At 56.7% G+C, this 57671-nt stretch carries 46 protein-coding genes; 12 read left to right on the top strand and 34 right to left on the bottom strand.

What is annotated here, in order from left to right; translation table 11 throughout:
• The 4 genes from Q1Q75_RS00475 to Q1Q75_RS00490 all read right to left on the bottom strand — a co-directional run.
• Window positions 1–697, bottom strand: a 697-nt coding sequence (locus Q1Q75_RS00475) for an efflux RND transporter periplasmic adaptor subunit (RefSeq protein ID WP_300666939.1), incomplete at its 3' end; no start/stop codon positions are given.
• Window positions 698–784: 87 nt separating this feature from the next.
• Window positions 785–3127 carry a TolC family protein gene (locus Q1Q75_RS00480; protein ID WP_300666942.1) on the bottom strand — a complete coding sequence of 781 codons (2343 nt, stop codon included), beginning with the start codon at window positions 3125–3127 and terminating at the stop codon, window positions 785–787.
• Entirely contained in the window at window positions 3127–3804 is a 678-nt protein-coding gene (locus Q1Q75_RS00485; RefSeq protein WP_300666945.1) for a TetR/AcrR family transcriptional regulator, read from the bottom strand. The genes Q1Q75_RS00480 and Q1Q75_RS00485 overlap by 1 nt, the downstream gene beginning before the upstream one ends.
• Before the next feature lie 252 nt (window positions 3805–4056).
• On the bottom strand, window positions 4057–4527 hold the full coding sequence (locus tag Q1Q75_RS00490) for an ATPase P (protein ID WP_300666948.1): 471 nt from the start codon (window positions 4525–4527) through the stop codon (window positions 4057–4059).
• 542 nt (window positions 4528–5069) lie between these two features.
• Between Q1Q75_RS00490 and Q1Q75_RS00495 the strand changes: the two genes are divergently transcribed.
• Both Q1Q75_RS00495 and Q1Q75_RS00500 read left to right on the top strand, forming a co-directional pair.
• Window positions 5070–5909 carry a glycosyltransferase gene (locus Q1Q75_RS00495; protein WP_300666951.1) on the top strand — a complete coding sequence of 280 codons (840 nt, stop codon included), beginning with the start codon at window positions 5070–5072 and terminating at the stop codon, window positions 5907–5909.
• Window positions 5910–6059: 150 nt separating this feature from the next.
• The gene (locus Q1Q75_RS00500) at window positions 6060–7823 is read left to right on the top strand and encodes a CocE/NonD family hydrolase (protein WP_300666954.1); all 1764 of its coding nucleotides are present in this window, start codon (window positions 6060–6062) and stop codon (window positions 7821–7823) included.
• A gap of 73 nt (window positions 7824–7896) precedes the next feature.
• Here the strand turns inward: Q1Q75_RS00500 and Q1Q75_RS00505 are convergent, their stop codons facing one another.
• The 8 genes from Q1Q75_RS00505 to Q1Q75_RS00535 form a co-directional block, all read right to left on the bottom strand.
• Window positions 7897–8700, bottom strand: coding sequence for a 2-amino-3,7-dideoxy-D-threo-hept-6-ulosonate synthase (locus Q1Q75_RS00505; RefSeq protein ID WP_300666957.1), 804 nt, complete (start codon window positions 8698–8700; stop codon window positions 7897–7899).
• Window positions 8701–9253: 553 nt separating this feature from the next.
• Window positions 9254–10072, bottom strand: coding sequence for a DnaJ domain-containing protein (locus Q1Q75_RS00510; protein WP_300666958.1), 819 nt, complete (start codon window positions 10070–10072; stop codon window positions 9254–9256).
• Window positions 10073–10094: 22 nt separating this feature from the next.
• On the bottom strand, window positions 10095–10859 hold the full coding sequence (locus tag Q1Q75_RS00515; protein ID WP_300666960.1) for a hypothetical protein: 765 nt from the start codon (window positions 10857–10859) through the stop codon (window positions 10095–10097).
• Between the two features lie 475 nt (window positions 10860–11334).
• Window positions 11335–14238: an excinuclease ABC subunit UvrA gene (uvrA, locus tag Q1Q75_RS00520; RefSeq protein ID WP_300666961.1), complete on the bottom strand. Its 2904-nt coding sequence runs from the start codon at window positions 14236–14238 to the stop codon at window positions 11335–11337.
• A 430-nt stretch (window positions 14239–14668) separates the two neighbouring features.
• Window positions 14669–14929 carry a BrnA antitoxin family protein gene (locus Q1Q75_RS00525; protein WP_300666963.1) on the bottom strand — a complete coding sequence of 87 codons (261 nt, stop codon included), beginning with the start codon at window positions 14927–14929 and terminating at the stop codon, window positions 14669–14671.
• Window positions 14913–15185, bottom strand: a complete 273-nt coding sequence (locus Q1Q75_RS22550) for a BrnT family toxin (protein WP_366945123.1) — start codon at window positions 15183–15185, stop codon at window positions 14913–14915. The genes Q1Q75_RS00525 and Q1Q75_RS22550 overlap by 17 nt, the downstream gene beginning before the upstream one ends.
• 349 nt (window positions 15186–15534) lie before the next feature.
• The gene (locus Q1Q75_RS00530) at window positions 15535–19104 is read right to left on the bottom strand and encodes a homocysteine S-methyltransferase family protein (protein ID WP_300666965.1); all 3570 of its coding nucleotides are present in this window, start codon (window positions 19102–19104) and stop codon (window positions 15535–15537) included.
• Window positions 19105–19597: 493 nt separating this feature from the next.
• On the bottom strand, window positions 19598–20515 hold the full coding sequence (locus Q1Q75_RS00535) for a metalloregulator ArsR/SmtB family transcription factor (RefSeq protein ID WP_300666967.1): 918 nt from the start codon (window positions 20513–20515) through the stop codon (window positions 19598–19600).
• A 232-nt stretch (window positions 20516–20747) separates the two neighbouring features.
• On the opposite strand from Q1Q75_RS00535, the gene Q1Q75_RS00540 reads away from it, so the two are divergent.
• Window positions 20748–21035: a DUF503 domain-containing protein gene (locus Q1Q75_RS00540; RefSeq protein ID WP_300666968.1), complete on the top strand. Its 288-nt coding sequence runs from the start codon at window positions 20748–20750 to the stop codon at window positions 21033–21035.
• Here Q1Q75_RS00540 and Q1Q75_RS00545 read toward each other — a convergent pair.
• The 5 genes from Q1Q75_RS00545 to Q1Q75_RS00565 all read right to left on the bottom strand — a co-directional run bounded on the left by Q1Q75_RS00545 (window position 21026) and on the right by Q1Q75_RS00565 (window position 26462).
• Window positions 21026–21589, bottom strand: a complete 564-nt coding sequence (locus tag Q1Q75_RS00545) for a DUF4276 family protein (protein WP_300666969.1) — start codon at window positions 21587–21589, stop codon at window positions 21026–21028. The genes Q1Q75_RS00540 and Q1Q75_RS00545 overlap by 10 nt on opposite strands.
• Window positions 21589–22773: an AAA family ATPase gene (locus Q1Q75_RS00550; RefSeq protein ID WP_300666970.1), complete on the bottom strand. Its 1185-nt coding sequence runs from the start codon at window positions 22771–22773 to the stop codon at window positions 21589–21591. Before Q1Q75_RS00550 ends, Q1Q75_RS00545 begins: the two co-directional genes overlap by 1 nt.
• Window positions 22774–22894: 121 nt before the next feature.
• Complete coding sequence (locus Q1Q75_RS00555; RefSeq protein WP_300666971.1) at window positions 22895–24595, bottom strand: glycosyltransferase family 39 protein; 1701 nt, start codon at window positions 24593–24595, stop codon at window positions 22895–22897.
• Window positions 24596–25001: 406 nt separating this feature from the next.
• Window positions 25002–25292 (bottom strand): hypothetical protein, encoded by a 291-nt coding sequence (locus Q1Q75_RS00560; protein ID WP_300666972.1) that lies wholly within the window; start codon window positions 25290–25292, stop codon window positions 25002–25004.
• Window positions 25293–25316: 24 nt separating this feature from the next.
• Window positions 25317–26462, bottom strand: coding sequence for a DUF362 domain-containing protein (locus Q1Q75_RS00565; protein WP_300666974.1), 1146 nt, complete (start codon window positions 26460–26462; stop codon window positions 25317–25319).
• A gap of 162 nt (window positions 26463–26624) precedes the next feature.
• Here Q1Q75_RS00565 and Q1Q75_RS00570 point away from each other — a divergent pair, with 162 nt between their 5' ends.
• The 3 genes from Q1Q75_RS00570 (at window position 26625) to Q1Q75_RS00580 (ending at window position 29491) form a co-directional block, all read left to right on the top strand.
• Window positions 26625–27302, top strand: a complete 678-nt coding sequence (locus Q1Q75_RS00570; protein ID WP_300666976.1) for a YkgJ family cysteine cluster protein — start codon at window positions 26625–26627, stop codon at window positions 27300–27302.
• A 167-nt stretch (window positions 27303–27469) separates the two neighbouring features.
• A complete protein-coding gene (locus Q1Q75_RS00575) occupies window positions 27470–28150 on the top strand; it encodes a zinc ribbon domain-containing protein (RefSeq protein ID WP_300666978.1) in 681 nt (226 codons plus the stop codon).
• A gap of 246 nt (window positions 28151–28396) precedes the next feature.
• Complete coding sequence (locus Q1Q75_RS00580; RefSeq protein ID WP_300666980.1) at window positions 28397–29491, top strand: hypothetical protein; 1095 nt, start codon at window positions 28397–28399, stop codon at window positions 29489–29491.
• Window positions 29492–29541: 50 nt separating this feature from the next.
• On the opposite strand, the gene Q1Q75_RS00585 is transcribed toward Q1Q75_RS00580, so the two are convergent.
• The 14 genes from Q1Q75_RS00585 to Q1Q75_RS00650 all read right to left on the bottom strand — a co-directional run bounded on the left by Q1Q75_RS00585 (window position 29542) and on the right by Q1Q75_RS00650 (window position 43541).
• On the bottom strand, window positions 29542–30063 hold the full coding sequence (locus tag Q1Q75_RS00585; protein WP_300666982.1) for a type I restriction enzyme HsdR N-terminal domain-containing protein: 522 nt from the start codon (window positions 30061–30063) through the stop codon (window positions 29542–29544).
• A 341-nt stretch (window positions 30064–30404) separates the two neighbouring features.
• Window positions 30405–31934: a 2,3-bisphosphoglycerate-independent phosphoglycerate mutase gene (gpmI, locus tag Q1Q75_RS00590; RefSeq protein WP_300666984.1), complete on the bottom strand. Its 1530-nt coding sequence runs from the start codon at window positions 31932–31934 to the stop codon at window positions 30405–30407.
• 308 nt (window positions 31935–32242) lie between these two features.
• Window positions 32243–32599, bottom strand: coding sequence for a ribosome silencing factor (gene rsfS / locus Q1Q75_RS00595; RefSeq protein ID WP_300666986.1), 357 nt, complete (start codon window positions 32597–32599; stop codon window positions 32243–32245).
• On the bottom strand, window positions 32596–33276 hold the full coding sequence (gene nadD / locus Q1Q75_RS00600) for a nicotinate (nicotinamide) nucleotide adenylyltransferase (RefSeq protein WP_300666988.1): 681 nt from the start codon (window positions 33274–33276) through the stop codon (window positions 32596–32598). The genes rsfS and nadD overlap by 4 nt, the downstream gene beginning before the upstream one ends.
• 22 nt (window positions 33277–33298) lie before the next feature.
• Complete coding sequence (locus Q1Q75_RS00605) at window positions 33299–34555, bottom strand: glutamate-5-semialdehyde dehydrogenase (RefSeq protein WP_300666990.1); 1257 nt, start codon at window positions 34553–34555, stop codon at window positions 33299–33301.
• Between the two features lie 72 nt (window positions 34556–34627).
• Window positions 34628–35764: a glutamate 5-kinase gene (gene proB, locus Q1Q75_RS00610; RefSeq protein WP_300666992.1), complete on the bottom strand. Its 1137-nt coding sequence runs from the start codon at window positions 35762–35764 to the stop codon at window positions 34628–34630.
• A 234-nt stretch (window positions 35765–35998) separates the two neighbouring features.
• Window positions 35999–37006 (bottom strand): GTPase ObgE, encoded by a 1008-nt coding sequence (obgE, locus tag Q1Q75_RS00615; protein WP_300666994.1) that lies wholly within the window; start codon window positions 37004–37006, stop codon window positions 35999–36001.
• Entirely contained in the window at window positions 37003–37257 is a 255-nt protein-coding gene (gene rpmA, locus Q1Q75_RS00620; RefSeq protein ID WP_300666996.1) for a 50S ribosomal protein L27, read from the bottom strand. The genes obgE and rpmA overlap by 4 nt, the downstream gene beginning before the upstream one ends.
• 145 nt (window positions 37258–37402) lie before the next feature.
• Window positions 37403–37714 carry a 50S ribosomal protein L21 gene (gene rplU / locus Q1Q75_RS00625; protein ID WP_300666999.1) on the bottom strand — a complete coding sequence of 104 codons (312 nt, stop codon included), beginning with the start codon at window positions 37712–37714 and terminating at the stop codon, window positions 37403–37405.
• A gap of 284 nt (window positions 37715–37998) precedes the next feature.
• A complete protein-coding gene (locus Q1Q75_RS00630; RefSeq protein WP_300667001.1) occupies window positions 37999–38898 on the bottom strand; it encodes a divergent polysaccharide deacetylase family protein in 900 nt (299 codons plus the stop codon).
• Between the two features lie 335 nt (window positions 38899–39233).
• Window positions 39234–40478: a S41 family peptidase gene (locus Q1Q75_RS00635; RefSeq protein WP_300667003.1), complete on the bottom strand. Its 1245-nt coding sequence runs from the start codon at window positions 40476–40478 to the stop codon at window positions 39234–39236.
• A 110-nt stretch (window positions 40479–40588) separates the two neighbouring features.
• Window positions 40589–42001: a peptidoglycan DD-metalloendopeptidase family protein gene (locus Q1Q75_RS00640; protein WP_300667005.1), complete on the bottom strand. Its 1413-nt coding sequence runs from the start codon at window positions 41999–42001 to the stop codon at window positions 40589–40591.
• Entirely contained in the window at window positions 41956–42837 is an 882-nt protein-coding gene (locus tag Q1Q75_RS00645; RefSeq protein ID WP_300667007.1) for a permease-like cell division protein FtsX, read from the bottom strand. Before Q1Q75_RS00645 ends, Q1Q75_RS00640 begins: the two co-directional genes overlap by 46 nt.
• On the bottom strand, window positions 42834–43541 hold the full coding sequence (locus Q1Q75_RS00650) for an ATP-binding cassette domain-containing protein (protein ID WP_300667009.1): 708 nt from the start codon (window positions 43539–43541) through the stop codon (window positions 42834–42836). Before Q1Q75_RS00650 ends, Q1Q75_RS00645 begins: the two co-directional genes overlap by 4 nt.
• 293 nt (window positions 43542–43834) lie before the next feature.
• On the opposite strand from Q1Q75_RS00650, the gene pyrE reads away from it, so the two are divergent.
• Window positions 43835–44395 (top strand): orotate phosphoribosyltransferase, encoded by a 561-nt coding sequence (gene pyrE, locus Q1Q75_RS00655; protein ID WP_300667011.1) that lies wholly within the window; start codon window positions 43835–43837, stop codon window positions 44393–44395.
• Between the two features lie 420 nt (window positions 44396–44815).
• On the opposite strand, the gene Q1Q75_RS00660 is transcribed toward pyrE, so the two are convergent.
• Window positions 44816–45787: a TAXI family TRAP transporter solute-binding subunit gene (locus Q1Q75_RS00660; protein ID WP_300667013.1), complete on the bottom strand. Its 972-nt coding sequence runs from the start codon at window positions 45785–45787 to the stop codon at window positions 44816–44818.
• Window positions 45784–47685 (bottom strand): TRAP transporter permease, encoded by a 1902-nt coding sequence (locus tag Q1Q75_RS00665; RefSeq protein ID WP_300667015.1) that lies wholly within the window; start codon window positions 47683–47685, stop codon window positions 45784–45786. Before Q1Q75_RS00665 ends, Q1Q75_RS00660 begins: the two co-directional genes overlap by 4 nt.
• Before the next feature lie 189 nt (window positions 47686–47874).
• Here Q1Q75_RS00665 and Q1Q75_RS00670 point away from each other — a divergent pair, with 189 nt between their 5' ends.
• The 5 genes from Q1Q75_RS00670 (at window position 47875) to Q1Q75_RS00690 (ending at window position 55739) form a co-directional block, all read left to right on the top strand.
• Window positions 47875–49068, top strand: a complete 1194-nt coding sequence (locus Q1Q75_RS00670) for an efflux RND transporter periplasmic adaptor subunit (RefSeq protein WP_300667017.1) — start codon at window positions 47875–47877, stop codon at window positions 49066–49068.
• Window positions 49065–52337, top strand: coding sequence for an efflux RND transporter permease subunit (locus Q1Q75_RS00675; RefSeq protein ID WP_300667019.1), 3273 nt, complete (start codon window positions 49065–49067; stop codon window positions 52335–52337). Before Q1Q75_RS00670 ends, Q1Q75_RS00675 begins: the two co-directional genes overlap by 4 nt.
• A 5-nt stretch (window positions 52338–52342) precedes the next feature.
• Window positions 52343–53680, top strand: coding sequence for a TolC family protein (locus Q1Q75_RS00680; RefSeq protein WP_300667021.1), 1338 nt, complete (start codon window positions 52343–52345; stop codon window positions 53678–53680).
• 62 nt (window positions 53681–53742) lie between these two features.
• The gene (locus Q1Q75_RS00685) at window positions 53743–54417 is read left to right on the top strand and encodes a response regulator transcription factor (RefSeq protein WP_366945130.1); all 675 of its coding nucleotides are present in this window, start codon (window positions 53743–53745) and stop codon (window positions 54415–54417) included.
• A complete protein-coding gene (locus Q1Q75_RS00690; RefSeq protein ID WP_300667025.1) occupies window positions 54414–55739 on the top strand; it encodes a HAMP domain-containing sensor histidine kinase in 1326 nt (441 codons plus the stop codon). Before Q1Q75_RS00685 ends, Q1Q75_RS00690 begins: the two co-directional genes overlap by 4 nt.
• Window positions 55740–55929: 190 nt before the next feature.
• Here the strand turns inward: Q1Q75_RS00690 and Q1Q75_RS00695 are convergent, their stop codons facing one another.
• On the bottom strand, window positions 55930–56517 hold the full coding sequence (locus Q1Q75_RS00695) for a class I SAM-dependent methyltransferase (protein ID WP_300667026.1): 588 nt from the start codon (window positions 56515–56517) through the stop codon (window positions 55930–55932).
• Between the last annotated feature and the right edge of the window lie 1154 nt (window positions 56518–57671).

Below are 57671 nucleotides of genomic sequence, written 5' to 3' on the forward strand. Positions count from 1 at the left end.
CGGCAAAGCCAACCGCCCCCCTCCATCCCTTCTCAATGGCCGAACTCATCACCTCGGGAATGTCCACATGCACCTCGGCTCGCTGGCCTGACGCGAGAACAGCCACCGGCACCCCGGCCCCGGTGTTTTCGTTTTCATCGGCCAACACCCGGGTTATCGACCCCTCAACGGGAGATTCCAAGCGGGTGTAACCCAGCTGGCGCGTGGCCAGATCCCGCTTCTTCCCGATGGACGTCACCTGGGCCGTGGCCGATTCCCAGGACGCCCGCGCTCGATCCAGATCACTCTTGGAGATGTTGTCGTTTTCCCAGAGACGCCTCGCCCGTTCATAGGAAAGAGACGCATTGCGCGCCTGGGCGCTGGCCTGATCGAGCCCCGCCTCCGCCTCCTGCACCCGCAACCGATAGTCCCGATCATCCAAAGCGGCCACCAGGTCCCCCTTTGCAAGGGAATCCCCCACCTTCACGGCGATCTCCTTCAAGGTGCCGGGGACCTTGAAACTCAACTTGGACTCCACCGATGACAGGGCATATCCGGAAAAAATCCGAGCCACTTCCGAGTCCACCCGCACGACCCTTTGTACCCGCACCGGCCTCAAGCGAACGACCTCTTCCGCCTTCTCTTCGGCACACCCAACGAGCCCCAGCACCATCAGGAACCCAGCCAAAACGAGCCTTCCCACTACCCGACCGACCATGCCCTCTCCTTATGCCCACCCACTATTCGTTGATATGATTGCCCTGCCAGAACGCGACAGAGATGCTTCCCGTTTTATCGGTAAACCTTACCTCCCCGCCTCCGACAAGGCGTTTCCCAGCGCACGGACCATCTCTTTTCCGGCGTCCCCGGAGAGATCCACCTGGCCCAACAGACGCTGGAGGCGCAACACCCCCACCATGTGATCGTAGACGGCATTTTCCGAGGCGATACGTGCATTCACGGCGGTGTTCTGAGCATCCAGCAGGGTGATCACCGCCACCGCCCCTTCACTGTACGCATCGGTGACCAGGGCGAGGTTTTTCTCCGCGGCATCACGGGAGGCTGCAACCAACCCGATGGTGGCCCCGGAGACCTGCACGGCAAGGGCAGCATCTGTCATTTTCTCGGCCAGAAGTGTCATGGTATGACGCCGTTTCAGAGACAGAGCGGCGGTTTCTCCGGCCACCTTCCGCAGGTCGGCCAGCCGCTCCCCCCCGGTCACAAGCGGAAAACTCGCCTGGATGGCCACATGCCACTCCCGCTCCTCAAAGGGGTCCCGCACCTGATCGTATCCATGACGATCCAACACCTCCGTCACCCCCCCCTTAAGCGCCACATCCGGCAGATAAAAGGCCCGTTTGAACCCCTTGATCCGGCGACGACCCGCAGAAAGGGCGTGATCAATCTGCAATAGCTCCGGGGAGGCCTCCCATCCCACCGCCACAAGAGTCGCCACCAGGGCGTCAAATTCGGTGGGACGATCCAGCATCTCCTGAAATCGCAGATGCGAGGTCAGAAGCACCCCCTGATCATCCGCTCCGGCCCCCACATCCACCCCCTCGGTCACCGCCAACCCGCAAAGACGCTTGAGGGCATTACCGGCATACTGGACCTGGGCCCTGATCTTCAGCAACTCCGTACGATTCTTCGCCACCTCACTCTCCCAGCGGAAAAGCTCCGACGGGTTGAGAACCCCGGCCTGCTTCCGGGCCCGGGCCCGCGCCAGGTTCTCCTGGGTTAACCCCAGGTTCCCCTCACGGACAGCGGCCAGGCTGCGGGCCTTAAGCAGGGTGATATACGCCTCTCCGGCGGCGAGCGCCTTGTCAAGAACACGCGCCTGCTGCTGCGCCTCCCGGGATCGCTGAAAAAGTTTCGTCGCGCTGTAACCGCTCACCGCCGCCTCTGAGTAGAGCACCTGGGTCAACGTCAGAGTCCCCTTGATACTCTCCTCAGATTCCGTGCCCATGCTCTTCTCCGCGCTGTTCTCATCGATCCTGAGACCCGTCACCGAGGCGTCAATGCGGGGAACGAGGTTGGCCAGAGCCTTGTTCACATCCTGGGCCTGGGCCTCCACCCGCCGAGCCTCTGACGCCAGCCCGGGGTTGTAGAGACGGGCCAGGGTCATGGCCTCGGAGAGGGTCAGGACCACCGGCTCGGGGGCCTCAGCCCCCACCTTGTCCGCCTGACGAAAGAGCTCCCACGCCGGAGAAAACCCAATGGCTTTGGCCGTGGCCACATTAATGAGGGGGGTCCCCTCCACCGACCACTCTTCACGAGCCGTCCCCAGGGACTCGCCGCGGGCCATGCTGTAGAGAGTCAAGGCCGTGCGCCGGGCCAGCCGCCGCAGCTCACCCTGGGGCTCTGATCCGAAGAGGAGCCCTGCCTCCACATCGCCCCTCCCGCCCATGGCATACGAAGGGCATTTCCGCAGGATAAGGTTTCCGGCCACCTCGGCCATGCCCTCTGGCGAAAGGCCTGGAAACGGAGAAAAAATAACCCCATCCGTCTCCTCGGGCACCGCCCCAATCATGGCATCCGCACGGGCGGGGACGATTCGCAAGGCCCACTGTTTTCCACGCATCGAGGAGAGGTCCGCCACAAAATCGGAAATCTGCGGGAGGACCAGGCCAGCATGTTCATCCACCACCAGGGTCACATGATCCAAGCGCAGGGCCTCAAAAAACTGCTCCAAACCAGAACGAAACAAAGGCCCCACCACGATGGCATGAAAATCGGGTCCTCCTTCGGCAGCCCGCGTTAAAAGATGGGTGGCCAGCATCGGCTTTGCCCAGTGTCCCCGCTGGGCTGCCACGCCGGAGGCCACGTACCCCATCGCCACCCCGAAGGAGACCCTGGGATCCTCCTCCAGGGCCCTGAAAGCGGTCTCCAGGCCTTCCGCTGTCCACGCGCCGTCCGTCATCGTCTCGGACGCCAGCTCGACCACCAGCTCCGGACTGGCCAGGGTGGCGAGCTCCCGCTGCACGCTGGCGCGAAAGTCGGAAAGGGTAGAGGCAGGACCCGCCGTGACAGCACCCACCACCACACGCCTCATGTCTGCATGGGAACAAGGCACCCCGATCAGGCCAAAAACCACCCACAGCCACGCCAACCCTGCCCATCCCCCCCTCATCGCGCCACCCTTTCGCATCAAAGTCTCCTTGCAACCGCCCTGTGATCCGGAACCGGAAGGCCCAGAATCTGTGTCATACTCTCAGCCATATAGCAGGCCGTACCATTGAGAAATGCCTCGTCGTACTGGGTCAAATCAAAGGCGATCAGGACCGCCTCCCGTTCCAGAATGTAGTACTGCAGCTGCGCCATGACGTTGATATACCAGTACTGCACAAAGGCCTCGCTCAGCCCCGGAACATGATCGCGGACAAAATGCCGTAACTTTTGGGGTTCTTCCAGCCGCATCAACGCGCGGGAGGACTTCGGATGCAGCTCCATGCGAGACCGAACCATCAGGGTCCCGTACCACCCTGGAACCCCCGGGCCGAGCAGGGCGCGAAGGCATCGGTGCATCATGTAACCCATCGCATCGGACACCTGCTGCAACGTGGAATATGTCCCAGAGTCCAGAATGCCAAACAAACCGGGCAAATCGAGTTTCTCATCCATGATGTGGCGAAGACAGGCGAGGTAGAGTCCCTCTTTGTTGGTAAAATGGTAATTCACCGAGGAGAGAGAGGTCCCCGCCTCCTTGACGATTTCGCGAATTCCGGTTCCCCCCAGACCTTTTCGGGCGAACAACTCCCCGGCCGCATCAAGAATAGCCTGGCGGGTCGACTTACAGGACGACCGATCCGATAACGTCTCTGGCATGGCAGCAATATCCGTTCAGGTGGGGAGAGGAGACTCTATTTACGATATGAATTCGGGATCCAGGTAAGAAACATTGTTATATGAGATATACGAACGTTCGTTCGACTGTCAATCATTTTTCGCGGAGAGCCTGCAAAAAGATGTTTAAAAAACCCGGTAAGGCAGGCGAAGGCTATCTCACGAGGATCAGAGGTTTTTTTGGAGGACGCATGATGGTTAAGGCCTGACGAAGGGCAGAGCGTAAAGGCACCCTCAGGTCCGAAGGGTGGCCTTCAATCGCGTGGGATGCAAAAGGAGATCCAGGGCCACAAAGATGTCCGGACACACAAGATCTGCAGAGAGAAGAGCCGGAGACGCAGCCCCCTCAGGGCCAGTAATCGCCATCCCGACACAGGCGAGACTCAACATGCGGCAGTCGTTGCGGCCATTGCCCACCGCCACCACCCCTTCAGCTCCCAGACTCTGAACATAGGCGGCTTTCTGGTCCGCCTCGCCTCCCGGCGTGAGAACAGACAAGAGCACCGGCCAGTCCGAGAAGATGCCCGCCGCCTTGCCAAAGGTATCGGCGGTGACCACATGGATGGTCAAGGCCGCCGAGAGAGCCTCAATCCTCTCTCTGACCCCCATCAGGGGCACACCATCCAGCGCAAGGGTCCCGTTGTAATCAAGGACCAGGTGAGAAATGGCAATATCGGAAAATCCGGGGATAGACTGGGCAATCATGAAGGCCTCCTCGCGTCGATTTTTTTTGAAAAGAGTGCTATAAACTCTTCTACCACACACAGGACAAAAAGCAAAAAAGCCTGCCTCCGGCGGCCAGGGGATGATCCCCTGGACCCCAGGTTGCGAATGCCCTCTCCCTTCGTTCCTCAGGGTGAGGACATTCGCGAAGGTTTCTGGAAAATTGAGCAAAACCTGTTTATCAAACTTTCTTGTCGCGCCGTAGCCCTTGGACGAAGGCGGATCAAACGTTTGGCCCCCGGCAGGGCCGCCGGAGGCGTCTTTAACCTGGCTGCCTCCGGCGGTGAAGTGTACCAGAGTTATTCCGGTAAAAATCATTCTATGAGATGAAACCTGAACCCCGGGGTGCCAGCACGTGTGACACACAACGCAACCCGTCACACGCCACGCGAATGCGGATGCGATAAAGCCTGAGTGACGTAACCCAAAGCGCATTCGCAAACCCGCTTTCAAGGTGGCACACCTTGCCGCCGGAGGCACGCTTTTGCTTTACAAAAACCCGGCCCGAAGGCCCTGGAGAAATTATGAACAATCCCTTGATTAGTGTGATCATACCGACATACAACCGAGCCTGGGCCCTTGAAGCGGCGGTGGACTCGGTGCTGGCCCAGAATTATCCGGAGGTAGAGCTGATCGTGGTGGATGACGGATCCACGGATGAGACCCCTGCGCTGTTGGCCCGGTATGGAGACGCCTTACGGGTCCTCACCCTTGAGAACGGGGGCGTGAGCCGGGCACGGAACCATGGCATTGCCGCAGCCACTGGGACCTTCATCGCCTTTCTCGACTCTGATGACCGCTGGCTCCCTGAAAAACTCTCCGAGCAGGTCGATTTTTTCCGGCAAAACCCGGAGGCCCTGATCTGCCAGACGGAAGAGCTCTGGATACGCAACGGCAAACGGGTGAACCCCTGCAAACATCACAAAAAACCATCGGGAGACATCTTTGAGGCCTCCCTTCATCTTTGCCTGGTCAGCCCCTCGGCCGTGATGATGAAACGCACCCTGCTCGATGAGGTCGGGCTTTTCGATGAATCCCTGCCGGCCTGTGAGGACTACGACCTCTGGCTTCGAATCGCCTGGCGTTACCCGGTATACACCACAGCCTCCCCCCTGGTGATCAAACACGGAGGGCATGAGGATCAACTCTCCAAGACTCCGCTTCTGGACCGGTTCCGCATTCAATCCCTGGTGCACCTGCTGGAGCAAAACGTCCTCTCCCAGCCCCAGAGGGAAGCGACACGGGCCGTGCTTCAGAAGAAAGGCCGCATTTACGCCGGGGGTTGCCAGAAACATGGCCGGGAAGCAGAGGCCCAGGCCATCACCCGACTGGTCGACCAGACGCTTGGCGACAAAACAGCTTAACCCACCTTCATCCTTATACTTTTTTCTTGATCTCCACCGCTGTTTTTTCTAAAATAGATCACCATTCACCCATACAAACGGCGTTCTTAACCGAGGTCCTGCCCACCCGGAAAATCTCAGAAAAGGCCTCTTCTTCCAAGGAGGATCACCATGATGATTCGATGGATAGCTGCCCTTTTTCTCGCATTTTTCCCCATGCAAACCGCCCTTGCCATGGGAACCCTGCCCAACGAAGCGTTCACACTCTCCCCGTCCGATTACGACTGGACCTATCAGGAAAAACTTCTCATCACGTCCAAGGATGGGATAACCCTCTCCTGCAACCTCTTTCTCCCCGAACCAAAAACCCCGGGTGAAACCTTTCCCGCCCTGGTCATGCCCAACAGCTGGATCATGGAGGAGCACGAATACTGGGTTCAGGCAAAAACCTTCTGTGAGAAGGGATACATCGTTTTATCTTACAGCGCCCGAGGTTGGGGCCAATCGGAAGGATGGGTTGATGTGGGAGGACGTAAGGATACCGGAGACATCACCTCCCTCATCACCTGGCTGACGAATAAAACCCCGGTCACCGGCGTGGTCAAAACCGCCGACGGCACCGTCACCGATGACTCCAACGCCATGATCGGCATGTGCGGCATCTCCCTCGGCGGGGGACTTTCCCTCATGGGGGCTGCCTTCGACCCCCGAATCAAGGCGGTGATGGCCATGGTGCCCTGGGGCGACCTGGTGGACTCCCTCTACCTCAACCAAAGTACGAAAACAATCTGGGTCAAAGGGCTTCTCGTGGGGCTGGGCGGCGTCGTGGCCCATCTGCATCCGGACATCGCAAAGTACAGCGAACAGCTCTTCAACCACGAACACGAGGACCTCCATACCGACCTTCTCCCCTGGGCCATGGCCCGCTCTCCCATCAACTTCCTGGATCAATACAATGATCCAGACCGGAACCTGGCCATCTGCATCAGCACGAATCTGCAGGACTTCCTCTTCACCCCCACCCAGATTCTCCGCTTTTATTACGCCCTGGACGTCAAAGCCAAGCGCATCGACTTCAACCGAGGCATCCACGCCTCCTCGGAAGGCACAGGGCTTATCGGAATCCCCAATACCGTCTGGAACCGGTCGTACGCCTGGTTTGACGAACATCTCAAGGGCATGGAAACCGGCATCATGAACAACCCGCCCATCTCCATCGACAACAAAAGCAACGACACCCGTCATTACCTGAATCACCTCTACATCAAAGACATCAACGGCACACACCTTCAGGGCCTTACCCGACCCGTCATCGCCAACCCAGGCACCGATACGGAATTGAGCCGGCGTTACCTCAGCCACCGCCCCTGGTACCACTACAAGGGCGGGCTGACGACACGAGGAGGCCACAGCGGCGTCAACACAATCTCCGCAGGTAAAATCTCCGGCCTCACCCTGGGCATTCCGCTTCTCAGCTCCCTGCTGGAGGCCCATACCCAGGCGCTTCATATTCGGACCAGCCTGCCCCTGACCCTCCGAAACAAAGCCCTTGTCTTCGCCACTGAGCCCCTGACGTCAACCCGTTCCCTCGTGGGCACTCCCAGTATGAGCCTGACCCTGACCCCTTCCGCCGACCGCGTTCAGCTCATTGCCCATCTCTACACGGTGGACGCGCTGGGCCTCGGGACCCTGATCTCCCACGCCCCCCTGACCCTGCTCGAGTCGGACCAGTTGATGCCCAGTGCGGTCCCGGGCACGAAAAAAACCTATGCCTTCAACTTCATCACCACCGCCGCCGAGGTCCCCAGAGGCCATCGCCTGGCCGTGGCCATCGACACCTTTGACCTCTCGTACGGCAAGGCATCCGACGAACCCTTCGACCTCACCCTCCACTACGGGGAGGGCTCTTTCCTCGATATTCCCTGGCTGAAATAAAAAAACGCCGCAGCCTCCTTAAAAAGGGCTGCGGCGTTTCGTTTTTGCGCGAACAAACGTTTCTATTAGAAAATCATCCCCTGGCCTCCAGAAAAGCCATGGTCTCATCCACGCCTTTTCCCTCGTGCACGACGCCATGAAGGGCTTTCACAAGCAGCGCGGGGTTTTCATCCTGAAAAACGTTTCGCCCGATGGAGAGTCCGGCGCCCCCGGCCTGGTCGGCATCATAGACCATCTGCACGATGTCCCGATGGCTGGACATCTTGGGACCGCCGGCAATGACCACGGGAATACAGCACCCGTCCACCACCTGGGCAAAGGTTTCTGGAGAGCCGGTGTAGGGGACCTTCACCACGTCGGCGCCCAGCTCTTCGGCGAGTCGTGCCGAATGCTTCACCACCTCCACATCGTATTCATCTCGAATCCCGGCCCCACGGGCGTAGACCATGGCAAGGAGCGGCATGCCCCAGCTGGCGGCCTCGGTGCTGATCCGGCCAAAGGATTCAAGCATCTCCATCTCTTTTTCATCCCCCAAATTCACATGGATGGAGATGGCGTCGGCCCCCAGACGAATGGCGTCTGCCACGGAACCCACCAGGGTTTTCGCGTTAGGGAAGGGCGAGAGGACGGTACTGGCGGAGAGATGGATGATAAGACCGATATCGTTGCCGTGGCCCCGGTGGGTGCGCCTCGGCAACCCTTTATGCATAATCACGGCGTTGGCGCCGCCTTCGGCAACCTTGTCCACCGTCCCTTTCAGGTCAACCACTCCGTAAATAGGCCCCACGGTGACGCCATGGTCCATGGGGACGATAATGGTTTTCCCGGTGTTACGATTGAAGACACGTTCCAGTCTGATGGCTTTCCCAAGAAGCATTGCTCCTCCTTCATCGGCTCAGCAGGGTTGATCTTCGACGGCTGGTCGGAATGGGGTTTAAAAAATAAAAAAAGGCCGCCGGCGTTTCAATGCCTGCGGCCCTTTGCTTATTCGTTGGTTGGTTCTCTACGATCAGCAAACACCCCAGGCGCAAGTAAAAAACCAGAAAAACCAGAAAAATGCGTTTGTGTGGGTGATAGATCGTTTCATGGGCCAAAGTGTTACCAGAACACCTCACCTTTTGTCAAGAAGGCACCCTCACAATCAACCTGTGCGAACAGAAATAGGGGCTGTTTATGTAAAAAATAACTATTTAGACCATGAACAACAGCCTCCGGCGGCAAGGTGTGCCACCTTGAAAGCAGGTTGCGAATGCTTTTTGCCACTCGTTCCTCGGGTCAAATCACATTCGCATTTGTATCGAGAGCTACCAGGTATTATTTTTTAAGACCTGTTTGTTAAACCCATCCCATAAAAATTGGCAAAAGTTTGGCCCCCGGCAGGGCCGCCGGAGGCCTACAATAATATCTTCTTTCCTGGCCCGACATGGCCCTTACTTGTTGTTTCCGAAACGCCCCACCGAACCCGCCAACTTCGCGATACGGCCAAAAAAGCCTCGTCGAAAAGCCACCATCAGATAAAGGTTGCCGGGAGCCCCGCCCCCTTTGCCCTCTTTTCCCATACCGGTCAGACGAATCTTCTGACCCTCCCGAACACCGGGAGGAATTTTCACGACCAGCTTCTTCCCGCGGGCTTTGTGAAAATAGGCAAAGGGTCCGCCCGAAGCGGCCAGCTCTTTTTCAATGGCAATGGTGTCCAGCACATCCCCCCCTTTTTTCGGCCCTCTGGAGAGGAGCGAACCTAGCAGGGAGGTTGCCTGACCCCCGAGGAAGCCACCCCCGGATTTTTTTCCTTCCACGGAAGGCCGGGATGCACCGCCGGAAGACTTAAAAAAGGCCCCCTTCATGGAAAAACCAGGCCGTGAGACGTTAAAAGTTTTCCAGCCATTGCCATAAAACTCTTTGAAGATGGCATCGCCCCCACGGAAGCCGAAATCCTTGGCCAGCTCCTCAAAAATAGCGTGGATATCCGACCCATTAAAAATATCCTGATCGGTGTAGTCCTGTCGAAATCGATGGGTCGCGTCGGCGCCGAAGGAACTCTGCATCGCATCGTAGTTGCGCCTTTTCTCCGGATCGGAGAGGACGGCATAGGCTTCGTTCACAGCCTTCATCTTATCCGCTGCATCGGGGTGGGTCCGGTTGCGGTCGGGGTGATGAATCAATGCGAGCTTTCGGTAGGCATCGCGGATGGTGGTCGCATCGGCGTCTTTGGAGACGTCCAGAGTGGCGTAGTAATCGGTCTGTTCCATGAACCTGCTTATCAAGAGTGTCTTATTGGGAGATGCGTTCTTCCACATTCACGAACGCAGGGAGCACCTTCTCTTCTATAATATCGCCTTCAATCTGCTTGAGGCTCTCATCGGCCACCAGCACCTTGCCCTCTTCGTTGATCACTGTATTGTTTTCGAGAATAATCAGTCCGGTCTTCTCCATTACCCGGTTCCGATAGTTCCACCGCTGCTCCATCTGATACTTCTGAAGCTTGAATTTCCAGAAGAGCCAGAAGAGAAGAAAGATCAGGGTCCCCACCACAAGGGCACCCAGGCCGACAAATAAGTAATACGCGGTGCGCTCGCCCACATGCCCGATGGTCGCCAGGATCACGTCGAGTTTGAAGAGCGCCACGGAACCCAGGCCCAGAATAAAAATACCTGCCAGGGCCGGAAGCTGATGGATCACGGAGACAAAACTCTGAAAGGTCCGCCCGAGATTCCGGCGTCGTCCCCCTTCTCCTTCGGACTCCGCCTCATCGCCGAGGTCACCCTCCGGGGTGTTACCGAAGAGATAAAAATTGAACCCGATCACCACGAGGCCAATAAGAAAGACCATCACCAGGGGAGAGATAAACGAGACGAAAAAGTATTGTTTCCAGGGAAAGGGGCCACTTTCCGGGCCGATAGAGCCAATGAAATGCGCCACAAAGATGACGAATTCAATGCCTGAGAGAAGAATAAAGAAGGTATTGAAATACTCTTTTATTTCTTCCGCATCAAAGAGTGAGGCCACCCCGATGCGGTTTCTGTTTTCTGATTCCATGTAAACAACCCCGTGATTCTGAGCGCCAATAATGATGCGTTTATAAAAGTCGACGTTAAAAATCGCCTCGCAACACCACCCGCCTCAGCTGTTACAGTTCGTCACAACATGTTGAGCGTCGGTATGGCTTGATCCATATTTCTGCGAGGCCATCAATAAAGGGCTCCGTAAAAAGCCGGGCAGCGGTGTTTCTCTACCCTGTGGCGGGTTGTTACGCACTCGCTATGCATGATGCAGGACGAAGCGCGCCATGGCCTTACATAACGACGACCGCCTACAATACCAAGCCTTACATGATACTGAAACGCCCCCCTCTTGTCAAATCTAAGAAGCAAGTGACTGTGGGTATCCATGCCCGGTTTCAGGTGGTTAGGCAAACCCTCATCAGGTAAACACAGAAGGGATGCGTTCATATCAAATTAAGTATACCACGGGTGCTCTGACAAGGCCCGATTTTTTCAACTCAGGCCCCCTCTTAATTGGCCAGTTTCTTCAACCCGCCCACATGGAGCATATCGGCCAGAAAGGGGGCGGTGTGGCCCTTCCCGGAAGCGGCCACCTGCTCAGGGGATCCCTCCACCACCACGTGGCCGCCCCCCTCACCACCGTCAGGACCCATGTCGATGATCCAGTCGGCGCTCTTGATCACATCGAGGTTGTGTTCAATAACTACCACGGTGTTGCCCCCTTCGGTGAGGCGTTGAAGCACCTCAAGGAGCTTGCGCACATCTTCGAAATGGAGCCCGGTGGTGGGTTCGTCGAGAATATAGAGCGTCCGCCCGGTGCTCCGCTTGGAGAGTTCACGGGCCAGCTTGATGCGCTGGGCCTCCCCACCGGAGAGGGTGGTGGCCGCCTGCCCCAGCTTGACATACCCCAGCCCCACATCCATCAGGGTGTCAAGAACGGCGGTGATCTTCGGGTGATGCTGAAAAAGCTCCCGAGCCTGACTCACGGAGAGATCCAGGACGTCACTGATGGAGTGGCCGTTGTACTTAATCTCCAGGGTTGCTTCGTTAAAGCGCTTGCCCCGACAGCTCTCACAGGGGACGTAGACATCCGCCAGAAAATGCATCTCCACTTTAAGAAAACCGTCCCCGCAACAGGTCTCGCAACGCCCGCCTTTCACGTTGAAGGAATAGCGCCCCTTTTTGTAACCCCGGGCCTGGGACTCGGGGAGCATGGCAAAAAGATCCCGGATGTGATCGAACACCTTGGTGTAGGTGGCCGGATTGCTTCGCGGGGTGCGGCCGATGGGCCGCTGGTCGATGTTGATCACCTTGTCGAGATGCTCCAACCCCTGGATCGCCTTGTGACGGCCCACCTGCAGAGTGCCGCCATTGAGGTGCCGAGAAAGCGCCGGATAGAGAATCTGATTGACCAGGGTCGATTTTCCGGCCCCGGAGACCCCCGTCACTGCCACAAAAAGCTCCAGAGGAATCGCCACGTCATCCCCTTTGAGGTTATTCTCCACAGCGCCCGTCACCACTACCTTTGGGTGGCCCTTCTTTTTGGCGACACGCCGGGTTTCCGGCACCTCAATGGCCCGTCGCCCCGCCAGATAATCGCCGGTGAGGGAATTTTTCTGCTTCATGAGAGAGGCCGGGGGCCCCTCGGCCACCACCTGGCCCCCTAAATGCCCGGCACCAGGGCCCATGTCCACCACCCAGTCCGCACATTCGATGGTCTCCTGATCGTGCTCCACCACAATGAGGCTGTTGCCGATGTCCCGCAGGTGACAAAGAGTTTTCAATAATTTGACGTTGTCCCGCTGGTGCAGTCCGATGGAGGGCTCGTCGAGAATGTAGAGCACCCCGGTGAGCTCAGAGCCCACCTGGGAGGCGAGACGGATCCGCTGGGACTCCCCACCGGAAAGGGTGGGGCCGCTGCGATCCAGGGTGAGATAATCGAGCCCCACGTTCACCAGAAACCCGAGGCGATCCCCGATCTCCTTGACGAGCTCTTCGGCGATCACCTTCCGATTGCCGGAGAGATCCAGCTCCCGGACAAACCGATACGCCTGGGTAATGGTCATGGCCGTGACGTCGATGATAGAGACCCCATCGATGAGAATCTTCAACACCTCGGGCTTGAGGCGTTTGCCTTTGCAGCTTCGGCACTGCTTGGAGCTCATGAACGAGGCGTACCACTTCTTGCGGCGCTCGGAGTGGCTCTGGTGATACCGCCGCATCATCTCGTGGACCAGCCCCTCAAAGGAGGTGGTCACCTCGCCCTTCACGGACTTGGAATTCCAGTCCACCACCAGGGTGCGCCCATCGGAACCGAAGAGAACAATCTCCTTCATCCAAGCGGCCATGGACTCCCAGGGGGTGTCAAAATCAATACCCCACTGCTCCTCCATGGCCACCAGCTGGCTCATGCCCCAGCCGCCGGTCCCCAGGTCCTCCTCCTTGAGAAAATAATTTTTCCACGGCACCACAGCCCCTTGACGGATGGTGAGGGAGGCGTCAGGCACGATCTTCTCCTCGTCCATGAGGAGGTGAGTGCCGATGCCGTTGCACTCAGGGCACATGCCCAAGGGGGAGTTGAAAGAGAAAAGGGAAGGCTCGGGCTCGGGATAGGCAATGCCGCAACAGGAGCGCGCCTCGCTCATGCGGATGTCTTCGCGCCCCAGCACATGAATGATGATCTCACCGCTGCCGCTCGCAAGCGCCGTCTCCACCGAATCGGTGAGCCGCTTGCGAAAGACGTCGCCGGCCTTGATGGCGAGCCGATCCACCACCACCTCGATCTTGTGCTTTTTATTTTTGGCCAGCCCGAGGACGTCTTCCAGCTCATGGACCACCCCGTCAATCCGCACCCGGCCGAAGCCGTCGTTTCTCAGGGTCTCAAAAAGGTCCTTGTGCTCCCCTTTTCGGTTCTCCACCAAAGGGGCCAGGATGAGAATTTTCGTGGCCGGCGGCAGCTCCAGGATCTGGCGCACCATGGACTCGGCATCCCCCCGCCCCACCTTTTTTCCGCATGTGATGCAGTGCTGCTCCCCCACCCGGGCAAAAAGCACGCGCAGGTAATCGTAAATCTCGGTGATCGTCCCCACCGTGGACCGCGGGTTCTTGCTCGCCGCCTTCTGCTCGATGGAGATGGTGGGCGAAAGCCCTCGAATGGTCTCGTACTTCGGCTTCTCCATCTGCCCGATGAACTGACGCGCATACGCGGAGAGAGACTCCACATACCGCCGCTGCCCCTCGGCATAAATCGTGTCAAAGGCCAGGCTCGACTTGCCCGACCCGGAAACCCCGGTCACCACCACCAGCTTCTTCTTGGGAATCGCGATATCTATATTCTTGAGGTTGTGCTCCCGCGCGCCCTTCACAAGCACCGCGTCAAGCTCCACACCCTTGGTATCCATCTTCTCGTCCATCTTTTGTCACCACCTTCCAAACTATAAAACAACGAAAACCAAAAACGCCTCCGGCGGCGAGGTGTGCCACCTCGAAAGCGGGTTGCGAATGCTCCCGGCCTTCGTGCCTCAGGCCGATCACATTCGCTGACGGGCTGCGCCCGTGGCATAGGATGACGGCTCTGTTGAGGCTCCGCCTTTACCCTGACTTATCGCTGGTATTTTCAAACCAAAAACAAAGGGGCTTCACAATGCGCATATGCATCCTGAAACCCCTACAAAGTGGTACCTTAACCGGCACTTGTCAAGGCGATGACCCTGACAAACAATCGCTGCGTTTTTCCTGCATTGCCGATCCTTTGCGCCTAAAGGCCCGAGGCTCATCGCCCATGCTGCCCACCTTTTTTTCTACCGGAAACCGAAATGCCATTCGGGCCAGTGGAACCCTCCGTCACAAATGATCCCCATAGCCGCTCAACTCTTCCCGGATCACCTCTCGAAGCCGCGACTCTGTCAACGGGACGTCGGCGAGAGCCACCTCTTTTCGTAAGGCGTTGTTAATCAGGGTCTGATACCCCTGACCTGACGATTCCGCCTTTGCCCTGAACGCATCAAGGATGTCATTATCGAGGTAGATGGTAATCCGAGTCTTACCGGGTTGCTGGACAACAGTCCCCCTCTTCCCCTTTGAAAAATCATACTCCTTTTCCATAACTCCTCCTCTCGCGTTTTGTCGCTTTTCGAGCAGAAACAATACGGAGACACTCACCCCGATACATATACACGACAACCACCAAGACTCCCGTCATCCCCATCCCGAGGGTCACATACCGTTTTTCTCCGGAATAAACCTGCTCTTCCAACGTCAAACCATGGGTATCCCACAATGCGGCCTCAGCATCGGAAAACCAAATACGGTGCTTGATCCAATTCGATGCTGCCTTATCTGGGTCCCATGTGATTTCCATGGGTTATATTATACATATATTGTATGCACGAATAAAGAGATGGATACGATTTGTTGGGTTAATACACCACGCTGAATGAACGCTTAAGGTGTAGGACCTGAGTAACCATTCAGCTCATGAACAAGGGCCTCCGACGGCAAGGTGTGCCGCCGGAGATATCCCTATTAAAATCAACGGAGGAGTTGGATTCTGACCACCGACAGCTCATGCCATTGCGACGCACAGTGCGTTTCCTTGCACGTCACGCGAATGCGGACGCATTTCAGCCTGGAATCACGACGTCTGATGCGCATTCGCAAACCCGCTTTCGAGGTGGCCCACCTCGCCGCCGGAGGCACGTTTTTCGTCCTTAAAAGTACTTCACCTCCGGGTGAAAGCAGACAATCGCCGCCGTGGAGCTGGTGGGGTAGAAGCCGCCGGCGTCGGTGAGGGTGGCGCCCAGGCTTTCACCGCGGAGGAGGCCAAAAATCTGGCGGTTGGCTTCGATGTTGACGCCGGGATAGCCGGGGCTGAAGCGTTTGCCGGTGCCGTTGGAGAACCCAGCCATTTTTTTGGCCCGATCATTGAGGCAGGTGGCGAAGTCTTCGGCCACGCGGTCGGCCACTCCCTGAAGCAGGTGGGCCGCAGCCGACTCATTTTCTTTCTGAAAGGCATCCACCTGTTGGGCGGACGGCAGACCGGCAGTGGCCATCTGAAAACCCACCACGTCGGTGATGCCGTCTGTGGCAGGTCGGAAGTAACGGGCGAGGCTCACCTTTTTTCCTTTGAGGGCCATGATCGGCATGGGAATGCGGCAGAGCTCCACGCCATGGGCGTCGGGGTCGAGGACGACGAGATCGTCGCCATCGCTGTTGCAGGGGTAGAGAGCCACGCGTCCTTTGGGCACGACCCAACCGTTGTCCTCGGCGTCTTTGAGCCACACATCGATCTCGGCGTTGGCGGCTTCGTCGGTGAGGCCCCGTTCCAGGCGCTTCAGGCGGCTCCCTTCGCGCCAGTTCAGGGCGAGGAGGGCTTTTCGATTCAGGGGAAGGGCCTCCACTTTGGGCGAAAAGGTCATGGTGCCGTGACAGATGGAATCGGTGAGCCCGTCAAAGGAGATCTCCAGGGCCGGAAGGGCCGCCGGATCCACCCCGGTTTTTTTACCGATGGCTGCTTTCAACGCCTCGCCGTTCGCGGCGATAAAGGCGTCTCGATTCCGTCCGCAAAGGTTCTCCATCACGTTGACGCAGGTCATGGACGAATCACAATAGAAGACGTCGGACCGCATGGTCTCAGGATTCTCATCCCCGGCCATGGCCACGGCAGCCCCATGTTTCATGTTTACCGGAGCCCCCCCGATGAGAATGGGAATCTCCAGGTTTTCTGCCTTGGCCATGGCGGCCACGGTGATCATATGACCGGCTGTCTGAACGAGCAGGGAGCTCATGCCAATGGCGTCGGCATTTTCCCGTTTGGCGGTCTCAATAAACTCCGCCAGGGGCACCTGCACGCCCAGGTCGATAACCCGGTAGCCGTAGTTTTCCAGAAGAGTGCGGGTGAGGTCCTTGCCGATGCTGTGGACATCCTGGAACACAGTGCCCAGCACCAGGGTCCCCTTGTAGGAGACCGCGCCGCCTTCGGAGGTGCCAAGGACCGCTTCGATATAGGTCATCACCTGCTTCATGACGTCCGCGGACTTCAGCAAATGGGGGAGAGAAACCTCGCCACGGGCGAACCGCGCCCCGAGCTCCTCCATAGCCACCATAAGATGGCCGGAGATAAACTCGACGGGTTCGATGGTTTTCAGGGCCTCGGCCGCCTGAACCACCACGGCATCCTTGTAGGCAAACTCTGCGCCCCGGACGGTAAGGGTGCCGGGCCGGGCCTCGCGAACCCCGTCCTTGATGCGCTCACACACGGCTTCATCGGCTGACAGGTCCTCGTAATTTTTTTTCTTCACCTTGCGCAGGCCGCTCTTGGCCGAGGCCACCTCTTCCAGGTCTTCGTAGGCGTCCATATCCCGATTAAGGATAATGGCAAGGGCCAGCTCATAGTCCGTCTTATCGATGCTCTCCACGGGCACGTAGTGGTTGGGGTTGACGATGGCCGCGTCAAGACCCAGCTTTTTGCCCTCATCCAGGAAAACCGAGGTCAGCACCATGCGCATATAGGGTTTCCTGGCCAGGCCGTTGGTGAGGTTGCTCACCCCAATGGTGGTCTTGAGCCCAGGAGCCAGCGCCTTGATCTTCGGAATCGAATTCAGGGACTCCAGGGCAAAGTTCAGCCCCTCGTCCGACTCGGAACCGATGGGAAAGGCGTTGATGTCGACAAAGAGCTGTCGGGAAGCGATGTCGTATTTTCCGCACAGATCCACCATGGTCTTGGCGACACGCACTTTTTCGTCTGATTTCTGGGCCGGACCGGTGTCATCGGCACACAAACCAATATAAAGGGGTGAATGAAAGGCCGTGGCCTTGAGAATCTGCTCTGCCTTGCTGATGCCGCCCTCCACACTCTCCATGGAGATGGAGTTGATCAGGGGACGTCCGGGATAGGCTTTCACCCCCGCGGCCAGGGCCTCGGGATCAAAGGAGTCGATGCTCATCACGCCCCGGAAGTCACCGGTCATGGCCTGGATGACCGCAGGAAGCACCTCAGGCGTTTCAACCACGTTGGAGTCCATGCACACATCAAGGACCGGGGTGCCCAGGTCTTCGATCTGCTCCCGCACCACCTCGGCCAGGGCGTCCACGTCCATGGGGCCCTCGCTCTCCACGGCGTCCCGCACCTTCTTGGAGCCCCGCACGTTAAGACGCTCGCCGATGCGCAGGAAGGAACCCTCTTCAACGACCACGCTGTCCTGGGGGCCGGAGAGACGCAACAGCCCATCGGGATTCCGTTTGGCCGGGGCCACTCCCTTGAGGCGCTGAGAAATCGCCCGGATATGGTCCGGGCTGGTGCCGCAGCACCCCCCCACCATGGACACCCCGTATTGGGTGACAAATTTTTCCAGTTGATCCGCGAAGAGGTCCGGCCCCAGCCGGTACACCGTACGCCCGAACTCCGACTCCGGCATGCCCGCGTTGGGAAGCACGGAGATGGGAATATCCTGGGTCTCGGACAGCTTCTTGATGATGGGCTCCATGAGGTCCGGCCCGATGGAGCAGTTGATGCCGAACACATCCACCCCACAGGCGGCGATCGTGGTGGAGGCCGCCACGATGTCCGTGTTGAAGATCTGCATGCGGGAAAACTCGTTCACCGTTACCTGAGCCATGAGCGGCAGGCGAACACCCTTGGCCGCCATGGCCTTCTTCGCCCCGCTGACGGCGGCTTTAAGCTCCAGAACATCCTGCTGGGTTTCAAACAGGAGGATATCCACCCCGCCGTCGAGCAGCGCCGTCACCTGATGAAAAAAGTTCTCCTCGATGAGCTCCCAGGTGCCACGCTTAAGGTCAGCGTCCGTGGGAGAGAGCACGTAGTTGGACGGCCCGATGGACCCCACCACGTAAAGAGGACGCCCGTCGTAATCCGCATCGGCCTTGTGGGCCTCCACGGCCCGGCGCGCCACGGCCACCGCCGCAAGGCTCATCTCCCGCGCCATCTCATGGGCCGAAAGAGCCGACAGGTCGACTCCCTCGGGCACGCCCCGGAAGGCCGTGGTGTCCAGATCTTTGAAATCATACTCCCCAAGGCGCAAGGCACTCGCCCCGAACGTGTTGGTCTCAATGGCGTGGGCCCCGGCTCGCAGATACTGAAGATGAATCTCCATCAGGTCGTCAGGCCGAGAAAAGCTGAGCAGGTCGCCCAGCATCAGGTAAGACTCCCCCCCAAAATCTGCGGGCATCAGCCCCAACTGCTGAATCATCGTCCCCATGGCCCCGTCCAGCAACACCACATGGTCCTTCACATACTCAAGAAACTCATCATACGTCGTCATTACGTCACAACCCTTCCTCTTAAAATCATATCAAAAAGCTTAAAAACCGTTGTTTTCTAAGGACAAATCTCTATATAAAAAGCCTCCGGCGGCAAGGTGTGCCACCTTGAAAGCAAATTGCGACTGGTATTAAAATTTATGCAGCAGAAGTGCTCCACTGCGTACCGGAACACATGAAACCGCCGACCCGCGCCACTGTGTTTAAGACGGGCGAATGCCAACGCGACAGTGCCCGAATAACAGCCCCCGAATCGCATTTGCAAACCAGCTTTCGAGGTGTGCCACACCTCGCAGCCGGAGTTATTCCGGTTAATGTCAACCTATGAGTCGCCAGTGAAAAGCCGTCGGCTCACGCATGTACGACGCACGTTGCTGACCGTCACACGTCGGGCGAATGCGGACGCATTTCAGTCTCAAGAGGCGCCTCCCGATGCGCATTCGCAAACCTGCTTTCGAGGTGGCACACCTCGCCGCCGGAGGCATGCTTTTTAATTCACTCCCACACCGCACAGGCTTGGACCGCCCTGAAGCGTTCGCCGCGAGAAGGAGGAAGAGTCTCCAGGGAAGTCATCCTGAACCCGACCTGTTCCATCATGGCTTCCAGGTCGGTGGCAGCGAACCCAAGGTGGAGGTGACCCAGCTTATCGATGACCCAGGCCTCTTCGTGGGGCAGGAGCTCCATAAGGATGAGGCGACCGCCGGATTTCAAGAGTCGCGCGGCGACCTTGAGGCCCACCATGGGGTCGGGCAGATGGTGAAGGGTCTGAGAAAGGACGGCCACATCGCAACAGCTGTCGGGCAGGTCAAGGGCGCTCATATCCCCTTCGATGAAGCGGGCGTTGGAGAGCCCGGTCCGTTCTGCGTGGGCACGAGCGACGGACAGGGCCGGGCCGCTGATGTCCACGCCCACCACCTCGTCACAGACCCGGGCCAGCTCCGCGGTCAGGATGCCGCCGCCACAGCCCAGGTCCACGGCTCGTTCCATGGAAGGCAGCAGGGTCAGGATCATACGGGACCAGGCATGCCAGGATTCTCCCGGTGCCAGGAGTTTTTCGTGAAGTCCGGGGGCTCCCCCGGCGCGTTTTTCGATGATCTCGGCAAGACGCACCAGATCGTGGCGACCGTCTTCGGCGGTACGGACCCGATCCATCAGCAGCGCCCAGAGGGGACGGCCCTCGTTGGGCACCTCGCTCTCTTCCGAAAGACGATAAAAGGTCTTCAGCCCTTCACGGCGCTCCTGCACCAACCCGGCTTTTCTCAGGGTCCCCACCTGCTTGGAGACGCCAGACTGGGCCAACCCGAGGATCGTCGTCAGCTCCGTCACATTCAGGGGGATCTCCGAAAGGAGCCGCAACACACGAAGCCGTGTCTCATCCGCCACGATCCTCAACAGGGACGCCATCTCTTTCATCTCTTTGCTCCATTGCCGGTTAATATCACCGCATTCGAATACAGTGATACACCATGATTTGTCAATAATTTTGTAACGATTCAACGATAGTCGACAGGAAAAAACTCTGGAGGCAAGGCCGTCGGTGGCGCCTCCACCGTTGCTGTTTTTTTGGGAAAAGAGGGGCGGGTGTGATACCTAATAGGCTGTGTAAAAAAGAAAATCCGGTATTTAAACCCAAAGGGAGGTCGCCATGGTTGTCGGCGTTCTGAAAATACGTTTTCGTCTGTTCGGAGTGACCAGCCTGAAAGAGAAACGAAACGTGGTGAAGGGGATCATCGGTCGCATTCAAAACAACTTTCAGGCCGCAGCTGCAGAGACGGACCTCAACGAGCTCCATCAGAGCGCCGAGGTGGGCGTCACCATCGTGGGCAATGACAGCCGCCTGATCAACTCACGGCTGGACAAGATCGTGGATGCCGTGGAAGCCTGGGGGCTGGCCGTGATCACGGATTCGGAGATGGAAATTATTCACGTCTGAGCGGACAGGCGGGTAATCCCACGAACAAGTGCATTGAAACTCGTCGACCGGTTGTCCTCGAGGGACAGGTGTGGGCCTATGGCTCGTGATCCCGACACTTTCTGGTAATGTTTTCGGGTGACTTTGATGAGTTCTTCAGATGGGTTTCCCAGGCGATCCGGATCACGGAACTTACTCTTCCCCGCCTCTCTTTTTACAAGGCCGGAGAGCCTCAACCCCTTTTCAACAGCAACAAAATCGCCAAGATAAAAGCTCTCGAGTTCCCGACATGCGATGCGAACAACCGCTTCCGGCTTTCCTGCGCGACAGCACAATTCTGACAGTTTCTCTTTGATCGACACACAATTTCCGGAATCCTGATCCCTCATCACAACAAAACAAGAGTCCGGACGCATCCACCCTTTCAATCTCCGTTCCAGTTGTTTTTCCAAATCCTGCTTTCCTTCAAAAACAAGATAAACAACGTCTATGAATTCCGGGAGCATTCGGGGAAGAACACCCTTCAGCATCTCACGCGCCGAGGGCTCCTCAAGACAGAAGACAAAGGTCGTCATCAGGCGCCCACCTTCCCAAAGAACTGTTGTTTCCACAAATACCCCATCTGATCCCCCTCAGCCATATAAGCTGAAATTTGCGGATCATCCGCAGCCCGGTGAATCGATGTTTCCCCCTGCTCTTTGGATAACCAGAACACCTCATCAAGATGTGTTGCGTTGAGAAAATCAGGAGAATGTGTGGACACAAAGACTTGTCCCCCGCGAATGGCATAGCTGCGAAACTCTTCGGCCAATTCCCACAAAAGATCCGGGTAAAGCTGATTTTCGGGCTCTTCGACACAAAGCAGCGGATGCGGTCTGGGATCATATAACAAGATCAGGTAGGCCAGCATTTTGATGGTTCCGTCCGAGACATATCGGGCAAGGAAGGGATCCTCAAACGTACCGTCCTGAAATTTCAGAAGGACACGACCCTCTTCGGTCGTTTTGGATGTCACACTGTCAATACCGGGGACGCGCTGTTTTAAAAGATCAATAATCGTATGAAAGGTGTCAGGCTCATATTGATAAAGATACTGCACCACCAAGGAGAGATTGTCTCCTTCCCGCGAAAGGTGATCTGCAAAGCCCGCTTCCTGTTCCGGCCTGGCCCGATTTATATGAAGATCGGAGATATGCCAGTTTTCAATAAGGTTCCCAAGGGTGACCACTGCCGGAAATCGCTCAAATTGCGCCAGACCTTTGATGGCCAGAATATCCTCAGACTTCAGGTTCTGCTCTTCCCTCTGAAGATCGGAGACGTCTTCAATGGTATCCAATTCATTGGTAACCGCCGATCCTTTGCCCTTCTTGAAATCGAGAAAATGCCAAGGTTGCCCACTGCTTCCACGCCGGTACTTTAAAATTTCCCGTTGCACATAAGCCCGCCCATTTTCTTGATTAATTTCGAGGCAATATGTAATCAGGGGGCTTTTCGAGGACTCGCGAAATTTCAATTCGATTTCGATGGGGCCATGACTGTTTCGGCTCCTCACCTCTTCAAAACCTCGGCTCCCACCCAGCTTTGCCAACGCAACATTGATATTGGAGGAGAGCGCCTCTTTCAAAAAACCGAAGACACTGAAAATCGTACTTTTACCCGTACCGTTTGCCCCCACGACAACGCAAAGCCGAGGAATATTCTTCATCTCGGTGTTTCGAAAGGCTTTAAAATTTTTCAGTCGTATGGACTCTATTTTCATCTTGTCACTCCATCCTCGCGGATCCCGACATATTAGTATAAATACACGTGAAGAAATTTACCCAGAAGTGAACCTTGTCGTCAAGCTTATCCAAACTTCTTAATAACCCTTTTATTATACGTTATTTTAGGGCAAACACATAAACCCCTCGACCGCTGAACACCTGCCGGGTCTCCGACATCAAAAAACGATTCAAGGCCTCTGCATCCCCGGGCCTCCCGTTTTCCTGTAAAAAAGGCCAGGCGACCTGCATGTTGATCACCAGATGCGTCAGCCCTTTCCGCTTTAAATAGTCAGCCATCGCCTTCGGGGTTCGCAAGGCCCCACCCTCATGAAGCAGTCGATCCAGATGAGTTCCCCCACTGTCGGGCACATACGGGATATCGCAGTAATACCCCCGTTTGCCGAGATAAATAAAATAGAGCAGGGCATCCGGTTCCAGGGCCTGGTTCACATACTGAAAGGCATCATGTTCCGAACGATACCGGGCAATATAGCCGTCCCGATCCACGGTGCCGGAGAGATAATCCAAGGGCTTCACATAGCCATAGAGATATCTCGCATACGCCCCATTCACCCAGAGACCGTAGCCGACAAACAGAGCCAGACAAACCACCCCGACTTTTTTCCCGACAGGCCGGCTCAGTTGATGGAGCGTATCGACGGAGAGCTTGAGCCCATAAACCGCCAAAAGAACCAGGTGCGGAACAATGGGCACCAGGTACCGAACCCGCACGGCCGTCAGGCAGAGGGCCAGGACGATGTAAATCCAAGAGACAAAAAAGAGACTGCCCACCTCACTGCGCCACGCATCGGGGACTTTACGCCACAAAAAGAGCAACGGGACAAAGAGAAAGAGAAGAGGTGAAAAACGCCCGTCAAAAAGCCGGGAATTTCCATCCTGGCCCTGAAAAAAAAGCCGCAGAGGCAAAAGGGAAATATCCAACGCCGATTCATCATAAATCAGCCGCCTCATCTGAAGCGGATGCAGTCGCAGTGAGGGTTTTTTCGAGGCGACCGGAGCGGTCACCACCGGTGTCACCGTCTTTCTGCCCAGTGCCACCCCCACCTTCCGGATCTTCTGGACGCTCCCGTTGTAGAGAGGATAAACGGGATTGCCCGTCCATAGCGTGTTGCGCACCCCGGTGGGTGCATAGGCCAAAAGCGCCGCCACCACAAACACCAAGCCAAACCCGATGGCTTTGGCGTCCCGATGCCGGGACCTGGGCACCGTCCGGCTCACCAGAAGCGGTACCAGCAACCCCAGAAGCATCAGGATCAAAAGCCCATTGTATTTCACCCCCAGGCCCAGGCCGCAAAGCACCCCGGCCCCGGCCACCCCCTTCCACCCGGGAAATCCCTTTTCCCGACAGCGGAAAAGAGAAAGGGTGGCTGCCAGGGAAAAAAAAGCCAGCCCCAGATCCACATAGACCGTGGTGGACAGCTTCATAATCACGGGCGTGGTCAGGAAAAAAAACGCCCCCGCAAGCCCCCAGATCCCCCCAAGCTTTACCCGCAGATACCGGTAAATCAGCCCTGCCGTGCCCAGCCCGAAGGCAAAATGAACAAACTTCGGCAACATGTCACTCCCAAGCCGGAGACACCCCCAATAAAGCACATCGAGGTTCATGGGATAATACGACCAGTCCATGGTCGGCAGCTCCACCATCCCCCCCGCCTTGATATAAAGCTTCGGCACCGCCAGATGATGCACCAGGGCGTCCCGGCTGATCGGCGGCACCAGACAAAGCAGGGCAATAAACCCCACCACCATCGCAAGCCCTGCCCACAGCCCCTTTTTCATCCAATCCCGTTCCGGCACCTTACCCCCTGATATGAATAAACATTTAAATCGACAAGAAAAATAAAAGAAGCCTCCGGCGGCAAGGTGGCGCCACCTTGAAAGCGGGTTTGCGAATGCTCTACGGCTGTCGGAACTCTCAGCACCTCGCGTCCGCATTCGCGTGATGTGCAAGGAAACGCACCGTACGTCGCAAGGGCATGAATTGTCGGTGGGCAAAATCCAACTCAACCGTTGACTTTCACCGGAATAACTCCGGCGGCGAGGTGTGCCCCTTGAAAGCGGGTTTGCGAATGCTCTACGGCTGTCGGAACTCTCAGTACCTCGCGTCCGCATTCGCGTGATGTGTCAGGTGATGCGACGGACACCACAAGCTCATGCACTGCGGGGACACGGTCTTAAACCCAAGGGGTGCCGGTAACCGCCATCACTCCGGCCCTGCAATTTCCTCCAAAACAATACGGTACCATCTGTCCCCGATCTTAATGGGGGAGAGGGCCTCGATCTCGGCGACGGAGCCCCATGCACATGCATCCAGGCGCTTCGCACGATAGAGGTCATGCTGAGTCCCGACATAAGCGGCCCCGCCGAGCAGAACGACCCCTGAAAAAATCACCAGAGAGATCAGCTTGAGCAGCTTTTTGGGCGGATCACAGATCACCACAACCACGCCGCCGAAAAACAAAATAAGTCCCACCGCAGTCAAAAACAGAACCATGGTTGTTCCTCCCAAGAAAAACCCTTACCCGTCCGACGGGCTATTGAGTTTCAACCCTTTGGACTCCAGCTTGACCAGTTCATAGGTCCGGGAACCGAGGCCGAGTTCTTCGGCATGGATGAATTGAAGGGGCCAGTCCACGTGGGGATGAAGGCCTTTAATTTTGTCTTCGCCGGGGGCGGTGTTTACGGTCAGACTGGAGCCAGGAATGGCGGCCTGGGCGTTGACGAGGTCGACGCAGGCCTGGTCGATGGCCACGGGATCTGTGGAGGCCAGGATGCCGATATTAGGGACGATGGGCACGTCGCTGTGGCCGATGCAGTCGCACAGGGGGGAGACATCGGTGATAAAATTGATAAAGAGGGTTTTTCCCTCTTTGCCGGTGAGAGCGGCTTTGGCGTACTCCACCATGGTCTCAAGGAAGGTGGAGCCGGACTGGTTCCACTGAATCTGAACCGCCCCGGTGGGACAGACGAGGATGCAGTCCCCACAGCCGATGCAGGTCTCGGGGTTGATGAAGGCCTTCTTTTCATCCAGACTGATGGCAGCCACAGGGCAATGGGTGGTGCAGACGCCGCAGCCGATACATTTTTTTCGTTTCACTTTGGGGCTGACAGAGGAGTGCTGAGCCAGTTTACCACGCCTTGAGGCGCAGCCCATACCGAGGTTCTTCAGGGCACCGCCAAAACCGGTGAGCTTGTGGCCTTTGAAATGAGAGAGCACCACCAAAGCGTCTGCATGGTAAATATCCGCCCCAATGTGGGCCGTCTGGACGTATTTTGCGTTGACCGCCACATCTTCATCGCTTTGCCCGCGAAGGCCGTCGGCAATAATGACAGGAGCCCCCACCACGGAGTAGGCAAAGCCGTTCTCCACCGCGGTGGCGAGATGGGAGGGGGTGTCACTGCGGGTCCCGGCGTAGAGGGTGTTGGTATCGGTCAGAAAAGGGGTGGCCCCGGTCTCTGTAATTTTTTCGATAATTTTCCGGACAAACACCGGATTGATGAAGGCGGTGTTGCCCTTCTCGCCGAAATGAATTTTTACGGCGGTGAGCTCGCGTGCCTCCAGAATATCTTCAAGCCCTGCGGTGGCAAGCAGGCGCCCCAGTTTCTCGGGAAGACTCTCCTGAAAGGTGGCGCGTAAATCAATATGGTACACAGTCGAAGCCATGGGGGTCTCCTTTTTTCATTGCCTCAAGGGATAAGAACCTGTTACGTCGATGTCACTATGCCACAGGCCCTGCACCGCTTCAAGTAAGAGAACACGATGTTTCGATGAAGGAAAAGTCATCTCAAACCTTACGAAACACCCTTACCGATAAGGAGATTTTCCATGGACGCCCGGTTGAAGACCCTTGCCATCATCTATTCAGCCCACAAAGAACAGATGACTGAAAAAACGTTGGCCTGTGCCAAAGGTTGCGCCACCTGCTGCACACGTAACGTCACCCTCACCACGTTAGAAGGTCGGCGCCTTTACGACTGGATTGCCTCCGAAGCCCCCCATCTCATGGATGAGATAAAAAAGGATGCCCACAAACCCCGTCAGATTCCCACATACACCATCAACGGCCTCACCGACCTCTGCATGGCCGGAGACGAGGTGCCCGAAGAGTCCAGTGATCCCGGCTGGGGCGCCTGTCCCCTTCTCTCCGAAGAGGGGCTCTGCCAGGTCTACGAAGCGCGTCCCTTTGCCTGCCGCAGCATGGTCTCCCAAACCCGCTGTGAAGAGGGAGGCTTCGCTGAAATGGACGACCTCACCCTCACCGTCAACAACGCCCTCATGCAGTACATCGAGCACACCGACGACAAGGGACTCACCGGCAACCTCACCGATGTTCTCCTGCTCCTTGAAGACGAGGCCAACCGAACGGCCCACGAAGCGGAGACCCTGACCCCACCCGACACCCACTTCATGGCCAACCGCCCGGCCCAGGTGCTCATGGTGCCGCCTCCGCACCGCGAGGCTGTGGGGAACATCATGCAGGAGATCCAGGCTAAAAAAGGATAAAAAAACGGTCTTGATGCTTGCACACAAAGACCCAAAGATAAGCCCTCCTATTGACAAACAAGCATTGGGGGTTACTATTTAGGCTGATCGGAATCATCATTAAAAGTGATGTCCATGCACGGAGACAGCAGGGCATAAAGATATAACAGCGACAAAGGGAGAGTGTCATGCAGCATATTGAAACCCGCGAAGAAGCTCTGGAACGCGTACTGGCTCTGGATAAACCCAAATGCCCCCACTGCAACCAGCCCATGGAGATCTGGGAAGTCCCCCAGATAACCTGTGGTGATGGTCTCGGATGGGGAGAACCCTTTCTCTTTATCTGTTTTAATGACGAGTGTTCCCTGTTCAAGGGAGGCTGGGAGCAGCTCATGGATCAGGTCGGCCAGGTCTCTTCCTATCGCTGCATGAACTACCCCGGCACCGAGAACTACGAACTGCTGCCCGTATTCAGTCACATGGGCGGGGAAGGCCAGATCATCACCGATGAGTCCATGGCCCAGCAGGCCGCCATAGAAGAGGCCATCAAAACCGGCTTCTCCATCCTCGCAGACTGCTACGTCAACCACGACCTCGTTCAGCTTCTCAAGATGATCCTGAACCCCTCGGAGCCCGGACGGGTTCGTCTCAAAGCCGCAGAAATGATTGGTGACCTCGCAGACACCGAAGCCATCGACCCCCTGCGCAACACCAAATTCGGCATGGCCAAACTCCAGGAGACCGTGAACGAAGCGATCAAGAAAATCCACGAACGCTGCTTCACTCGGGAATGCCCCTTCTGCGCCGAGATCATCAAAAAGCAGGCAAAAATCTGCAAGCACTGCAACAAAGAGGTGGCCGGCCAGTAACCCACCCCGCCATTGAATCAAAAAAAAGCCCCTTTGCATGGTGTTATGCAAAGGGGCTTTTTTTGTTAAAAGTTAAAAAAACCTCCGGCGGCCCTGCCGGAAGCCAAACTGTTGAACGCGTAACACAAACCGTCTCTTAAAGCCTCATCAAAGCCATATTCTTGACATCAAATACCGACAGAGATACACTGAGCACAGTGCGTTACGCATTCTGCGTAACGCACTGTGCGTAAAAGAGGAGGCCTTATGGAAAATCCCTTTCAATTCACCGGCATTGCCACAACACCCTCGTTCTGCAACCGGAAAAAAGAGTGTGTAGACCTGACACACTACATCTGCAATTCCCAAAATGTGCTTCTCTATTCCCACCGACGCTTCGGAAAAACATCTCTCCTGCACAAAGTGCTTGCCGAACTCGATGACGTCACTCCATATTACATCGACCTATACGGGACAACCACCGTAGAAGAATTTATTACATCTGTGATTCAAGCGATCACCCGAAAGGTATCACCCGTTGAACGGGCCATGTCTTGGCTGCGTGACACGTTGACCCGTCTCACCTTCCAGTTCAGCCTGGATCCCATCAGCGGCCTACCCGTGGTCAATCCCACCTTCCATGGCGGCGACCAAGGCCCGGTTCTGACAGAACTGTTTGGGCTGATGAAAAGCCTCTCAGAAAAAAACAGGCTTGCGGTTGTCTTTGATGAGTTCCAAGAAGTTACCTCATATGGCGATGCGGCCTTTGAAAAGAGAGTCCGAAAGGAAATCCAGGGACATCACCGCATCGCTTATGTCTTCTCCGGCAGCCAGCGCCACCTTCTCTCATCCATGTTCGGCGATACCAATCGAGCCTTCTTCAAACTCGCCGCAAGCTACCCCCTGCCCAAAATCAATACAGACCATTTTATCTCCTGGGCCGAAAATCTGTTTGTAAAAGGGGAAAAACCAATCCAGGAATCAATCGTCAAAGAAGTCGTTGAACGGTGCGAAAACCACCCCATGTATGTCCAGGAGTTCCTTTATCACCTCTGGGAAGAAGGCCTTGGAAACCTGGGCCTTGATGCCCTGGAGGCTGCCATCCTGGAAAGACGCACCATAGAATTCATAAACCTCTTTAAAGGCATGACCCCCAACCAGAAAAAAGCCATAAAACTTGTGGCCCGGAGCCAGGGAAAAGGCCTCTTTTCCGCCAGAAACCTCCAGAGCGTTGGATTCACCACCCCATCCCAGGCCACTCGGGCCTTAAACACCCTCCTCATCCGTGACGAAGTGGTTCACAACGGTTCCTGGGCCATCGCTGATCCCCTGTTTAAACGGTGGATTCTGCAGTTGGGATAATAAAAACGATGAACCTGAGGGTTAAACACGTGGCCACTGGGGGCAAATAATCACTTGTTTACATTCATGGAATCATAGGACCGAAAGACAATGCGCGCACGATCCATATTTTTGGCGTCCAGGGGCTCTGCAGGCGTGGCGGCCAGTTCAGTCGCCCGGGCCGGGGTGGGAATGGCATTCAAGCCTTCGCCGATCTGTTTGCGGGTGAGGGTATCAAAAACGAGTGCGGTGGAACCGTCCGAGACGACCGCAACGGGAACGGGGGCATCAAAGGCGATGCGGGCGGCGGAGACGGCCTCTTTTTCTCGGGAGCCAAGGGACCCTGCGGCGCATTTGATCACCATAATCGGGGTCTCTCCGACAGAAACCACGAGGTCGAGTTTTGAGGTCCAGGGGTCACCAGCGGCGGTGAAGGCGAGCGTGCGGTCCACTTCCACGGCGCTTTTTTCGTAGCCCAACACCTCCACAAGATACTGTTCGACCTGCTGGCGGTTGAGTTCAGCCCCGACGATGGGAACTCGATTACCGGTGATGAAATCCTTCATGAACTCCAGATCTGTCAGAAACGCCATGTCCCACTCCTTCGTTTTTGTCTTTTGATGTACAAAAAAAGGAATTTACCTCTGTCGCCTGAATGCCGCAAGAAAAAACTGCGCGCTCACAGAGGCACTGGGTCCACAGAATACAAAATGACACCCGCAGCACATTCGCTCCCTGCTTTCGAAATGGATCTTATGGTGATCGCTCTATCCGGAGCGCAGGCGCTTGTGGCGTACCCCGAGAGCCCTCACAGATCACGCGAATGCGAACGCATTGCAGCCTGAAAATAACGGCACCCGAATCGCATTCGCAAACCCGCTTTCAAGGTGACGCCACCTTGCCGCCGGAGGCTGCTTTTTGCCTTTTTCTGGTCTTACGCGATCAGCGACTCCCCGGTCATCGCCTCAGGCTTATCGAGACCCATGAGGTCGAGGAGGGTGGGGGCGACATCGGCGAGTTTCCCTGGTTTCAGGGTGCGGTCTTTCCGGGTATCGTCCACGAGGATCAGGGGAACGGGGTTCAGGGTGTGGGCGGTATGGGCGCCGCCGTGGCCGTCGCTCATCTGTTCAGAGTTGCCATGGTCTGCGGTGACGAGCAGGGCTCCACCTTTTGCGGTGAAGGCTTTCACGACGCGCCCCACGCAGGCGTCCACGGTTTCCACGGCTTTGACGGCTGCTTCCAGGATTCCTGTATGCCCCACCATATCCATGTTGGCAAAGTTGACGACGATGAGTGTGTGATCGTTTTCTTCAATCTGCTGAATCAGGGTATCGGTAACGGCCACGGCGCTCATCTCGGGAATGAGATCGTAGGTGGGAAACTCCCGGGGCGAGGGGATAAGGCAGCGCTCTTCGTGGTCAAAGGGGCTCTCTTCTCCCCCGTTGAAGAAGTAGGTGACGTGGGCATATTTTTCGGTTTCAGCGATGCGGAGCTGGGAGAGACCGGCCTGGCTCACCACCTGGCCAAGGATCCCGTCATGGTGCTGAGGACCGAAGGCCATGGGCAGGTGGAGGCTCTCTTCATAGAGAGACATGCAGACGTAGGAGGCGAGGGCGGGCCTCTGCTTTCTTGAGAAGCCATCGAAGCCATCAACGGTCAGGGCCCGGGTGATCTGGCGGGCACGGTCGGCGCGAAAGTTAAAGAAGATAACGGCGTCCCCATCGGTGAGGGTGCCCCCTTCGGTGCCAAAGGAGATCCCTTTGACAAATTCGTCGGTCTCCCCTCGCCCGTACGCATTGGAAACGGCGGTGACGGGATCGGTTTCAGAGAGACCAACGGCCTCGGTGTAGAGCCGGTAGGCCTCTTCCGTGCGTTCCCATCGGGTGTCCCGATCCATGGCGTAAAAGCGGCCGCAGAGGGTGGCAATACGCGTGTTGGGAAAATCCTTCAAAAAGGCTACCAGGGTCTCAATGTACTGTTTTCCGCTGTCCGGTGGGGTGTCCCGACCATCCAAAATGGCATGAATGCGAACCCTCTCCACCCCTTTTTCATGGGCCATCCGGACCAGGGCCTTGAGGTGGGTGAGCTGGCTGTGAACCCCTCCATCGGAGACGAGCCCCATAAGATGCAGGGTGGAGCCCCCTTTTTTTACGGTGTCCATGGCCAAAGCCAGGGCCTCGTTTTTAAAAAAATCGCCCTCCTCGATGGACCGATCAATCCGAAGAAGGGTTTGATAGACCACCCGTCCGGCCCCCAGATTCAAATGCCCCACCTCAGAGTTACCCATGATCCCTTCGGGGAGCCCCACAGCCTTCCCGGAGCAGGCAAGGGTGGTGGAGGGACCACTCGCTGCCAGGGCGTCAAGAATCGGTGTGCGCGCCTCTTTCACGGCGTTGCCCTCGGCATCGGCCCGAAGGCCCCAGCCGTCCAGTATCATCAACATACAGGGTCGTACGGTCGTCATGGTCTCTCCTTTTTTTGAATCACTACACAGCAGGGAAAAACAAAAAAAATGCCTCCGGCGGCCAGGGGATGATCCCCTGGACCCCAGGTTGCATCCGGTTCGCTGGCGCTCACCGTCTGCGAGATAATATCATGCCATCCTTGTCACGGCGTAGCCGAAGGCGAAGACGGATCGAAAGCAGGTTTGAAATGCGCATCGTGTGTCGTCATCGTCCGCATTCGCGTAAAGGGTGAGGAGGTGAATGTCCCCTTCTCCAAACGCAAAAAGGGTGCCCGTGGGCACCCTTCATCATGCAATCGTGTCTGGCACTACTCGATGCCCTCGTGGTCGATAACCACGGCATCGGCCCAGAGGCCGTCGAGATCGTAATAGTCCCGAGTCTCTTCGTAGAAGACGTGAACAATCACGTCCCCATAGTCGAGAAGCACCCAGGAGCCTTCGCTGAGGCCGTCTACGGCCAGAGGGGTGATGCCCTCTTTCTTCAATTCAACCTTTATGTATTCACCGACAGCGGCCGCCTGCCGAGTCGAACGGGCGTTGGCCAGGATGAAATAATCCGTGTAAGTGGTGAGTTCCCGCACATCCAGTACCGCAATATTTTCCGCTTTTCGTCCCTTAACCGCCTTCATGATAGAAACGAGGCGGGGATCCAGCTCTTGGGTCATCTGTACAATCCTTTGTCTTCTATGTAGTGGAGAACCTCCGGATCAAGCATGTCCGTCGGACGATCTCCCTGTTCAATGCATGTTCGGACATCCGTGGAGGAGAGGGGTGAGACGAGGGTCCCCATCAGGGGAACAACCCCGCACAGCGAAGGATGCACGAAACTTGCCCTCTCTTCATTCCAGGAGTATCCCGGATCAATTCGGTCCTTCAGGTAACGTCCCATCACGTCCATGGGAAGATCCCCGTGGGGAGCCCCCGGCCGATTCACGACAATCAGCCCGGCCATGGACAAAATCATCTTGTCATAACGCCAGGTGTGAAACTCAAAAAAAGCATCCACGCCCATGGTCAGGTAAATCTCTGCATCGGCTGGCACCTCCTTGCGAAGGTCACGCACGGTATCCACCGTAAAGGATGCGCCGCCCCGCTTCAACTCCACATCCGAGAGGATGACAGGCAGGCCTTTCATGGCCCGTTCCAACATGGCCACCCGGTGCTCGGCTGAGACGATCTTTCGGCCCTGTTTATGGGGCGGTACGGCTGCCGGGACCACATAGAGCCGGTCGGGATCAATGAGTCTTAAAATCTCGTTCACCACATGGGTGTGAGCCAGGTGTACCGGATTAAAGGTCCCACCAAAAATCACCACCCGGCGACGTCCACTCTCTCTCTGCATCGTTGCCATACCCTGCCGACAGCTACTGCCGAACCTGTCCGTCACCGTAAACCACGAACTTCCGACTTGTCAGCTCTTCCAGCCCCATGGGGCCAAAAGCGTGGAGCTTGGAGGTGCTGATGCCTATTTCCGCGCCCAACCCCAACTCCCCACCGTCGTTAAATCGAGTGGACGCATTCACCATCACGGCCGAAGAGTCAGCCTCCTGGACAAAATGACGGGCCGTGGCCTCGTTGGTCGTCACAATGGCTTCGGTGTGCCCGGAATGATAAGCCGCAATATGGTCCAGGGCCTCGTCAACACTCGTCACCACCTTGACCGCCAGGATAAGGTCCAGGTACTCCGCAGGCCAATCGGCTTCCACGGCCTCCTCGGCCCAGGGAAGGTACTTCCGAGTTTCAGGACACCCTTTCAAGGTGACGCCAGCCTCTTGAAAAGCCGCCCCCACAAGGGGAAGATAAGTGGCCGCCACATCCTTGTGCACCAGCAGGGTCTCCATGGCATTGCAGACACCGGGCCGCTGTACTTTGGAGTTGAGGCAGATGGCTTTCGCTTTTTCCAGGTCGGCCTCTGCGTCCACATAGACGTGGCAGACCCCCTTGTAATGCTTGAGCACGGGAATAAGAGAGTTCGCCGTCACAAAACGGATCAGCCCTTCGCCACCCCGGGGAATCATGACGTCGATAAAATCTTCCTGCTTCAGCAGAACATTTACCGCCTCGCGATCCCGCATGGGAATGAGTTGAACGACTTCTTTGGGCAGGCCATTCTGCTCCAGGGCATCCGTAATACAGGCCGCAAGGGCACTGTTGGAATGAAACGCCTCGGAACCGCCCCTTAAAATAATGGCGTTCCCCGCCTTCAGGCAAAGCCCGGCCGCGTCAATGGTGACGTTGGGTCGTGACTCATAAATCATACCGATGACCCCTAAAGGGATACGAACCCGAGACACCTGGATCCCGCTGGGACGCTTTTCGGTGGAGGTGATCTCGCCCACAGGATCGGGGAGAGCCACCACATCACGGAGCCCCCCCACCATAGAGGAAATGGTGGAATCTGTAATGGTCAGCCGGTCGATCATGGCCGGAGAGATGCCCATCTCACGGGCCCGCTCAATATCTTTTCTGTTTTCCGCCTGAATGGCGACTGACCGGATTTCGATCTTATCTGCGATGGAGGAGAGAACACGGTTTTTCTGGTCCGTGGTGGCTGCCGCCACTTTCCGGGCCGCTTTTTTCGCCTGCCGAGCCATACCAACAACTGTCGCTTCTACGGTCATGAGTCTGTCACTCCCTGGTCAGAATAGAAATGTTCATGAGATGGAGGGTCTTCTGTTTCCCGTATCATGCCGTCAGGAGGCCACGGTCACCACCAGGTTGTCCCGATGGATGACTTCATCGTACTCCCAGGAGCCGAGGGTGGCTTCGATTTGATCGGTCTTAAGGCCCTTGATGGCCCGAATATCGTCTGCCGCAAAATTAGTCAGACCGCGCCCCAGCTCGTTTCCATAGGTATCAAACACGGCCACGGCCGCCCCCACCTCAAAATCACCGGACACCGACAGAATCCCACTGGGAAGCAGGCTTTTGCCACGCTCCACAAGGGCTTTCACGGCCCCGTCATCCACGATGACCTCTCCAAATGTTTTCGAAGTAAAGGCAATCCAGCGCTTGCGGCTTCCAAGCTTATCCGCCCTGGGCACAAAATAGGTCCCCTGGGCGATGCCGTTAAACAGATCGATCAACACCCTGGGCTGAGACCCGCAGGCAATCACCATGGGAACCCCGGAAGCGGTGGTTTTTTTCGCCGCTTCAATCTTGGTCCACATGCCTCCCGTCCCCATGACACCGGCACGTCCTCTGGAGGATTCTTCAATGGCAGGGGTAATCTTATGAACAACATCAAGGCGCCTGGCCTCGGGGTTGGTCCGGGGATCCCCGTCGTAAAGGCCATCGATATCGGTGAGGTTGATGAGCAGGTCAGCGTCCAGAAGAAGAGCGATCATGGCCGACAGGTTATCGTTGTCCCCAAAACGGATTTCATCGGTAACCACGGTATCATTTTCGTTGATAATGGGCACCACCCCCCAGGAGAGAAGCGTGTTGAGGGTGTTTCGTGCATTGAGGTAGCGGCCCCGATGTGAGAGATCGTTGCGTGTCAGAAGGACCTGGGCCACCTTGAGCCCGGTTTCAGCAAAACGCAACTCATATTCGAGGATGAGCCCCGCCTGACCGACGGCAGCCGCCGCCTGCTTCTCGGGGATGCTGGCAGGACGATGCCCCAGCCCGACCTTGGCGACCCCTGCGGCCACGGCACCGGAAGAGACAAGAATCATCTCACGGCCACCCTGGGTCAGGGCCGCCATTTGACGGCTGATGGAGGCCACAACATTATGATTGATCCCTCCATCAAAGGAGAGAACTCCGCTTCCCACCTTCACCACGACCCGATGAGCCTTGGCAAAGAGGGCTTTTTGATCTTTATCCATGAAAGCCTCGCAAAAAGTCAAACAAGCGGTATCGGTAACCGACCCGCGGAAATACAGTTCCTCGGCCAACACAAAGACGTGTTGCGAGGCGCTTATGACGGTGACTTTTTACGAATGCATCATCCATGGGGGTCTCGCAAAAGAATCGAAGAAGCGAAAACGAAAAACCATCATACAGCCACAGGACAAGAGGGTGTGACAAGGCGCGTGCGGCGCCCCCTTATTTAAAAGGCATCACTCATCAAGTTCGGTGCCATTGACGGCCTGATTCAGCTTTTCTTTGAGGACATCCACCCCTTGGGTTGACGCCGCCGAGATCCGCAGAACCGGAATCTCACCCAACGCCTTTTCAAACGCCTCGGCCTTCTCCTCCGCCCCGGTTAGATCCAGCTTGTTAAGCACAACAAGCTGTTCCTTCTCCTTCAGCTTATCGCTGAAGAGAAAAAGCTCCCGGTTGATGGCGTTAAACTGGGCCAATGGATTCTCAGGGTCGATGTCAGAGACATCAATCAGGTGCACCAGCATCCGGGTGCGTTCAATGTGCTTGAGAAAAGTAGTCCCCAAGCCAATGCCTTCGTGGGCCCCTTCAATGAGGCCGGGAATATCGGCCACGGCAAAGGGTTCACCCCACTCAGACTGAACCATGCCAATGCTGGGGGTCAGGGTCGTGAAGGGGTAGTCGGCCGTTTTGGGACGGGCCGAAGAGATCACTCGAATGAGGGTCGACTTTCCGGCGTTGGGAAATCCAATAATCCCCACGTCGGCCAGCAACTTCAATTCGAGATGGATAATCAGGGATTCGCCCGGTTCACCGGTCTGAGCAAAACGAGGAGCTCGGTTACGCGCGGTGGTAAACCGTTTATTTCCGCGTCCCCCCTGACCGCCTTTGGCGATCACAAAGCGTTCACCGGGGTTCACGAAGTCACGAATGATCTCCCCGGTTTCTGCATTGCTCACCACAGTGCCGGCAGGGAGATATACAACAATATCTGTACCGTTTTTACCGTGTCTCTTGGCACCCGAACCATACCCGCCGTTTTCGGCTTTGATCAGGCGATTGTGCCTGAACTCGTACAGGGTGCGCGTGTCGGCTGTGGCTTCAAGAACCACGTCACCGCCACCACCACCATCGCCGCCGTCGGGGCCTCCGCGTTCGATATACTTCTCGCGTCGAAAGCTGACGCAGCCCCTTCCTCCGTTACCGGATTGAACAGTGATGGTTGCTTCGTCTATGAATTTCACGCGGCATATACACTGACTTTTTTGCGGGTACGACCCATGCGCTCATACTTGACCACACCGTCGATGGTGGCAAAGAGGGTAAAGTCTTTGCCCAAGCCCACATTGTTACCGGGGTGGATGGAAGTGCCAACCTGACGAACAAGAATGCTCCCGGAGGTTACTTCTTCCCCACCATACTTCTTCACACCGCGTCGCTGCGCGTTACTGTCGCGGCCGTTTTTGGTACTGCCGCCAGCTTTTTTATGTGCCATTTCGATTGCTCCTTAAAGCCGTGTACGTGTCTGTATGGAGAGTGATGCCTGAAAAAACTCAATGCCCACCACAAGGGGAGGGCACCTGTCTTTCACTATTTTACACATCACATCCCACGGGTGCTCCGCATGCGGAGCGACCGACTTACGCGTTGATGGTATTGATTTTAACGGCGGTATAGGGCTGACGATGGCCCTGCATCTTGCGAAACCGCTTGCGGCGCTTGTACTTGAAGACAAGAACCTTTTTCGATTTATCCTGCTCCACGATCTGGCCGACAACAGCGACGCCTTCGAGAAGAGGTGCTCCCAGGGCAACATTCGTGCCGTCGGAGGTCATCAGGACCTGATCGAAGGTCACGGCGGAACCGACTTCACCTGCCAGTTTTTCAACTCGCAGGATCTCGCCTTCCTGAACCTTATATTGCTTGCCGCCCGTAGCAACTACAGCATACATAGTTTATTCTCCCAATTGTGCTTTCAAACTTGAGCCTCTGGATCAAAAAACCCAACCATTTTAAAACCCTTAAGCAATTTGTCAAGAAATATTTTGCATTTTTAACGTAAGGATAGCCCTCGCCCTTGAAAATGCCGACAAATCCAGGGTTCCACTGTGGGTCTCACATGTCGCGGGTGATAAAAAAAGATCACCCTCCGGGACCACAATCGTATCGTGGTCAATCCCCTACAATACCATGACAAAAAAAAAATTCAACCAAAAGCTTATACATCGGGCCGGGATCACGGAAGCGCCACTAAAGTAGAGGGCCGCACCAGGGTCACCCGCCGGTGAATCTCGGGCATCATCTCTGAAAGAACGGTCCAGGTGACGTTGTGGGGATGCCCGATACCCACCGCGCTGCCATGCTTCTCTGCAATGACCAGCATCTTCTCCACCTGCCTCTGTACCGCTTTTCGGGATTGGATATGGTCAAGAAAAACGTCCCGCTCGGCAAAAGGGACCTGCATCAGCCGAGCCGCAGACCGCCCTACCGTCCTCGCCGAGGTCCGACTGTCGATAAAATAAAGTCCCCGTTTTTTTAAAAGGGTCATCACCTGGTACATCTGCGGGGACAGAGAGGTAAGTTTCGACCCCATATGATTGTTCACCCCCTTGATACCCGGAAAATCTGCAAGATTTGCCTCGAAGGTACCGATCAGACGGTCCGGTTCCATGGAGGCAAAAAGCGCTCCGGACCCGGGGTCCACCCTCGGGTATTCATTGGGTTCCATGGGCTGATGCAGCATCAACTCCCGGCCCTTGGCCTGGGCGGCTTTGGCAATGGACTTCCCATACGGACTCCCGGGAAGAATCGACAGGGTGATCTCCGGGTCCAGGGCCATCAAATGAAAGGCCATGGATTTGCTGTACCCGATGTCATCGATAATCAAGACGAGCTTCGGTTTATGTGACACGGGGGGTACCACCGGACGCACGGGTCGCTCCGGTACCGCCTGCTTATCGAAGACCTCATACTGGGGCGGCAGGGTCACCCCGGCCGTTTTGCGTACCGTCGCATGCTTCTGAGGCACCACCCTGGGAGGCAGAACCCGTATGGCAAAAATCCCGGAGACCACCACAATCACCGCCACCAGTGAAATCGCAAAGGCCACCCGCCCGAATGAACTCCGGGGGGGCATCTTTGATGCCCCCTTTTTTTTCTCCTTTTTCCCCCCTGCCATACCACCCCTTCCCCTTATGATCTCTTTAGTCCACCCTCTGATGGCCCCCCTCACCCTCTCCAGCAAGGAAGGTCACCGGCCTGTCTGCAGCCCCTTCATACCCCAATCAACGGGGTGAGGTCATGGAAAAAACACCTCCCCCCTTTCCGTCTTCCAGACGCCACAACCGCCGCAAGCGGTCCTCGGGATCTCTCCCGACTCGTTTCAAACATCCCGAAACCGGAGCCGCACAGGGAGCCAGGCCTCTGAGGCCTGGCTCGTTTCCCCTCGGCCACACCGCGTGGCGCCGTGCATCACCCCTTGCCGAAAATATCTCGACTGAGGAGGAGTTCCAGGGCTCGCTGGACCTGATTATCCCGTTTCAAACGATCCGGAGCCTGGGGAAGTGGCTCTTCGTCGGCGCTCTCGCGGGGTTTGATATGATTGGGCAAATCCCGCTCTGTCATGGGGGGCTCGTCCGGTGTGAAGTCCATCTCCTGAAAGGGGAGCTCCACATCGGGCACGATGCCCTTGGCCTGGATGGAAACCCCGGAAGGCGTGTAATACAAAGCCACGGTGAGCTTGAGCCCGTAGCCGTCCGTGAGGGGAATAATGTTCTGAACAGAACCCTTCCCGAAGCTGGTGGTGCCAAGAATCAGCCCACGTTTACGATCTTTCAAGGCACCGGCCACAATCTCCGAAGCGCTGGCCGATCCGCCGTTGATCAGCACCACCACCGGAAAGGAACGCACGGGCTTTTCGGTGGTGGCCCGCCATACCTGTCGCTCTTCCATAGAGCGCCCCTTGATGGAGACGATCACCCCGTCCTCGATAAAAAAGTCCACTATATCCACGGCCTGCTGAAGGATCCCTCCGGGGTTATCCCGCAGATCCAGAACCAGGCCTTTGACAGGGCCGTTGGCTTCATGGGCCAGAAGCGCCGCCTCAAAATCACGGGCGGTGTTGTCGTTAAAGGAGGTGACAGCAATAAAAGGGAACCCGCGCTTCAACTCATAATGAGCCACGGACTGCAGGGGGATCTCGTCCCGACGCAGGGTCACCCTCACCTCTTTGCCCCCCGTCTTCTGCAACACGGTAAGGCTTACCATGCTTCCCCGGGGCCCACGCATCAGGGTGATGGATTCTTCCATGGTCAGGGTGGCGGTCTTCTCACCGTCAATGGCGATGATTAAATCCCCCCCTCGGATCCCCGCATTCTTGGCCGGAGACCCATCGATGGGCGAGACCACGATGAGCTTTTCGTTCCGCATGGAGAGCACGAGCCCCACCCCGGAGAAACGCCCCCGGGTGTCTTCCTGAAGTTCGCTGTGCGCCTGGGGTGGCAGCAAGGCCGAGTGAGGATCCAGGCTGTTGACCATCCCCTTGATGGCTTCTTCAATCAACTGCTCGGAGTTGGGCTCATCGACGTAACTTCGCTCAATCTCCTCGATGACGTCCGTGAAGATGCGAAGGTTCCGGTAGGTGCCATTCTCCGCGGCCGTGGCGCAAAGGGGCACCAGCAGCCAGAGAAGGGCCATAAGAGAAGAAACTCGTTTCATGGTCAGGGGTCTCCATGGTGGCAAAAAGGTAAGCATCAGTTGATCAGACGAGCCATCAGTTCGGCAGAGAAGGCAGGCCTCCAGAGGCTATTTTGGACGCTGAATAGTGACTATTTTTTAAACCAGGGGCTGGGGTTGAGGGGTTTGCCGTGGTGTCGAATTTCGAAATGGAGGTCGGGATGTCCGGAGAGGCTGGAATCTCCGACAGTGGCGATCACTTCCCGCGCATCCACGCGGTCGCCTTTTTCTTTGAACATCTCATCGGCGTGGGCGTAAAGGGTGTACCAGTTCTCGCCATGATTGACGATGATAAGGTTCCCGTAACCCTTCAGCCAGTCGGCAAAGAGGACGTCACCGGAGGTGACAGCATGGACCGGTTCCCCTCGCTGGGTCCGAATATTGATCCCATTTTCAAAGGTGGTGAGGTTCATGCGGGAATCTTTATGGCGTCCAAAGGTATTCACAATTTTACCGGTTACCGGATATTTCAACAAGCCTTTATACCGAACAAAGCGATTTTTTGATGCCAGGGCTTTGCGTGCCTTGATCAGCGCCTCTACCTTGGCCGCCAGGGCGCGTTCAGCCTGTTTCATTTCAGCAATCGCCGCCAGGCTGAGCACTTTTTTTTCACGAACCGCCTTCAGCATCTTCGCCCGATGTTGATATTTTGCCTCTACATCGGCCAGCACGGCCCCATGGGCGGCCATGGCTGCGGCCAGGGCCGACCGCTCGGCGGCCAGCCGCGATTCCGCGGCGTCTTTCTTCTTCAGCAGAGCGGCATAGTGCGCCAACAGATCGGCATCACGCCCCAGGATAGTGGTCAGGGCCTTTTTTTTAACCACCATGTCGTGAAACGACCCCGAAGAAGCAAAGGTGTTCATCTCACCGATCTGATTCAGCTTGTGATAGGCGACCAGACGGGCCATCAGGCGTCGTCGTCCGATGCGGATGTCGGCGGCCACCTTCGCCTTGTCCGCCAGGGCCCCCGCCACCTTCTTCTCGACCGTCGCCAGCTTGCGGCTCAGCCCGCGCTCTTTCTTCCGGGCCAGGGCCAAAGACTTGTTGAACCGATCCAACTCCCGAATCACCGACCGCTCTTCCTTGCGAACCGCCGTCAGAGACGCCTCCTCGACCTGCACCGCATGGCGGATATCCACCAGGGTCGTTTGGGCTGTTTTCTCCACGACAGGAGCGGTTTTCTTTGCCGACGTCTTGATCGTCTGCCTCTCTTTGGCGACATAAAGAACCGCCAGCTGCTCCGAGACGGCAATATATCCGTTGCGCTTCTTGAATCGAATCAGCGCCCAGCCTCCAGAATGACGGATCACCTCCGCCACGTCCCCGCGTGACAGACCCCAGAGCACCTCAGCCGAAGCGCTGGGCTGCCGCCTCACGTTCAGGGCCTCCGCCACCACCACGGCATGATCCGGCCGCCCGGCCGCCGCAACAGGTCCCCCGAGGAGCACACACACAAGGATCAGGAGGAGGCTTCTTTCATAAACTCGCGCAGAGACAAAAAACATCCAAACCACCCCACAAAAATGCCATAAAGAATCACGCCCCCCATGGAGCCCAGAGAGAGGAACGACAAGGGAAAGGCATCGGCTCCCCCTCCCGCTCCGGCGGCAAAAAGCGCGTACGCCCCGAACAGAGTCACCAGGGCCAGAATCGAGCCCATGGCCCCTTCCATCACCCCTGCCAGGTACAAAGGGATCTTGATAAACGCACCGGTGGCCCCCACGAGCTGCATGATCTCAATCTCATCCCGCCGGGAATACAGGGCCAGACGCACGGTGTTATAAACGATAAACAGGGCGACGATAAAAAAGAGTCCGGCCAAAGCGATGCCGGCCAGCTCCATCATCCCCAGCAAACGGGAAACCCGAGCCAGCCAGGAACGGCCATACTCCACCTCATCCACCGCGGGCAGTCGCATCATGGCCGCGGCCATGGCCTTCACCCGGTCCCACTGCGCCGCCTCCGGCGTCACCTCCACCTCATAGGCGTCAGGCAAGGGGTTCTCACCCAAGCCTTCGAAGAGAGAAACCTGCCCCTCCATGCTCTCCATTAAATCGGTGAGGGCTTCATCGCGGGAGATAAAAGAGACCTTTGCCACCCCCCCCATGGTCTCCAGAGAATGCCCGGCCTCCGTCACCTCTGCCGATCCGGCATCGCCCTTCAGGTACACCATGATCCTCACCCCGTTCTTCCATGAGGCGATCACCGTCTCCCCGTTCTCCACCACCAGGAGCAAAGCGCCCGCTATCAGAATCGTCAAGGCAATGGTCACCACCGTGATGCTGTGGAGAAAGGCATGGCTGGTGAAATCCTTCACGGTCCGTTTCATGTATCGCTTCATGCTCGCCCCCCTGTCACCGGCTCTGCGGCCACCAGCCGCCCCTCTTCAAGCCGGATAATACGCCCCTGCTTACGCGCCAGAAGGTCCCTGTCGTGGGTGGCCACCATCACCGTGGCCCCCTTTTTATGGTAGGCGGAAAGCAGTCCAATGATAATTTCTGCCGATCTCGGGTCCAGACTGCCGGTGGGTTCGTCGGCAAGAATCACGTCCGGCTGGCCGGCAATGGCCCTTGCCACGGCTACCCGCTGCTGCTCTCCACCGGAGAGACTCGTGGGCATGGCCTCCATGCGCTTGTCCATGCCGGCATGGCGCAGAATATTTCGCGCGCGCTTGTCGATCATGTTCTGGGGCTCTCCCCGGGCCTCCAGGACCAGGGCCACGTTCTCGAACACGTTGCGGTTGGGAATCAGCTTGAAATCCTGAAAAATAATCCCGAAGCGACGGCGAAGAAAGGGCACATCCCGAGGGGCCAGACGGTTCATGTTGGTGCCGAAGGCAAGCACCTGACCGCTGGTGGTCTTCTCTCCCAGATAGAAGAGCTTGAGAAGGGTGGACTTGCCGGCACCCGAGGGGCCGGTCACATAGAGCCACTCCCCTTTGTGGACGTCGAGGGTAATATTTGAAAGGGCCAGCTTGGCGCCAAAACGCTTGCTGACATTGAAAAGGCGGATAACGGCTTCATCCGTATTGTCTGGCTGTGTCATAGGCTCCGGTCCAGGGTAAAGAGGCGGGACGCGAAGGGAAAATCCGTTTCCGATGAAACGATTCCCGTTGATTTTTTACCCCATTTTCTGGTAATTGGACTTGCACGAGTCAAGGAGTGCCGCAAAACGGTTTTCCTTACGTGCGAGCCTCCACTGACTATCCCAAAGGCTTCTTCCATCAGTGGAGGTTTCCTGTATCTACAGGTCGGACTCTCTCCGTAACCTTTTTTACATAGCCAGCACCTATCACAAAAGCAACCGATTTTTATCGGGAACTCTTTAAGGAGACCTCCATGAAAAACGAACTTTTAGATATTGTCTGTAAAACATCCTTCAAATTCTCCGAAGAGGCTACCTTCAAGCTGGCCTCGGGCAAAATGAGCCACTTCTACGTCAACTGCAAGCCCACCACCTTGAGCCCCCGCGGCATGTTCCTTGTGGGTAACCTCGTCTTTGACGCCGTGAAAGACCTGGACATCACCGGCATCGGCGGCCTCACCTTCGGTGCCGACCCCATCGCCGTGGCCACCTCGTTTGCCTCCGAGCTGGGGGACAAGCCCATAAAAGCCTTCTCCATCCGCAAAGAGCTGAAGGACCACGGCATCATTAATTGGGTAGAAGGGGACATGGCCAAGGGCGAGAAAGTGGTCATCATCGATGACGTCATCACCACCGGCGGCTCCACCATAAAAGCCATCGAACGCGCCCGCGTCCAGGGCCTCGAAGTCGTCCGCGTCATCACCCTCATCGATCGCCAGGAAGGCGGCCTCGAAAACGTCCAGGAATACGTGGAAGACGTTCGCTCCATCATCACCCGCGACGACCTCATGAAGCACCTGGGCGTTTCCCTGTAAAAAAACAAGCCTCCGGCGGCCCTGCCGGGGGCCAAACTTTTAAAAAATTTGACAAACAGGTTTTAAAAACGTTTCGGCCGCCCCACCTTTGTTACCACCTGAAAGATTTTGCGGCGTGTGACACCGGAGACTTTTGCACTGGCGCAAGTTTTTTTTAAACGGTCCGCCGGAGTTATTCCGGTTCATGTCAACCCGTGAATTGATACGGAAGCACAGGCAGCTCAAGCCCTTGCGACATCCGTTGCCATCCCTCAGCCGTCACGCGAATGCGAACGCAAGGTGTCTCGGGTACCACCAGCCGTATAGCATTCGCAAACCCGCTTTCGAGGTGGCCCACCTCGCCGCCGGAGGCACGCTTTTCGCCCTGGGACCTAAGGCTCTATGGTTCACCCGGCGTTAACCCTATAAGGCCATTTGCGGTCACCGCGACGCTTCACGCCAGAACGTCTCGGCACCGGGGTGGGTGACAATACCGGGGCTGACGGCTTCGTCGGCCCTCATCTCCCCCAAGTCTTTCACCACGGACGCCAGGCTCTCGCGATGGGCGTAGAGAGATTTTGCCAGGTTGTAGGCGGTCTCTTCGGCGACGGAGCGACGAATCACGATGCAGGTATAATCCCCCACCACCGGGACCGGCCCGGTCACGGACTGATACAGGTCCTGGTCCACCTCAAAGGTGGTGGTGCCGTAAGCCCGGGCCATACTGGTACGCGCCACCTCATCCACGGGCAGGATGACAACCTCCGTCTGGCTCTCGATTTTCATCACGATGGAGGCGGCGCGGCCCACGGCAAAGGCAAACAGGTCGATGTGGCCATCGGCGATGAGGTTGGCCCCTCCGGAATACGTGGCAAACTGCACGGAGCCGCCGTTTCGTTTAATATCTTTCCAGTCCGCGTCAAATCCCTTCTCAAAAATCGAGCGAATCACAAACTCTGAGGAGGTGCCTGGCTTCAGGGTACAGAGCCGAACCGGCACTTTTTTGCGAATGATATCCCCCAGGGTCTTGATGCCGTATTTCTCGACAAACCCCTTGCGGGCGACAAAATAGGTGTACTGACGATACAGGTTGGCAAAGTTCTGGGCATCGGCCATTTTATGTTTAAAGGGCCCCTCCCCTTTCTGGGCGGCCCCCAGCACAGAGGCCACAGTCAGCCCCAGATCTCCCTTGCCCCGGGACACGTTGATCACATTGCTCAAGCCGCCGCCGGTGCCGCTTGTGACCGGCACAACGTCTTGGGTCCACAGATCGGCAAAGGCCCCACCCATGGCAAACCAGTTTCCTCCGGGAGGCCCCGCCATGAATCGCATATGCTGATCCGAGGCACCGGCAAGCCGCCCCCCGAGAGCGATGAGAAAAAACCCCAGAAAGGCGATAAGCATTCGTTTCATGACAAGCTCCTGTTCTCGTGTGGTACATGATTAAAACGTTCGCCGCTGCGGCCCCGTTTGGCTTTTGACATCAGGGCGCTGATCAAAACGACACCGATGCCCCCCAGTTTCACGCCGACAAAAGGGGTAAAGCAGGCAACGGCAGCGATGATCAATACGATGCGAACCGGCAGAGACAACGGCGTGAAGAGATACCCTTCCAAGGCAACCCCAAAGGCCACAGCACCCGAAAGCCCCCCCAGCACAGCCAGGCTATTTTGCACCCAGGTCCCGCAGAGAAGCAGACCCGGATCATAGCAGAACGCAAAGGGAACGACAAAGGCCAGCACCCCTAAGCGCATCGCCTGGAGCCCGGTTCGGTTGGGCTCCGAACCGGCGACGGAGCTGGCGGCATAGGCCGCCAGGGCCACAGGGGGAGTGATGGCAGAGATAATGGCAAAATAAAAAACAAACAGGTGGGAGGCCAGGGGCTCAAACCCCAGGTTAGCAAGGGCCGGAACGCCCAGGGCCGCAGCCAGGATATAGGCCCCCACGGTGGGCAACCCCATGCCGAGGATCAGGGAGACAACCATGATCATCATCAGGGCGGCAAAGGGAACCCCCTGGGCCAGAGAGGTCACCAGCCCCACAAATTTAAACCCCACCCCCGTAAGCGAGACCGACCCCACGATAATCCCGGCCGCAGCGCAGGCGATGGCCACCACAGTGATATGACGGGTGCCGGTATAGATCGCATCGAGAACCTGCCGGGGCCCCATGCGGGACTCCCTGTTAAAGAGAGAAATCACCCAGGCCAGGACAATGCCGCAGACAGCCGAACGCATCGGGGTGGACCCCGTCAGGAGCATAAAAACCAGAACGCCGATGGGGATCAGGTTGTACAGGCCTTTGATGACCTTTTTCCTGCTGGGAAGTTCCTCGGCAGAGAGCCCTCGCAACCCGATCTTAACGGCTCTCAGGTGCACCATCAGGAAAAGGGTCACATAGTAAAGAATGGCGGGCAGGGTGGCCGCGATCACAATGGTTTTAAAAGGAATGCCAAGAAGGGACGCCATAATGAAGGCCCCGGCCCCCATCACCGGCGGCATGATCTGCCCCCCGGAGCTGGCCACAGCCTCCACGGCCCCAGCGAAATGGCTGGGGTAACCGATGCGCTTCATAAGAGGAATGGTGAAGGTGCCGGTGCCGTAGACATTGGCCACGGCCGATCCGGAGATGGAGCCAAACAGGCAAGAGCTCACCACGGCGATCTTGGCCGGGCCCCCCGGGGTGGTCCCGGCAAAGGCCTGGGCAAACCGCATGAAGTATTCGCCGATTCCGCTTTTTTCGAGAAATCCACCGAAAATAAGGAAAATAATCACAAAGGTGGCCGACACGCCCAGGGGAATGGAGAAGATCCCCTCGTCCGTAAGGTAAAGGAGCTCCGCGATTTCATCCAGGCTGAAGGCCATGCCCTGCATCACCCCCGGAACCAGGTGCCCCCAGTACATATAGGCCCCAAAAAAAACGGCAACAAGCATCAGCGGAAGCCCGACCACACGCCGGGTCGCCTCCAGGAGCAGCCCGGTAAGCAACAGGGCCATCCAGAAATAAAGGGGGGCGACCTCGGAGACCTGCACCATGCGCATGGAGATGTCCTCGTAGCAGAGCACACCACATATTCCGGGCAAAAGAGACAGAAAAGCCAGAAAAAGATCCAGCCAGGTCGGCCGGTCCACAGGGGACGTGCCGGTGGCGGGAAAAAAACAGAAGGCCAGCGGAAACACCAAGGTCAAATGAATCATCCGTTGGAGGTAGGCCTCATAATTTCCAAAAACGGCGGTGTACAGATGAAACACGCCGATGGCGATGACATAGAGGTAAAAAAAAGAGTGATAAGAGCCTGTCAGCTTTCGCATATACTTCCTCGTGTTACGGTGTTTCTGATAACCGTGATCTTTATAACACAGCAGATGCGAGAAGAACCGTCCCCCTTTCTCTTCCTGACCATTTCACAAAAAATTCACACCGGTTTCACATCCCTTTCACCCGCCCTGGTCTACCCTGGTACCTAAAAATAGCGATTCTCACATTTATAAGGAAACCAGATGCCGGAAAAAAAGAAACATAAAAAAGCCATGACCAAGGCATTGCTATGTACCCTGGTGCTCTTGGGTGGGGCCGTCTCCATGACGGCCCTGGCCAGCCTGAAAAAGCCCCCCAAAGAAAATGTGATGCCCGAGCTAAAGCTTGCTGTGGATGTGACGGCAAGCCGCCCGCAGGAGGTTCAGTCCATGATCTCTGGATACGGTGAAGTCCAAGCCCTGAATACGGTGGCCCTTGCCCCTGAACGTTCAGGCCGGGTGGTGGCTATTCACCCGAGACTTGAGGAAGGAGAGGTGATCGATGCAGGAGAGGTGCTTTTCCGTCTGGACACCGAGGCACTGATGCTGGAAAAAACCACAGCCACCCGTCGTCTTGTCACCCTGACGCGAAATCGGGACCTTCTGAAAAAGGAGTACGAACGGACCCAGACCCTCTTTGAGAACATGAAGACAGGCAGCCTCACCGCTGTGGAAACCGCCGAGCAGAATTACAACTCAGCCAAGGACTCTGTGGACCAACAGGTATACGTCCTGGCCGAGACCAACCTAAACCTTAAAAAATCGGTGATCCGTGCCCCGTTCAAAGCCCGGGTGAAAACCGTCTCCATAGAAAAAGAGCACTATGTCACGGCGGGAACCGAGGTGATCACCCTCGCCGATGATGCCATCCTCGAAATGGCCGTGCCCATCAAGGGAGACGAAGCGGCGACGTATCTCGCGTTTGACGAAAACTCGGCCCCGGCCACCTGGTTCGGCACCCTGAAAAAAAACCGTTGCCAGGTCTCCTGGACCAACGGCATGGCAACGGCATCCGGTACATTGGACCGGGTCATACGTTACGACACCGCCTCCCGGACCGTCTATGTGGCCATCCGCATTGACCAGAAAAAACAGGTCGGGTTTCCCGTCACCGAAGGCATGTTCTGCAAGGCATCCATTCCCGGACGCACCTTTGACAACCTCATCCCCCTCCCATCCCATGCCGTCAGTTATGACGGAAAGGTGTACGTCGCAGAGGACGGACGACTTAAAACCGTCCAGGTTGATACCCCATACACACACGAAGGGTTCACCTATGTCTCCTCGGGGCTCGCACCCGGAGCCATGGTCATCACGAGTCGCCTGACCTCCCCTCTGGAAGGTGCCCTGCTCACAATACAGGCCCCCAAAGAGCTTGCCGCCGGAGACACCCCATGAATAAACTCGTTGAAGCCTTTGTGCAAAACAAGGTGTTTGCCAACATTCTTCTTGTTGTCGTCCTTCTCGGCGGCATGGTGGCCGCACACACCATGATCCGAGAAGATTTTCCGTCCGTGACCCTGGATTCCGTGACGGTAAACCTTGACTGGGATGGCGCCTCTCCAGAAGATGTCGAGGAGGGGATTTCTCGAAAAGTGGAAGACGCCATCGACTCCCTGGAAGGGATCGACACCTACACCACCTCCTCCGTCGAGGGGCATTCCTCCACCAACATCACCGTAAACTACGGGTACGATGTCAACACGCTGTATGACCGGGTAAAAAACAAAATCGATCAGATCTCCACCTTCCCCGGAGAGGCTGACAACCCGGTGGTCACCATCCCCACCAAACTCTCCCATGTCATGGCCCTTGGGGTGACGGGCCCCATGGATGAAGTGACCCTCAAAAAATGGGCCGACACCATCGAAGATGAGCTCAAGCGTCTTCCCGAAATCTCCCAGATAGCCGTGGCCGGAACACGAGACTATCAGGTGACGGTGGAAATATCCGAACAGGCCTTACAAAAATATAATCTCACCCTCTCGGATGTGACCTCTGCCATCGCACACTCAAGCTTAAACCTCTCCGGCGGCACGATCAAAACATCCGGTGAGGAGTTCAGTGTCCGCACCGTGGGCAAGCGGTACTCCAGCAAGGAGCTGGCCGGCATCGTCGTGATCGCGGGAGATAAGGGGGAAGCCATCACCCTGGGCCAGCTGGCAGAAATCCGGGATGATTTCGAGCAGGACGACCTCTCTTTCCAGGCCGACGGCAGCCCCATGGCCGTGATCGATGTGAAACAGACGGAACAAGAAGACGCCATCACCATCGCCGACAGAATCAAGCGTTATGTGACTGAGAAGAACCCCACCCTCCCCCCGGGGACGCGCATCATCATTTTATCCGACAGCACCGCAAAAATACGCGCCAACATAGACATTTTAACCGGAAACGGCCTGATGGGGCTGGTGCTGGTCTTCGCTGTTCTCTGGCTCTTTCTCGACACACGCCTGGCCTTCTGGGCCGGCATGGGCATCCCCACCTCCCTGGCCGGTGGCCTCGCCGTCCTCTGGTTCTCCGGGTACACCATAAATTCAATCACCCTCTTCGGGCTCATCATGGTTCTGGGCATCGTGGCCGATGACGCCATTGTCGTGGGAGAAGCGATCTACGTTCAGAGAAAAAACGGCGCCAGCCCCCTTGCCGCGGCGATGAACGGCCTCACCGAGGTGGGACTCCCCGTCATCGCCTCTGTGGCCACCACCGTTGTGGCTTTTTTGCCCCTGATGCATGTGGCCGGCGTCCTGGGAAAAATCATCATCGGACTCGCCATGGCGGTCATCGGCTGTCTCCTGATTTCTCTCATAGAGTGCACGATCCTCCTGCCTGCTCACCTCTCCAATCTGCCCGATCCAAACCGCCCTGAAAGGTCCCTATTCGCCTTGCTGCGTGGTATTGGGGCGTTTCACGACCGCAGCGTGGCAAGCATGGAGTATGTAGCGGAGACCCTCTATCAATCATGGGTGAAAAAGGTAATCCATCACCGTTACCTGGCCGCAAGCGTCGCCGTTGCCGTTGCCATGATCACCCTTGGACTCTTCCAGGGGGGGCTGCTCAAGTACAACATGTTTCCCGAGCGGGACGGGTATGAAATTGCCGCCCAGCTCACCTTCCCCGAAGGCACCCCCTATGGGGTAACAAAAGCCGCGGTGAAACGCATCGAGGCGGGCATGCTCTCCCTGGCTGAAAAAACAGAAACTCAATCGGGAGCCCCCTTAATTGAAAACCTCATCACCGTGACAGGCCAGGGGGTGGAGAATCACATCGGCGCAACCGGTTCCACCGGGGCCAACCTCGGAGGGGTCCAGGTGGCCCTGCTGAACGACTCGGACCGAGGCATCCATGCCCGTGACATTTGCCGCGCCTGGGAAAAGGAAGTGGGACCCATCGCCGGCGTGGAGAAACTCACCTACACCTCAGGCGGGGGAGGGCCGCCAGGGGGAGACATTGAAATCTGCCTCCAAGGCGAGAACCTTGAGAACCTCACCGGGGCCTCTGCGGTGGTGATGGAACGACTCAGACAGATCGACGGGGTCTTTCGTATCGAAAATGACAGCTCCCCAGGGAAAAAGGAGGTCCGCTTTACCCTGAAACCAGAGGCACGTAACTTAGGAATTGAGGTGACAGATATAGCGGATCAAGCCTTCGCGGCCTACTTCGGAAAGAACGCAATCACCATTCAGAGGGGCGACGATGAGGTGGACGTCCGGGTCACCTACACCGAAGAGGAACGAAGCACCCTTGAGAGTCTACAGGATCTCATGGTGAGCACCCCCGACGGCACGAGGGTCCCGGTGAAGGCCGTGGCCAACGTGGAGATCCGCCCTGGCTTTTCCACCATCAAGCGCACCGACAATCGCCGCCAGGTGATGGTCAGCGCCGACGTGGACACCACCATAATCGTCTCGGGCGAGGTCTTGGCACAGCTGCAGGGGAAATTTTTCAGTGACTTGGAAAAGGACTGGAATGTTCGCGTTAAACTGGAAGGAAACGCCAAAAAAGACAAAGAAACCAACGGAAGCCTCGCCATCTGGCTTCCCCTGGCCGTGCTGATGATCTACATGATCGTGGCCACCATGTTCCGCTCCTACCTGCAGCCCCTGATCATTCTCCTCACGGTTCCCTTCGGACTCATCGGTGCGGCCCTCGGCCACCTTATCATGGGCCTGAACCTCTCCATGTTCAGCGTCTTCGGCATGGTGGCCCTCACCGGCGTTGTGGTCAACGACGCCATTGTCCTCATCGACCGGATCAACAGCAACCTGAAAGAAGGAATGCCCATGATTCCGGCTGTGGTCGCAGGGGGAGTCCGGCGCTTCCGATCGGTCATACTCACCAGCGTCACCACCGTGGGCGGGCTCTTGCCCCTGATTCTGGAAACCGACTCTGCGGCCACCACCATGATCCCCATGGCCGTCTCCCTGGCGGCGGGCCTCACCTTTGCGACCCTCTTGACCCTCCTGCTGATTCCCGGGTTGATGGTCATCTTAAATGATGCCAGATGCCTTGCCGCCCGACTGCTTCACAGGACGCCACAAAGCCGTGAGAGTGTCGAGCCCGCATACAGGGTGAGCGATGCCGGAAAGATCCTGGCTCCCGAAATGACTACCCAGAAAAACACGGCCATTGCCACGGACACCATGGCACTCATACCCAAAGGATAAGCCCCATGAATCGAAAAATACATGCCCTCTTGTATAGCGCCGTGGCACTGTTCACCGCGGCCATCCCCATGGCCTCAGCAGGAGTCCACACCACCCCCCAGCAGCTTGCCACCCTCAAGGTCCTCGACCTGGGCACGGCAAAAGTGCTGGCTGTCACCGGCAACCCTTCCCTCCTGGCGATGAAGGAGCGGATTGAGCAGGCCCGGCAACAGGTCAGGCAGGAAAAAGCCGCCTGGCTTCCCAGCCTCGACGCCGAAACCTCCCTCACTCGGGAAGATAACTCAACAAGCTCAGGGGGGGATGACGCGTACGAAGCCTATAAGACATCGCTGATCGCAACGCTTACCCTGTTTGATGGGTTCAACAGAACCCATGCGCTGGACTCTGCCACCCAAGGCGAGAGCGTCTCCTTTGAGGAGGAAAAGGACGCTCGCCGCCTGCTGCTTTTCAATGTGGCTCAGAGCTACTACAGCCTCCAGAGTGCCGCCGCGGATATCGCCATCGCACGCTCAGACAGGGCTTACAACGCCAGACAGCTGACCGAAGCCGAGGCCCGCCACAACGTGGGGGCCGGCTCCTTGAGTGATGTCCTCAACTTCAAAATCCAAGTCAACACAGCCTCAGCCACACTCATGGATGTGGAGAAGACCTACGCCATCGCTCTCACCGGCCTGGCCACGCTCATGGGCGTCGAGAAAACCGCCTTCCAAGAAGGGATGAGCCTGACACCCCTTCAGGAAAGCGGCGACTGGAACAACCACACCCTTGTAAGGGAAGAGCTGGTTCGCATCGCCCTGGTCCATCGCCCAGACCTGGCCCAAAACCACTACGTGCTGGAACAGACCACCAGCGCCATCGGCATTGCCCGCGCCGACTACTACCCCACGGTCAGTCTCTCGGGCATCGTCTCTGGAGCCCGGAATGGGAGTGCCGCCTATGACTCGGATGACCAGGGAAATAGCATAGCGATAACGATGGCAATCAATCTCTTTGCTGGCGGAGAGACCCGGGCAAAGGTGGCAAAAGCCGAGGCAACACGCAGAGAAGCCCTCTACACCCTTCAAGACCTCAGACTCACGGTGAGGCAAGAGGTAAGCGACGCCTTGGAAGAGTTTAAGACAGCCCTCAAGCAGGTGGCACTACAGGTCGAAACCGTCACCCTCACCCGCCAAAATCGAGACCTGGTGGAGCAGGAGTACCGGGCAGGGCTGACAAGCGTGGTGCAACTCAATGAAGCCCAGAACAATCTGGTCAGCGCCCAGGGCAACCTGGTGACGGCCCGAGTGACCCTCCATACCGCGTGGGAGACCATCCAAAAGGTGACAGCTTCAAACCTGATCTGATAAGAACAAGGCTTAAATAAATACATCACATCAAAGAGACCCATAAAATGAAGCAGCCCCATTTGCGCATTCTGATCATTGAAGACAACCGGGACATTGCCGAAAACATCGGCGACTATTTTGAAACCCGCGGCCATGTCTCCGATTTTGCCATGGACGGCATCACCGGCCTTCACCTGGCCCTCACCGGGGAGTACGACGTGATCGTCCTGGACCTGATGCTTCCCGGGATGGACGGGCTGACCCTCTGCACGAAACTCCGGCAGGAAGGCGGGAAAACAACGCCCGTCCTCATGCTCACCGCCCGGGACACCCTGGACGATAAGCTGGCCGGGTTTCACACCGGGGCCGATGACTATCTGGTGAAGCCCTTCGCCTTGGAAGAGTTGGCCGCACGCGTTCAGGCCCTCACACGACGGCTAAGCAGATCCGAGGGCTCCCTGCTTCAGGTCGGGAATCTCACCCTGGACACGGCCACCCTCAAGGTGCACCGCCAGGGCCAGAATATCGAGCTGAACAACACCTGCCTCACTCTTTTGAAAATTCTTTTGCACGCATCGCCCCAAGTGGTCACCCGCAATGAACTGGAACGCGCCCTCTGGGGAGACACCCCACCGGGGAGCGATGCCCTGAGAACCCACATGTACACCCTGCGCAATAAAATCGACAAACCCTTTGCAAGCCCGCTGATTCATACTCTCCACGGTATCGGCTTTCGAATGGAGGAGGCGTCATGACCCCTGGCCAAGGCCCTCCCATGGAATTCAAGCCGCCTTTTTTCAAAACCCATGCGTTTCGAGTCTTTATCTCTTTTGTCCTCTTCGGCTCCCTGCTGACCCTGGGCTATGGATGGGCTGTCTCCGACCAGATGCGTCGCATGCATAATAAAATGGAGGACTTTCGGGTCAAGGAAGAGGTCAAAAACTATCTGGACACGTATGCCCGACAAGAAGAGCCTCTCCTGACCCGAAGTCTTTTCCTTAACATCTATGACGACATCAACGAGGTACCCACCGACTTTCGGGTGGCCATTCAAAGCCTGCCCGACGGAAACTATTTTTCAAGCGGTTCCGAGGGTATCGGTGGCCCGAAGTTGTACCGGTACCTCATCCGCAGTCTTCCCGACAAAAACAAGACACTCTACTTCATCATGGATGACGGGGGATTTCAGGAACGGTTCGGTCTTCGTGAAAAAGTGTCCCGTGTGTTTCTCTATGGGTTCTTTCTGGCCACCGTCTTGAGCTTCATCGCGGGCCTGGCCAACGCCCACCTGCTTATCCATCCCATGTCCCGCCTGCTCGAACAGGTCAGCCGGTCCCGGCCCGATGATTTGCCGGTGGGGTTTGCCAAGGACTACGCCCATGACGAGGTGGGCTCTCTTGCCCGCGCCCTGGACCAAACCAACAAACGCATTCGGACCTTTATCGAACGGGAACAGCAGTTCACCCGGGATGCCAGCCATGAACTTCGGACCCCCGTCACCGTCATCAAAGGGGCCGTGGAGCTCCTGAACCAGCTGCCCGAGCAGGACATGCAAAAAATCCAACGGCCCTTAAAACGCATCGAGCGCTCCGTCACCGAAATGGAACACCTCATCGAGAGCCTGCTGCAAAAGGCGCGAGAAGAAAACGCCCCCGGCAACGCCTCATGTGTGGCCCGCCCCCTGGTGGAACAGGCCATCCAGGAGAGCCGTTACCTCGTGGAGGGAAAGGCGATCACCCTCGCCTTTGAGTGCACCGGCACCCCAGCCTTGACGATGTCAGGCTCCGATTTTAAAATGGCCGTCTCCAACCTGATCCGCAACGCCTGCGCCTATACCCACTCAGGCACCGTCATCATCCGCCTTTCCGAAACATTCATCGAGGTGGAAGACACCGGCCCGGGAATCGACCCGGCCATCATCGACCAGATCACGGACCCGTTCGTCAAAGGGACATCAAGCCAGGGACACGGCATCGGCCTGTCCATCGTCAAACGGGTTTGCGATCAATCCAACGGGCACCTTGCCATCACCTCCCAGAGCAGCGGCACCCGGATCCGCATCACCTTTTCACACTGAGTCACGTGGTATTGAGCACCTCCACGGCGGGCCTACCGGGGGCTAAACTTTTGCCTGATTTTATAAAGACGGGTTTAACAAAAAGGCCTTAAATATATATTTCAGATTTACATCGGCCCAAATGCGGATGTGATTTGGCCCGAGGAACGAAGGCCAAGAGTCTCAGCGAGACTGGAAAGCAGGGACGGCCCTATGTTTCAAACAAATACCCCAGCCAGACATCATCGCCCCCCCGTGCCGAGGGGGAACGGGACATGGAAAGACAGATCAACCCGGCGCTTTTCGCCATTCTTCTGAATGCGGAATCCTGCCAATAATAGAAGGTGCGATGATCTTTGTCTTTGGCGGAACCCACCCCCTCCTTAATGGAGACATAGAGACGGCCACCGGGGGCCAGGGCGCTGGCGAGCCGGGAAAGAATTTCCGGGAGGGCGGCGTGGGGAAGATGGACCAGGACACCGGAGACCAGAAGGCCGTCCCAGGGCTGAGAAAGCAACTCAGTGGACCGGATGTCTCCGAGGGTCACAGGACACCCGGAATGCCTTTCCGCCAGAGCGGCCAGGGCGGAAGACGGCTCCAGTCCATGGGGAAAAAAACCTTTATTTTTCAGCCAGAGCAGGTCACGGCCGGAGCCGCAGCCCAGATCAAGGACACGGGCCCCGGGTTGAAGTGCTTGCGCCAGGGGGGCCAAAAAGGGGGTGGGGTCGATATGAACCGTGGCGTCAAAAAATAGTTTCGCCTCCGACTCGTAGTACGCGCTTGTTCTCTCCTTCATCATCCGTACCTTTCAGTATGACTCATTCACCATGAATATGGCTTTATTAACAAAACAGGGCGTGCAAACGAAAGGCTCTCCTCAGGACCCGTTGTCTTCGTCAGACATCAGGGGTCAAGGGCCACACTCACGTCACCCCTATCCCGAATATTTCATGAGAAAACAATCAGGACTAAGGAATAAATCGTAATGACAGTTCTTTGCCGTCATATTTTCAGTCGTTTCAAAAATGCAAAATGTAATTCACGGTATTCTGTTTGATTTTCTCACCCTTCGGACTAAATCCTCTCTCCAATTCAGCGGTCATCGACACCTCCCTCCCGTTTGGCGTCCCAGCACGCATCGAGAAATGTACATGATTAAACAAATGAACGCTCATTAAACCTTTTTGTTTCTGATAACGGCATCGGTGTTTAAATTCATACGATCCCGTCTATATATTTTTAGTACATAAATCAAGTGGTTTAAGGAGAAGACTAACTAAATCATTCTCATCATTTTTTTGAACCGCTTTTTTGAAACAATCCTTCGTTTATATTTTTACTGTTCAAAGATAAATCGCCCTGCGCCCAAGAGAACCCCCAACCTACCAGGCCAGAGGGGGACGGGACAGGCGCCGCAACCCCCTTAAATTTTACAGTCAAAAAATGATAAACAAACGTTCATTCATTTTTAATATAGCCTTCTTTCTTGTTGATCGATGGCCTCTCTCATTGCGCCATGACCCGATCCGCCCGAGCCAACGCTCTAAGATTGAGGACATTACACATCAAAAGAACGCGCGGAGAGAGGGGCCGTTTATCATCAACCCTGCATAACCGAACAATCGTTTATCTCTATTTTTCTAAGAAAACCGGACAACAACGGCTGCTGATGTAGGGCCGCATCCACCCTGACCACGAAAAAAAGTCAGGCCCGCCCCACGCGCTGAAATCGACGGATCCCTGCGGCGGCACCGAAGAGTGACACCCCACCTGCCCCCCTTTAAAAATTAAGGAAAATTGGTACGCAACCATGGTCATAAAATAAAGTAAAGAGGCAGGGGCCACTCTATGCCGGGAGACCCTATTTGTAGTTATATCAATCAAAATATTCACAAGTGAAAAATCGGTAATCAAAGTCAAACAGTACGGTACTTAGCTGCCTAACTAAAGTTA

The sequence above is a fragment of the Desulfoluna sp. genome (assembly GCF_030145185.1).
Classification (GTDB): Bacteria; Desulfobacterota; Desulfobacteria; order Desulfobacterales; family Desulfolunaceae; genus Desulfoluna.

Bases quoted from the DNA above. Each gene is read 5' to 3' on its own strand.
- pyrE (WP_300667011.1), top strand. From the start codon at position 43,835: ATGAAAAACGAACTTTTAGATATTGTCTGTAAAACATCCTTCAAATTC.
- Q1Q75_RS00585 (WP_300666982.1), bottom strand. From the start codon at position 30,063: ATGGCGTTTCTGACAGATCTGGAGTTCATGAAGGATTTCATCACCGGT.
- Q1Q75_RS00550 (WP_300666970.1), bottom strand. From the start codon at position 22,773: ATGAAAATAGAGTCCATACGACTGAAAAATTTTAAAGCCTTTCGAAAC.
- Q1Q75_RS00500 (WP_300666954.1), top strand. From the start codon at position 6,060: ATGATGATTCGATGGATAGCTGCCCTTTTTCTCGCATTTTTCCCCATG.
- Q1Q75_RS00660 (WP_300667013.1), bottom strand. From the start codon at position 45,787: ATGAAACGAATGCTTATCGCCTTTCTGGGGTTTTTTCTCATCGCTCTC.
- Q1Q75_RS00640 (WP_300667005.1), bottom strand. From the start codon at position 42,001: ATGTTTTTTGTCTCTGCGCGAGTTTATGAAAGAAGCCTCCTCCTGATC.
- Q1Q75_RS22550 (WP_366945123.1), bottom strand. From the start codon at position 15,185: ATGGAAATCACATGGGACCCAGATAAGGCAGCATCGAATTGGATCAAG.
- Q1Q75_RS00505 (WP_300666957.1), bottom strand. From the start codon at position 8,700: ATGCTTCTTGGGAAAGCCATCAGACTGGAACGTGTCTTCAATCGTAAC.
- rplU (WP_300666999.1), bottom strand. From the start codon at position 37,714: ATGTATGCTGTAGTTGCTACGGGCGGCAAGCAATATAAGGTTCAGGAA.
- Q1Q75_RS00690 (WP_300667025.1), top strand. From the start codon at position 54,414: ATGACCCCTGGCCAAGGCCCTCCCATGGAATTCAAGCCGCCTTTTTTC.
- Q1Q75_RS00540 (WP_300666968.1), top strand. From the start codon at position 20,748: ATGGTTGTCGGCGTTCTGAAAATACGTTTTCGTCTGTTCGGAGTGACC.
- Q1Q75_RS00695 (WP_300667026.1), bottom strand. From the start codon at position 56,517: ATGATGAAGGAGAGAACAAGCGCGTACTACGAGTCGGAGGCGAAACTA.
- Q1Q75_RS00545 (WP_300666969.1), bottom strand. From the start codon at position 21,589: ATGACGACCTTTGTCTTCTGTCTTGAGGAGCCCTCGGCGCGTGAGATG.
- rpmA (WP_300666996.1), bottom strand. From the start codon at position 37,257: ATGGCACATAAAAAAGCTGGCGGCAGTACCAAAAACGGCCGCGACAGT.
- Q1Q75_RS00580 (WP_300666980.1), top strand. From the start codon at position 28,397: ATGGAAAATCCCTTTCAATTCACCGGCATTGCCACAACACCCTCGTTC.
- Q1Q75_RS00525 (WP_300666963.1), bottom strand. From the start codon at position 14,929: ATGGAAAAGGAGTATGATTTTTCAAAGGGGAAGAGGGGGACTGTTGTC.
- Q1Q75_RS00630 (WP_300667001.1), bottom strand. From the start codon at position 38,898: ATGCCCCCCCGGAGTTCATTCGGGCGGGTGGCCTTTGCGATTTCACTG.
- Q1Q75_RS00570 (WP_300666976.1), top strand. From the start codon at position 26,625: ATGGACGCCCGGTTGAAGACCCTTGCCATCATCTATTCAGCCCACAAA.
- Q1Q75_RS00605 (WP_300666990.1), bottom strand. From the start codon at position 34,555: ATGACCGTAGAAGCGACAGTTGTTGGTATGGCTCGGCAGGCGAAAAAA.
- Q1Q75_RS00635 (WP_300667003.1), bottom strand. From the start codon at position 40,478: ATGAAACGAGTTTCTTCTCTTATGGCCCTTCTCTGGCTGCTGGTGCCC.
- Q1Q75_RS00645 (WP_300667007.1), bottom strand. From the start codon at position 42,837: ATGAAGCGATACATGAAACGGACCGTGAAGGATTTCACCAGCCATGCC.
- Q1Q75_RS00670 (WP_300667017.1), top strand. From the start codon at position 47,875: ATGCCGGAAAAAAAGAAACATAAAAAAGCCATGACCAAGGCATTGCTA.
- Q1Q75_RS00515 (WP_300666960.1), bottom strand. From the start codon at position 10,859: ATGGAATCAGAAAACAGAAACCGCATCGGGGTGGCCTCACTCTTTGAT.
- Q1Q75_RS00495 (WP_300666951.1), top strand. From the start codon at position 5,070: ATGAACAATCCCTTGATTAGTGTGATCATACCGACATACAACCGAGCC.
- Q1Q75_RS00490 (WP_300666948.1), bottom strand. From the start codon at position 4,527: ATGATTGCCCAGTCTATCCCCGGATTTTCCGATATTGCCATTTCTCAC.
- rsfS (WP_300666986.1), bottom strand. From the start codon at position 32,599: ATGACCCAAGAGCTGGATCCCCGCCTCGTTTCTATCATGAAGGCGGTT.
- Q1Q75_RS00665 (WP_300667015.1), bottom strand. From the start codon at position 47,685: ATGCGAAAGCTGACAGGCTCTTATCACTCTTTTTTTTACCTCTATGTC.
- Q1Q75_RS00510 (WP_300666958.1), bottom strand. From the start codon at position 10,072: ATGGAACAGACCGATTACTACGCCACTCTGGACGTCTCCAAAGACGCC.
- Q1Q75_RS00675 (WP_300667019.1), top strand. From the start codon at position 49,065: ATGAATAAACTCGTTGAAGCCTTTGTGCAAAACAAGGTGTTTGCCAAC.
- Q1Q75_RS00530 (WP_300666965.1), bottom strand. From the start codon at position 19,104: ATGACGACGTATGATGAGTTTCTTGAGTATGTGAAGGACCATGTGGTG.
- nadD (WP_300666988.1), bottom strand. From the start codon at position 33,276: ATGCAGAGAGAGAGTGGACGTCGCCGGGTGGTGATTTTTGGTGGGACC.
- Q1Q75_RS00680 (WP_300667021.1), top strand. From the start codon at position 52,343: ATGAATCGAAAAATACATGCCCTCTTGTATAGCGCCGTGGCACTGTTC.
- Q1Q75_RS00480 (WP_300666942.1), bottom strand. From the start codon at position 3,127: ATGCGAAAGGGTGGCGCGATGAGGGGGGGATGGGCAGGGTTGGCGTGG.
- Q1Q75_RS00575 (WP_300666978.1), top strand. From the start codon at position 27,470: ATGCAGCATATTGAAACCCGCGAAGAAGCTCTGGAACGCGTACTGGCT.
- gpmI (WP_300666984.1), bottom strand. From the start codon at position 31,934: ATGACGACCGTACGACCCTGTATGTTGATGATACTGGACGGCTGGGGC.
- uvrA (WP_300666961.1), bottom strand. From the start codon at position 14,238: ATGGACGAGAAGATGGATACCAAGGGTGTGGAGCTTGACGCGGTGCTT.
- Q1Q75_RS00485 (WP_300666945.1), bottom strand. From the start codon at position 3,804: ATGCCAGAGACGTTATCGGATCGGTCGTCCTGTAAGTCGACCCGCCAG.
- proB (WP_300666992.1), bottom strand. From the start codon at position 35,764: ATGGATAAAGATCAAAAAGCCCTCTTTGCCAAGGCTCATCGGGTCGTG.
- Q1Q75_RS00650 (WP_300667009.1), bottom strand. From the start codon at position 43,541: ATGACACAGCCAGACAATACGGATGAAGCCGTTATCCGCCTTTTCAAT.
- Q1Q75_RS00560 (WP_300666972.1), bottom strand. From the start codon at position 25,292: ATGGTTCTGTTTTTGACTGCGGTGGGACTTATTTTGTTTTTCGGCGGC.
- Q1Q75_RS00565 (WP_300666974.1), bottom strand. From the start codon at position 26,462: ATGGCTTCGACTGTGTACCATATTGATTTACGCGCCACCTTTCAGGAG.
- Q1Q75_RS00535 (WP_300666967.1), bottom strand. From the start codon at position 20,515: ATGAAAGAGATGGCGTCCCTGTTGAGGATCGTGGCGGATGAGACACGG.